This is a genomic window from Pseudarthrobacter sp. AL07, from assembly GCF_029960665.1.
In the GTDB taxonomy this organism is placed as follows: domain Bacteria; phylum Actinomycetota; class Actinomycetes; order Actinomycetales; family Micrococcaceae; genus Arthrobacter.
The window spans coordinates 1-57,671 of the sequence record NZ_JASBRB010000003.1 but is presented as its reverse complement, the minus strand read 5'-3'; the positions used below and the strand labels follow the sequence as shown (position 1 = coordinate 57,671).

47 protein-coding genes, 1 tRNA gene and 1 pseudogene (1 of these 49 running past the window's edge) are annotated in these 57,671 nt (G+C 63.9%); 36 read left to right on the top strand and 13 right to left on the bottom strand.

Features of this window, described 5'->3' with window-relative positions:
* The 14 genes from QK290_RS03865 to QK290_RS03800 all read left to right on the top strand — a co-directional run.
* Positions 1 to 1,249 carry the 3' portion of an ATP-dependent DNA ligase gene (locus tag QK290_RS03865; protein ID WP_282329409.1) on the top strand. It extends 275 nt beyond the left edge of the window, so the window shows 1,249 of its 1,524 coding nt (coding positions 276–1,524); its start codon lies off the left edge, out of view; its stop codon occupies positions 1,247 to 1,249.
* A 103-nt stretch (positions 1,250 to 1,352) separates the two neighbouring features.
* Positions 1,353 to 3,005: a response regulator transcription factor gene (locus tag QK290_RS03860; RefSeq protein ID WP_282329408.1), complete on the top strand. Its 1,653-nt coding sequence runs from the start codon at positions 1,353 to 1,355 to the stop codon at positions 3,003 to 3,005.
* Positions 3,006 to 3,126: 121 nt separating this feature from the next.
* Positions 3,127 to 3,465, top strand: coding sequence for a hypothetical protein (locus QK290_RS03855; protein ID WP_282329407.1), 339 nt, complete (start codon positions 3,127 to 3,129; stop codon positions 3,463 to 3,465).
* Positions 3,462 to 4,568: an NAD(P)-binding domain-containing protein gene (locus tag QK290_RS03850; RefSeq protein WP_282329406.1), complete on the top strand. Its 1,107-nt coding sequence runs from the start codon at positions 3,462 to 3,464 to the stop codon at positions 4,566 to 4,568. The genes QK290_RS03855 and QK290_RS03850 overlap by 4 nt, the downstream gene beginning before the upstream one ends.
* Before the next feature lie 194 nt (positions 4,569 to 4,762).
* Positions 4,763 to 6,739 (top strand): acyltransferase family protein, encoded by a 1,977-nt coding sequence (locus QK290_RS03845; protein ID WP_282329624.1) that lies wholly within the window; start codon positions 4,763 to 4,765, stop codon positions 6,737 to 6,739.
* Between the two features lie 215 nt (positions 6,740 to 6,954).
* Complete coding sequence (gene guaB / locus QK290_RS03840) at positions 6,955 to 8,466, top strand: IMP dehydrogenase (protein WP_111906560.1); 1,512 nt, start codon at positions 6,955 to 6,957, stop codon at positions 8,464 to 8,466.
* Positions 8,467 to 8,527: 61 nt separating this feature from the next.
* On the top strand, positions 8,528 to 10,390 hold the full coding sequence (locus QK290_RS03835) for an ABC transporter ATP-binding protein (RefSeq protein WP_282329405.1): 1,863 nt from the start codon (positions 8,528 to 8,530) through the stop codon (positions 10,388 to 10,390).
* Positions 10,387 to 11,523, top strand: a complete 1,137-nt coding sequence (locus tag QK290_RS03830; protein ID WP_185261166.1) for a GuaB3 family IMP dehydrogenase-related protein — start codon at positions 10,387 to 10,389, stop codon at positions 11,521 to 11,523. Before QK290_RS03835 ends, QK290_RS03830 begins: the two co-directional genes overlap by 4 nt.
* Positions 11,524 to 11,660: 137 nt before the next feature.
* On the top strand, positions 11,661 to 13,400 hold the full coding sequence (locus tag QK290_RS03825; RefSeq protein ID WP_282329404.1) for a glycerol-3-phosphate dehydrogenase/oxidase: 1,740 nt from the start codon (positions 11,661 to 11,663) through the stop codon (positions 13,398 to 13,400).
* A 45-nt stretch (positions 13,401 to 13,445) separates the two neighbouring features.
* Positions 13,446 to 13,934 (top strand): PTS sugar transporter subunit IIA, encoded by a 489-nt coding sequence (locus tag QK290_RS03820; RefSeq protein ID WP_193342065.1) that lies wholly within the window; start codon positions 13,446 to 13,448, stop codon positions 13,932 to 13,934.
* Positions 13,935 to 13,984: 50 nt separating this feature from the next.
* Positions 13,985 to 14,836 carry an SURF1 family protein gene (locus QK290_RS03815; protein WP_282329403.1) on the top strand — a complete coding sequence of 284 codons (852 nt, stop codon included), beginning with the start codon at positions 13,985 to 13,987 and terminating at the stop codon, positions 14,834 to 14,836.
* Entirely contained in the window at positions 14,833 to 15,333 is a 501-nt protein-coding gene (locus QK290_RS03810; RefSeq protein WP_282329402.1) for a DUF3817 domain-containing protein, read from the top strand. The genes QK290_RS03815 and QK290_RS03810 overlap by 4 nt, the downstream gene beginning before the upstream one ends.
* A 100-nt stretch (positions 15,334 to 15,433) precedes the next feature.
* Entirely contained in the window at positions 15,434 to 17,023 is a 1,590-nt protein-coding gene (gene guaA / locus QK290_RS03805) for a glutamine-hydrolyzing GMP synthase (RefSeq protein ID WP_282329401.1), read from the top strand.
* Positions 17,024 to 17,152: 129 nt separating this feature from the next.
* Entirely contained in the window at positions 17,153 to 21,259 is a 4,107-nt protein-coding gene (locus QK290_RS03800) for an AAA family ATPase (protein ID WP_282329400.1), read from the top strand.
* A gap of 19 nt (positions 21,260 to 21,278) precedes the next feature.
* On the opposite strand, the gene cpaB is transcribed toward QK290_RS03800, so the two are convergent.
* The 3 genes from cpaB to QK290_RS03785 form a co-directional block, all read right to left on the bottom strand.
* Positions 21,279 to 22,025 (bottom strand): Flp pilus assembly protein CpaB, encoded by a 747-nt coding sequence (cpaB, locus tag QK290_RS03795; protein WP_282329399.1) that lies wholly within the window; start codon positions 22,023 to 22,025, stop codon positions 21,279 to 21,281.
* 98 nt (positions 22,026 to 22,123) lie between these two features.
* Positions 22,124 to 22,381 (bottom strand): FmdB family zinc ribbon protein, encoded by a 258-nt coding sequence (locus QK290_RS03790; RefSeq protein WP_282329398.1) that lies wholly within the window; start codon positions 22,379 to 22,381, stop codon positions 22,124 to 22,126.
* A 122-nt stretch (positions 22,382 to 22,503) separates the two neighbouring features.
* Complete coding sequence (locus QK290_RS03785) at positions 22,504 to 23,118, bottom strand: 5-formyltetrahydrofolate cyclo-ligase (RefSeq protein ID WP_282329397.1); 615 nt, start codon at positions 23,116 to 23,118, stop codon at positions 22,504 to 22,506.
* Between the two features lie 108 nt (positions 23,119 to 23,226).
* Here QK290_RS03785 and galU point away from each other — a divergent pair, with 108 nt between their 5' ends.
* From galU to QK290_RS03760, 5 genes are all read left to right on the top strand, one after another.
* Positions 23,227 to 24,132, top strand: coding sequence for a UTP--glucose-1-phosphate uridylyltransferase GalU (gene galU, locus QK290_RS03780; protein WP_282329396.1), 906 nt, complete (start codon positions 23,227 to 23,229; stop codon positions 24,130 to 24,132).
* A 5-nt stretch (positions 24,133 to 24,137) separates the two neighbouring features.
* Entirely contained in the window at positions 24,138 to 24,755 is a 618-nt protein-coding gene (locus QK290_RS03775; protein WP_282329395.1) for a GNAT family protein, read from the top strand.
* A 148-nt stretch (positions 24,756 to 24,903) separates the two neighbouring features.
* Positions 24,904 to 25,806, top strand: coding sequence for a hypothetical protein (locus tag QK290_RS03770; RefSeq protein WP_282329623.1), 903 nt, complete (start codon positions 24,904 to 24,906; stop codon positions 25,804 to 25,806).
* A 126-nt stretch (positions 25,807 to 25,932) separates the two neighbouring features.
* A tRNA-Ala gene (locus tag QK290_RS03765) sits at positions 25,933 to 26,005 on the top strand.
* Between the two features lie 499 nt (positions 26,006 to 26,504).
* Positions 26,505 to 26,816 carry a hypothetical protein gene (locus QK290_RS03760; protein ID WP_282329394.1) on the top strand — a complete coding sequence of 104 codons (312 nt, stop codon included), beginning with the start codon at positions 26,505 to 26,507 and terminating at the stop codon, positions 26,814 to 26,816.
* Between the two features lie 50 nt (positions 26,817 to 26,866).
* On the opposite strand, the pseudogene QK290_RS03755 reads toward QK290_RS03760, so the two are convergent.
* Together QK290_RS03755 and QK290_RS03750 are read right to left on the bottom strand one after the other, a co-directional pair.
* A pseudogene (locus QK290_RS03755) lies at positions 26,867 to 27,010 on the bottom strand (DUF202 domain-containing protein); the annotation flags it as partial.
* A gap of 156 nt (positions 27,011 to 27,166) precedes the next feature.
* Positions 27,167 to 28,012 (bottom strand): sugar phosphate isomerase/epimerase, encoded by an 846-nt coding sequence (locus QK290_RS03750; RefSeq protein ID WP_282329393.1) that lies wholly within the window; start codon positions 28,010 to 28,012, stop codon positions 27,167 to 27,169.
* Between the two features lie 156 nt (positions 28,013 to 28,168).
* Here QK290_RS03750 and QK290_RS03745 point away from each other — a divergent pair, with 156 nt between their 5' ends.
* Positions 28,169 to 30,565, top strand: coding sequence for a polysaccharide lyase 8 family protein (locus tag QK290_RS03745; protein WP_282329392.1), 2,397 nt, complete (start codon positions 28,169 to 28,171; stop codon positions 30,563 to 30,565).
* Between the two features lie 55 nt (positions 30,566 to 30,620).
* On the opposite strand, the gene QK290_RS03740 is transcribed toward QK290_RS03745, so the two are convergent.
* Positions 30,621 to 31,814: a substrate-binding domain-containing protein gene (locus QK290_RS03740; protein ID WP_282329391.1), complete on the bottom strand. Its 1,194-nt coding sequence runs from the start codon at positions 31,812 to 31,814 to the stop codon at positions 30,621 to 30,623.
* 157 nt (positions 31,815 to 31,971) lie between these two features.
* Here QK290_RS03740 and QK290_RS03735 point away from each other — a divergent pair, with 157 nt between their 5' ends.
* Positions 31,972 to 33,417: a sulfatase-like hydrolase/transferase gene (locus QK290_RS03735; protein WP_282329390.1), complete on the top strand. Its 1,446-nt coding sequence runs from the start codon at positions 31,972 to 31,974 to the stop codon at positions 33,415 to 33,417.
* Complete coding sequence (locus QK290_RS03730) at positions 33,407 to 34,819, top strand: sulfatase (RefSeq protein WP_282329389.1); 1,413 nt, start codon at positions 33,407 to 33,409, stop codon at positions 34,817 to 34,819. Before QK290_RS03735 ends, QK290_RS03730 begins: the two co-directional genes overlap by 11 nt.
* A 554-nt stretch (positions 34,820 to 35,373) precedes the next feature.
* Here QK290_RS03730 and QK290_RS03725 read toward each other — a convergent pair.
* Both QK290_RS03725 and QK290_RS03720 read right to left on the bottom strand, forming a co-directional pair.
* The gene (locus tag QK290_RS03725; protein WP_282329388.1) at positions 35,374 to 37,302 is read right to left on the bottom strand and encodes a DUF2264 domain-containing protein; all 1,929 of its coding nucleotides are present in this window, start codon (positions 37,300 to 37,302) and stop codon (positions 35,374 to 35,376) included.
* Between the two features lie 2 nt (positions 37,303 to 37,304).
* Entirely contained in the window at positions 37,305 to 38,327 is a 1,023-nt protein-coding gene (locus QK290_RS03720; protein ID WP_282329387.1) for a Gfo/Idh/MocA family oxidoreductase, read from the bottom strand.
* 263 nt (positions 38,328 to 38,590) lie between these two features.
* Here QK290_RS03720 and QK290_RS03715 point away from each other — a divergent pair, with 263 nt between their 5' ends.
* The 9 genes from QK290_RS03715 to nagA all read left to right on the top strand — a co-directional run bounded on the left by QK290_RS03715 (position 38,591) and on the right by nagA (position 48,176).
* Complete coding sequence (locus QK290_RS03715; protein ID WP_282329386.1) at positions 38,591 to 39,925, top strand: extracellular solute-binding protein; 1,335 nt, start codon at positions 38,591 to 38,593, stop codon at positions 39,923 to 39,925.
* Entirely contained in the window at positions 39,925 to 40,902 is a 978-nt protein-coding gene (locus QK290_RS03710) for a sugar ABC transporter permease (RefSeq protein ID WP_282329385.1), read from the top strand. The genes QK290_RS03715 and QK290_RS03710 overlap by 1 nt, the downstream gene beginning before the upstream one ends.
* 8 nt (positions 40,903 to 40,910) lie before the next feature.
* On the top strand, positions 40,911 to 41,822 hold the full coding sequence (locus QK290_RS03705) for a carbohydrate ABC transporter permease (protein ID WP_282329384.1): 912 nt from the start codon (positions 40,911 to 40,913) through the stop codon (positions 41,820 to 41,822).
* Complete coding sequence (locus QK290_RS03700; RefSeq protein ID WP_282329383.1) at positions 41,822 to 43,171, top strand: sulfatase-like hydrolase/transferase; 1,350 nt, start codon at positions 41,822 to 41,824, stop codon at positions 43,169 to 43,171. Before QK290_RS03705 ends, QK290_RS03700 begins: the two co-directional genes overlap by 1 nt.
* Positions 43,172 to 43,271: 100 nt before the next feature.
* Positions 43,272 to 44,189 carry an SIS domain-containing protein gene (locus QK290_RS03695; protein ID WP_282329382.1) on the top strand — a complete coding sequence of 306 codons (918 nt, stop codon included), beginning with the start codon at positions 43,272 to 43,274 and terminating at the stop codon, positions 44,187 to 44,189.
* A gap of 2 nt (positions 44,190 to 44,191) precedes the next feature.
* Entirely contained in the window at positions 44,192 to 45,154 is a 963-nt protein-coding gene (locus QK290_RS03690; protein WP_282329381.1) for an ROK family protein, read from the top strand.
* Positions 45,144 to 46,112 (top strand): hexose kinase, encoded by a 969-nt coding sequence (locus QK290_RS03685; RefSeq protein ID WP_282329380.1) that lies wholly within the window; start codon positions 45,144 to 45,146, stop codon positions 46,110 to 46,112. Before QK290_RS03690 ends, QK290_RS03685 begins: the two co-directional genes overlap by 11 nt.
* Positions 46,103 to 46,942: a class II fructose-bisphosphate aldolase gene (locus QK290_RS03680; protein ID WP_282329379.1), complete on the top strand. Its 840-nt coding sequence runs from the start codon at positions 46,103 to 46,105 to the stop codon at positions 46,940 to 46,942. Before QK290_RS03685 ends, QK290_RS03680 begins: the two co-directional genes overlap by 10 nt.
* On the top strand, positions 46,929 to 48,176 hold the full coding sequence (gene nagA / locus QK290_RS03675) for an N-acetylglucosamine-6-phosphate deacetylase (protein ID WP_282329378.1): 1,248 nt from the start codon (positions 46,929 to 46,931) through the stop codon (positions 48,174 to 48,176). Before QK290_RS03680 ends, nagA begins: the two co-directional genes overlap by 14 nt.
* 50 nt (positions 48,177 to 48,226) lie before the next feature.
* Here the strand turns inward: nagA and QK290_RS03670 are convergent, their stop codons facing one another.
* Both QK290_RS03670 and QK290_RS03665 read right to left on the bottom strand, forming a co-directional pair.
* On the bottom strand, positions 48,227 to 49,096 hold the full coding sequence (locus QK290_RS03670; RefSeq protein WP_282329377.1) for a formylglycine-generating enzyme family protein: 870 nt from the start codon (positions 49,094 to 49,096) through the stop codon (positions 48,227 to 48,229).
* Between the two features lie 303 nt (positions 49,097 to 49,399).
* A complete protein-coding gene (locus QK290_RS03665) occupies positions 49,400 to 50,575 on the bottom strand; it encodes an ROK family transcriptional regulator (RefSeq protein ID WP_282329376.1) in 1,176 nt (391 codons plus the stop codon).
* Between the two features lie 368 nt (positions 50,576 to 50,943).
* On the opposite strand from QK290_RS03665, the gene QK290_RS03660 reads away from it, so the two are divergent.
* A complete protein-coding gene (locus QK290_RS03660; RefSeq protein WP_282329375.1) occupies positions 50,944 to 51,111 on the top strand; it encodes a hypothetical protein in 168 nt (55 codons plus the stop codon).
* 208 nt (positions 51,112 to 51,319) lie between these two features.
* Here QK290_RS03660 and QK290_RS03655 read toward each other — a convergent pair whose 3' ends face one another.
* A complete protein-coding gene (locus tag QK290_RS03655) occupies positions 51,320 to 52,483 on the bottom strand; it encodes an ROK family protein (RefSeq protein WP_282329374.1) in 1,164 nt (387 codons plus the stop codon).
* Between the two features lie 283 nt (positions 52,484 to 52,766).
* Here QK290_RS03655 and QK290_RS03650 point away from each other — a divergent pair, with 283 nt between their 5' ends.
* Genes QK290_RS03650 through QK290_RS03635 form a run of 4 tightly spaced genes read left to right on the top strand, consistent with a single transcriptional unit; the run spans position 52,767 to position 56,863 of the window.
* The gene (locus QK290_RS03650; RefSeq protein ID WP_282329373.1) at positions 52,767 to 53,477 is read left to right on the top strand and encodes an ABC transporter permease; all 711 of its coding nucleotides are present in this window, start codon (positions 52,767 to 52,769) and stop codon (positions 53,475 to 53,477) included.
* A 20-nt stretch (positions 53,478 to 53,497) separates the two neighbouring features.
* Positions 53,498 to 54,295, top strand: a complete 798-nt coding sequence (locus QK290_RS03645) for an ABC transporter ATP-binding protein (RefSeq protein WP_282329372.1) — start codon at positions 53,498 to 53,500, stop codon at positions 54,293 to 54,295.
* Positions 54,296 to 54,346: 51 nt separating this feature from the next.
* Positions 54,347 to 55,357, top strand: a complete 1,011-nt coding sequence (locus QK290_RS03640) for an aliphatic sulfonate ABC transporter substrate-binding protein (protein ID WP_282329371.1) — start codon at positions 54,347 to 54,349, stop codon at positions 55,355 to 55,357.
* A gap of 3 nt (positions 55,358 to 55,360) precedes the next feature.
* Positions 55,361 to 56,863 (top strand): sulfatase-like hydrolase/transferase, encoded by a 1,503-nt coding sequence (locus QK290_RS03635; RefSeq protein ID WP_282329370.1) that lies wholly within the window; start codon positions 55,361 to 55,363, stop codon positions 56,861 to 56,863.
* Positions 56,864 to 56,939: 76 nt separating this feature from the next.
* On the opposite strand, the gene QK290_RS18615 is transcribed toward QK290_RS03635, so the two are convergent.
* Both QK290_RS18615 and QK290_RS03630 read right to left on the bottom strand, forming a co-directional pair.
* Positions 56,940 to 57,194, bottom strand: coding sequence for an SUMF1/EgtB/PvdO family nonheme iron enzyme (locus QK290_RS18615; RefSeq protein WP_282337274.1), 255 nt, complete (start codon positions 57,192 to 57,194; stop codon positions 56,940 to 56,942).
* Positions 57,098 to 57,439 carry an SUMF1/EgtB/PvdO family nonheme iron enzyme gene (locus QK290_RS03630; protein ID WP_282337275.1) on the bottom strand — a complete coding sequence of 114 codons (342 nt, stop codon included), beginning with the start codon at positions 57,437 to 57,439 and terminating at the stop codon, positions 57,098 to 57,100. Before QK290_RS03630 ends, QK290_RS18615 begins: the two co-directional genes overlap by 97 nt.
* Between the last annotated feature and the right edge of the window lie 232 nt (positions 57,440 to 57,671).

Genomic DNA, 57,671 nt, shown 5'->3' with positions numbered 1-57,671 from the left:
TGGATCAGTCGCGGAGCGGGCCGCTATGCTCCGGTTGCTCACGGCGGCGGCCACCGAGCGTGAACAGGCCTTCATCGCCGGCGTGCTGCTCGGTGAACTGCGTACGGGTGCGCTGGAGGGAGTGCTGACGGATGCCGTTGCCCGCGCCGCCGATCGGCCCGTCGACGCCGTACGCCGCGCCGCGATGCTCTCCGGCAATCTCGGCGAAACTGCCCTGCTGGCCATCACGGGTACGGCGGCCGAACTTGACGACGTGGGCCTCGTCGTCGGCCGTCCCGTGCAGCCCATGCTCGCCGCAACGGCGGCCAGTCCCAGCGCGGCGCTCGAGGTAACGGGGGAAGCCTCTGTGGAATACAAGCTCGACGGGGCGCGGATCCAGGTGCATCGCGCTGGCGACGATATACACATCTACACACGCACTCTGGCCGAGGTGACCCACCGGCTGCCCGAGGTGGTGGAGGTAGTGCGCGGACTGCCGGTACGCGAAGTGATCCTCGACGGCGAGACTCTCGCCCTCGACGAGGACGGCGGTCCCCGACCGTTCCAGGAGACCATGTCGCGGTTCGGGGCCGATGCGGCGCGCGCTACAGTGCTGCACCCGTGGTTCTTCGACGTGCTGCACGTGGACGGGCGCGACCTGCTCGACGAGCCGCTGTCGACGCGCCTCGGTGTGCTCGAGCGCATCGCCCCCGAATACCGGATCCCGGGGGAGATCACGGCGGATGCGGCCGTTGGGGAGAGAGTGTCGCGCGATGCGCTCGCCGCCGGCCATGAGGGTGTTGTGGTGAAAGCGGTCGGATCGGCCTATGCGGCCGGTCGGCGTGGGTCCAACTGGATCAAGGTGAAGCCCGTGCTCACCTACGACCTGGTGGTGCTCGCCTGCGAGTGGGGGTCAGGACGGCGCACCGGGCTGCTGTCGAACCTGCACCTGGGAGCCCTCGACCCGACCGGCGAGTTCGGCGAACCCGGCGGCTATGCGATGGTGGGCAAGACCTTCAAAGGCCTCACCGACGCCCTGCTGCGCTGGCAGACCGAGAGGTTCCAGGCGCTCGAGGTGCGCCGCACTGCGGGTACCGTTTGGGTCGAGCCCGTCACCGTGGTCGAGGTCGCGATCGACGGTGTGCAACGTTCCTCGCGCTATCCGGGCGGAATCGCGCTGCGGTTCGCACGCGTCAAGCACTACCGCGACGACAAGATTGCCGCGGAAGCCGACACCATTCATACGTTGCGTGCCCTGCTGCGTTCGTAGGTTGTGCCGGTTCTCCAGCGGGCGTACCGTGGCGCTTAAGCGCCGTCACGCCCAGCGTGCGGCGGGCCAACCGGTGGGGCGGTTGGTATCCGAAAGGGGCCAGATGTCAGCTGAAACAGGCATTGACCGCGGCAGGTCAGCCTTCCAGGAACATCGCTGGACCGAGGCCAACCAAACCTTCCGTGAAGCCGATAAGCGCGGCGGGTTGCCGGCTGCCGATCTCGAACGGCTGGCTACGGCCGAGATCCTGACGGGAGAATGCACCACTGGGCTCGAGACCCTCACCCGTGCCCACGAGGAATACCTGGTGGTGGGCGACGTCGAGAGTGCCGCACGGTGCGCGGGCTGGATGGGCATGCAACTGATGTTCCTGGGGGAGCGGGCCCGGGCTGGAGGGTGGTTGGCCCGCGGCCAGCGGCTTCTCGATGAAGCGGCCGAGCCGAGCGCCGTGCAGGGCCTCCTGCTCATCCCGGAGGGCCTGGGCAAACTTTACAGCGGTGATCCGGCGGGCGCGCTGCAGGCTTTCTCCCGCGTTTCCGAATTCGGCCAGCGGTTCCACGACAAAGACGTGTCCGCGCTGGGCCTCCTTGGCACAGGCCAGGCCACCCTGATGCTTGGTCACCCTGACAAGGGACTCAAGATGTTCGACGAGGTCATGGTGGCCGTCACGGCAGGTGAACTCTCCCCGATCCCCTCAGGGATAATCTATTGCGCAGTCATCGGCAACTGCCACCTGGCCCTTGACCTGGAGCGGGCCCTGGAATGGACGGCTGCCCTGGACCGCTGGTGCAGTACGCGCCCTGACATGATGTCATTCAGCGGCCAGTGCCAGTCACACCGCGCCGAACTCTTTATGCTCCACGGGGCCTGGGCCGAGGCGCTGACGGCGGCCGCCGCTGCCCAGGGACTCTCCGTCAAGGGTGATCCCCAGGCACTGTACGGCGGCTACTACCAGCAGGGCGAGGTGGAACGGCTAAGCGGAAAACTGCACGACGCCGAAGTTTCCTACGGCCAGGCCGCCCGCTCTGGCTATGAGCCACAGCCCGGCCTCGCGCTCCTCTGGCTGGCCAGTGGAAATGTGCAGCAGGCACAGGCGATGATACGGAGGGCAGCCGGCGCGGCAGACGCAGCTACCCGCCGGAACATGTTGCCGGCACTGGTGGAGATCGAGCTGGCCGCCTCCGACCTGGCAGCCGCGCGGCGAGGTGTTCAGGAGCTGGAAGCCGTGGCCCGTGAATGCCCTATGCCCATGGTCCGGGCCGTTGCCGGCCAGGCGGACGGCGCGGTCCGGCTGGCCGACGGCGACCCCTCCGCTGCCCTGAAACGTCTCCGGGATGCGTGGAGACTGTGGCAGGAGCTCGGTGTGCCGTTCGAAGCGGCGCGCTGCCAGGCGTTGGCCGGTCGCGCCTGCCGCGTGCTCGGTGATGAGGCCTCGGCGCTGATGTACCTGGAGGCGGCCCACGCTGCGCTCCTGGACCTGGGCGCGGCGCCGGCGGCAACGTGGGCGGCGTCACTGTTGCACGAAGGCATGCCGGACAGCGGGGCCATGCCGGACACCGCGGGTCCTCTCACCCGCCGGGAGCTCGAAATCCTTCAGTTGGTGGCGACCGGAAAAGGCAACCGGGCCGTCGCCGCCGAGCTGTACCTGAGCGAAAAGACGGTTGCCCGGCATGTCAGCAACATCTTCCTGAAACTGGGCCTCTCTTCCCGGGCCGCCGCCACCAGCTATGCCTACGAACACGGGCTCGCAGGCTGACGTCCATACGGGGGCGGCACAGCACGAACCCGGCCTGCACAGAAATACCCAGCCACGCCGTGACCGAAGTTGCATAATTCGGCCGACGCGGTCGCCAGGGGCCCGGCCGTAGCCTCAAAGCATGAACCTTCCAGTCCTCGCCGGCACACTCTCGACGGTGCTGTTCGCCGCCGGAATGCTGCCGATGCTGGTCAAGGCGGCCCGGACGAAGAACCTGGCTTCCTACAGCCTTGGGAACCTGTTGCTGACCAACGTTGCCAACGCCGTCCATTCCGTCTACGTCTTCAACCTCCCCGCCGGACCCATCTGGGCCCTGCACCTGGCCTACCTCCTGGCATCCGCGCTGATGCTGGCATGGTGGCTCCGGTACCGGGGAGGCGGACAGGGCCGGCCGGATGGCCAGCCCACGGAAGGTTCAGCCATCACCATCCCCATGGACAACAAAGGAGAACAGCCATGAACAACAACGGCGTGACCGGCACGCTGGACACCATGATCATCGGTGGCGGGCAAGCAGGCCTGGCCCTGGGCCACTACCTGAAAGCGCAAAACCGGACGTTCCTCATCGTGGACGCAAGTCCCCGAACCGGCGACGCCTGGCGCCAGCGCTGGGATTCACTCCGGGTCTTTACGCCCGCAAAGTACGACGGACTCCCGGGTGTTCCGTTCCCGGCGGACCCGTTGTCCTTCCCCACTAAGGACGACGTTGCCGGGTATTTTGAGGGGTACGCTGCAAGGTTCGACCTGCCCGTCCTCAACGGAGTCCGGATCGAACACCTGTGGCGGGAAGATGGCCGCTTCGTCGCTGCATCCAATGGCCGCCGCTGGGAGGCGCATAACGTTGTCGTCGCCACCGGCTGCAGCCAGGCGCCCAACGTACCGGAATTCGCCGCGCAACTGGATCCCGCCGTCATCCAGTTGCATTCCAGCGAGTACCGGAACCTCGGGCAGCTGCAGGAAGGACCCGTCCTGGTAGTGGGGCTGGGGAATTCCGGAGCGGAGATCGGCCTCGAGCTGTCCCGCAGCCATCCCACTGTCCTGGCCGGCAAGCCCGGCGGCGAGATTCCCGTGAAGCACGGCCCGGCGGCGGCCCGGTACTTCCTACCGGTGGTGCGGTTCGTCGGGCTCCACGTCCTCACCCTCAACAACCCGATCGGCCGCAAAGCCGCGCCGTCGTTCAAAGCACACGCGGCGCCTCTGATCAGGACGAAGTCCAAAGATCTGGCCGCCGCAGGCGTCAGGCTCGTGCCGCGGGTCGCCGGAGTGGAGGACGGGCGGCCTGTCCTCGCGGACGGGACCCGGCTGGAGGTTTCGAACGTGATCTGGTGCACCGGATTCCGGGATGACTTCGGCTGGATGGATCCGGCAATGCTCGACGGCGGTGCGCTGCCCAGGCAGCGGCGCGGCGTGGCACTTGATACCACTGGGCTGTTCTTCCTGGGCCAGGAATTTTTGTACGCTGCGGCGTCGGCGACGCTGCCCGGGGCATGCCGTGATGCGCGATATCTGGCGGGGCGGATCCCGGTTCCGGCCCACCGTGAATCCGCACGCGCGGCCACCTGAAAAGCCTTTCAAGACCGGAACCTGATTGGCCATCGGCCCCGCGGCTCCGTAGGCTTGATGCTTTGCTTACCCGCTTGGAGAGGTCTTCTGTGTCCAGTGCACCAGCCCAGGCTGCCCCGCGCGCTGCGAAGGACACAAAGACCGGCACGCGGACGCCCGCCCGGAAGCCCACGTTCCGCCCCGAAGTCCAAGGCCTGCGCGCGCTCGCCGTACTGATGGTGGTGACCTACCATGTGTGGCTTGGCCGGGTGTCCGGCGGTGTGGATATCTTCCTCCTGATCTCGGCCTTCCTGCTGACGCTGTCCTTCGTCGGGAAGGTGGAAGCCGGCGCCTCCCTCAATCTCCTCCGGCACTGGCTGCACCTCTTCAAACGGCTGCTGCCCGCCGCCGTCGTGGTGATCCTCGGGGTCCTGGCAGGCACGTGGCTGATCCTCCCGCAAGGCCGCTGGCCCGTCATCCTCGACCAGGCCTGGGCGGCGCTGCTGTACCGGCAGAACTGGCTGCTGGCGGATACCGCCGTGGATTACTACGCCCAGCAGCATGCCGCGGCGAGCCCCCTGCAGCACTTCTGGTCACTGTCCATCCAAGGACAGGTCTTTATCCTGTGGCCTCTCGTCTTCGCCGCTTCCGCTGTTGTGTGGCGGCTACTCCGCCACCGGTACAACGCCAGCTACCGCGTTGTGGTGGCAGCCGCGTTCGCCGCCATCCTCGTTGCCTCGCTCGCGTTCTCGATTGACCAGACGGCCACCAACCAGGCGTACGCCTACTTCGACACCCGGACCCGGCTCTGGGAATTCGCACTGGGCTCGCTGCTGGCACTCAGCCTGCCGCACCTGAAACCAGGGAAATTCCTGCGAGTTGTGCTCGGCTGGGCCGGCCTGGTGGCCATGGTCTCCTGCGGTCTGTTGCTGACAGTGGACCGGGCGTTCCCCGGATTCGTGGCACTGTGGCCCACGCTGGCCGCCGCGGCAATCATTGTCGCAGGGCAGAGCGGGAGCCGGTTTGGTGTGGACCGCCTCCTCAGCTGGAAGCCGCTGGTCGCCCTGGGCGACAACTCCTACGCACTCTACCTCTGGCACTGGCCCGTCCTGGTGCTGGCGCTGGCCGCTACCGGCGTCGAGGCACCCACTCTCATCCAGGGCGCGGCGATCATCGCCGCCTCGGTGGTCCTGGCCGTCCTCACTACCCGCTTTGTGGAGAAACCCCTCCGGGAGTGGCGCTGGCCGCAGGTGCGCACCTGGCGCACCGCCGTCGTCGTGGTTGCCTGCTGTGCCCTGCTTGCCGGACCGGTGGCAGTCTGGCAGACGAGCCTCACCGCGGAGGAAGCTGCCACTGCCGCCCAGCCCCGCGGGCTTACGCCGGGCGCGGCCCTGCTGGCCCCGGGCAACGCCGGAGCCCCGGCGCCGCAGGGGAGGATCATTCCCGGGCCCACCGCGCTGGATAACGACTGGGCCGGCATAGATGCGCCCTGTGTCGGTCCCAACGCCACCGAAGACCCCATCCTCGAAGGGTGCCGGCAGGCGCTCCCTGACGGCGAACCCACCAAACGGATCGTTGTCCTGGGCGACTCCCATGCCCAGCAGTATCTGGCCGCCCTGGCTCCCATCGCGGAAGCCCGCGGCTGGGAGCTGGTCACCCTGCTGATGCCGGCCTGCCGGTTCGGGGCCGAATCCGAGACCCGGAACGCCGAGTGCAACGCCTACAACCTGGCCAGCGCAGCGTACGTGCTGGAACACCGGCCCGATGCCGTCTTCACCGTGGCCACCCTGACTCATGAGGAAGCACCGTTCGAGACCGAGGTGCCCGCGTATCTCGAAGGTATCCAGCCCATTGCGGACGCCGGCATCGAGATCGTCGGCATCCGGGACAACCCGCGCTTCACCATCAACATGCCCGAGTGCGTCCAGCGCCACAGCGCGGACGCCCCGGCCTGCAACCCGCCGCTGAACGAATCGCTGGTGCAGCCGTCCCCGCTGGAGAGCTACCGCGGGAAGGCGGACGGGCTGTACCTGATGGACCTGAGCGACTTCATCTGCGCCGGCGGTATCTGCCCGGCAGTGGTAGGCAACGTATACGTGTACAAGGACGACAACCATCTCAGCAGGACGTATGTGGAAAGCATGATTCCCATGTTTGAGGAGCGGATGCTGGCGGCGACGGGCTGGAACTGACACGCGCACTGAGTGCCGTTACTCACAATGGACTCCCGGAATAGGGGGATCGGCGTCGAGGTTCTAATATTTATTCAAAGCTTTCTGCACGGTGTCCGCGCATGAGGCACCCGCATGTACTAAGGCCCTGCACGGACCAGTCCCGTAATGACGGGCTGGTCATTAGCTGCAACCCCTACCCGTGACCCCGGAAACCCAAGGTAAGAGGCGCACTCATGACCCAGCCCGAGCACAATCCTTTCGGCTTCATCGGCCTGACCTACGACGACGTCCTGCTCCTCCCGGGCCACACGGATGTCATCCCGTCCGAGGCTGACACGTCATCGCGGATTTCGAAGCGGATCACCGTCCACACTCCGCTGCTGTCCGCCGCTATGGACACGGTCACCGAATCCCGGATGGCGATTGCCATGGCGCGCCAGGGCGGCCTGGGTGTTATCCACCGCAACCTGTCCATCCAGGACCAGGCCGACCAGGTGGACCGCGTGAAACGCAGCGAGTCCGGCATGATCACCAACCCGCTGACCATCGGCCCTGAGGCAACGCTGGCGGAACTGGATGAGATCTGTTCGCAGTACCGGGTGTCCGGACTCCCCGTTGTGGACGAGGGCATGCGGCTCCTCGGCATTGTCACCAACCGCGACACCCGCTTTGTGCCCGAAGCCGACTTCCCGCTGCGGCTGGTCAGCGACGTTATGACCAAGATGCCGCTGATCACCGGGCATGTTGGCATCAGCCGTGAGGAAGCCTCCCACAAGCTGGCCACGAACAAGATCGAAAAGCTTCCGCTCGTTGACGAGCAGGGCCGGCTCAAGGGCCTCATCACCACCAAGGATTTCACCAAAGCCGAGCAGTACCCGCTGGCCACCAAGGACGACGAGGGCCGGCTCCGCGTCGGTGCCGCCATCGGCTTCTTCGGTGACGGCTGGGAACGCGCCATGGCGCTTGTCGACGCCGGCGTGGACGCGCTCTTCGTTGACACGGCCAACGGCCACTCCCAGGGTGTGCTGGACATGATCCGCCGCCTGAAGTCCGATCCCGTCACAGCCCACGTGGACATCATCGGCGGCCAGGCTGCCACACGCGAAGGTGCCCAGGCCCTGATCGACGCCGGTGCCGACGGCATCAAGGTGGGTGTGGGCCCCGGCTCCATCTGCACCACCCGCGTGGTGGCCGGCGTGGGTGTCCCGCAGATCACCGCCATTTACGAATCCGCCAAGGCAGCCATCCCTGCCGGCGTACCGTTGATCGCCGACGGCGGCCTGCAGTATTCGGGCGACATCGGCAAGGCGCTGGTTGCCGGCGCCGACACCGTCATGCTGGGTTCCCTCCTGGCCGGGTGCGATGAGTCCCCGGGCGAGCTCATCTTCGTCAACGGCAAGCAGTTCAAGAGCTACCGCGGCATGGGCTCGCTGGGCGCCATGCAGTCCCGCGGCAAGAACACGTCCTACTCCAAGGACCGCTACTTCCAGGCGGACGTCTCCGGTGATGACAAGCTCATCCCCGAGGGCATCGAAGGCCGCGTTGCTTACCGCGGCCCGCTCGCCTCAGTGGCGTACCAGCTGGTGGGCGGCCTCCGCCAGACCATGTTCTACACCGGCGCGCCCACTATCCCGGAGCTCAAGGCCCGCGGCAAGTTCGTCCGCATCACTCCGGCCGGCCTCAAGGAATCGCACCCGCACGACATCCAGATGACCGTGGAGGCCCCGAACTACGGTTCGCGCTGATCCCGGCGATCGGTGGTTGAGCGGGACAAGCTCAATCAGCCCACGGAACTAGGCTGGAGCCATGTCCCAACCACGCCATCCCGCCGAGCTGAACCCAAAAAGGGACCCCCAGCGGCGGTTGGCCCTGAGGCCTTACGCCGGGGCTGTGGCGCAGGTGCTGCGGGTCAGCTTCCGGGCCTCGCCGGCCGCCGTCGTGATGAAAGTAGTCGGTTCGCTCATTTCGGCGACGCTGCCATTGGTGACCACCTACTTCGCAGCGCTGACCACCACGGCGCTGGCTGCCGCTTATTCCGGTGATTCCGCAGCAGGCCAGCAGGCCATTGTGTACGTCATCATCACGGCTGCCCTGGGGCTCTTCTGGGGCAGCTTCAGCAGCGTGGACCGTTACATCCAGCAGCTCATGAGCTTCAGGGTGGGCGCGATTGTGGGCGACCAGATGTATGAGCGGTTCCTGGTCCTTGAGTTCTGGCGGTACGACGACAAAGTAACGGTCGACCTCTACGACCGGGCCAAGCGGTTCTCTGATTCCTATGCGCGCGTGCTGGACCGGATCGCGGCCATCTTCACCCAGCTGGTCTCGGTGATCCTGGCCGTGGGAGCCCTGCTTCTGGTCAGTTGGTGGATTGCGGTGATTGTCCTGGTGGCCATCGTGCCCAGCGTCTACCTGCAGTTCAAGCTCTCGCGCGAACAGATCGCGCACTGGAACACGCAGGTGGACTCCCGCCGGCAGCGGCGGATGATCGAGACCAACCTGCTCCGCCCGCAGCACATCGCCGAGATGCGGCTCTACGGGATCGTGGGCTACCTGATGGATCTCCGCTCCCGCCTGCGCGATGCTGATGAGCGGCGCCGCCTGGACTTCCAGAAGCGCTATATTCCCAAGCAGCTCGCCGCCGATGCCTTGCAGTACGGCGCCGAGGTGATCTCCCTGATCTGGGTGGTGGGCCAGATCATCGCCCGTTCCCAGCCTGTGGGCCAGTTCCTCTATGTCCAGCAGATCGTCAGCCGCGCACTGTCCACAGCCAACAGCCTGGTCTCCTCGCTCAGCTCGATTGACGAGGACCTTGCCAACCTCAAGGACTACGAGCTGTTTATGGCCATGCGGGTGCGTTCGGACCATTCGCCGCCGTTGCTGCAGGGACCCAAAACAGTGGAGCTGCGGGACATCCGCTTCACCTACACGGGCAGCGACACCGAGGTGATCCGCGGCATCAACATGACTATCCGCGAGGGCCAGCACATCGCCGTCGTAGGTGAGAACGGTGCCGGAAAGTCCACCCTGATCCGAATCCTCGCCGGGCTCTACCGGCCGGACTCAGGGCAGGTAATGCTCGACGGCGTCGATCTCGCCGCCGTCGACGTGAAGTCCTGGCACCGCCACCTGGCGGTGCTGAGCCAGGAGTTCCTGAAGTACGAGTTCGCCACTGCCGCCGACAACATCCGCTTTGGCGACGTCGAGTCGCCCCGGGATGATGAACGGATCCGCCGGACGGCCAGCGACGCCGAAGCGTTGGAGTTCATCAATAAGCTGCCTAACGGCCTGGATAACTACGTCAGCAACTGGATGGAGGATCCGCGCGGCCGGAAGGGGAGCGGGCTCTCCGGCGGCCAGTGGCAGCGGCTCGCGATGGCCCGGAACTTCTACCGCAACGCCACCTTCATGGTGATGGACGAGCCGACATCTGCCATTGACGCGCTGGCCGAGCACCGGATCTTCACCCGGCTGTTCGCGGACCGCAGCAGCACCATCATTGCCATCAGCCACCGGCTCGCCACCATTGAGAAGGCCGACATTGTCTACATGCTCGAAGACGGTCAGATTGTGGAACAGGGGACGCACAAGGAGCTGGTGGCCTTGCGCGGCCGCTACTTCAGGATGTTCGAATCGCAGTTGACAGCCGTGGAGGATAACCTAGAGCAGTGACTTACGAGATCGAGATCGGCCGTGGCAAGCGTGGGCGTCGTGCCTACTCCCTGGATGACATTGCGATTATCCCCAACCGTCGTACCCGCGACCCCAAGGACGTTTCCGTTTCCTGGCAGATCGATGCCTACAAGTTCGACATGCCCGTGATTGCCGCCCCCATGGATTCGGCGATGTCCCCGGAGACGGCCATCGCTTTGGGCCGGCTGGGCGGACTCGGCGTGCTGGACCTCGAAGGCCTCTGGACCCGCTACGAGGACCCGCAGTCCATCCTTGACGAGATCGCGGCCCTCCAGGACGAGGTCAACAGCCCCGCGGTGACCGGCCGGATGCAGGAGCTGTACCGTGCCCCCATCCAGCCGGAACTGATCACGTCCCGCCTCGCCGAGATCCGCGCCGCCGGCGTCACGGTGGCCGGTTCGCTGACTCCGCAGCGCACCCAGGAACACTACAAAACCGTGGTGGCTGCCGGCGTCGACATCTTCGTCATCCGCGGCACCACAGTGTCAGCCGAGCACGTCTCGAAAGACCACGAACCCCTGAACCTCAAGCAGTTCATCTACGAACTGGACGTCCCCGTGATTGTGGGCGGCGCGGCCGGCTACACGCCCGCCCTGCACCTCATGCGCACCGGCGCCGCCGGCGTCCTGGTCGGCTTCGGCGGCGGAGCCACCGCCACCACCCGGCGCGCCCTGGGCATCCACTCGCCCATGGCTTCCGCCATCTCCGACGTTGCGGCCGCACGCCGTGACTACATGGACGAGTCCGGCGGCCGGTACGTCCATGTCATTGCCGACGGCGGCATGGGCACCTCAGGTGACATCGTCAAGGCAATTGCCATGGGCGCCGACGCCGTGATGCTGGGCAGCGCCCTCGCCCGCGCCGAAGAAGCCCCCGGCAAGGGCTGGCACTGGGGCCAGGAAGCCCACCACCTGGAGCTTCCCCGTGGGGACCGCGCCAACGTCGGCACCGTCGGACCGCTCGAAGAGGTGCTCTTCGGGCCCGGCCACCACACTAACGGCACGTCCAACCTGATCGGCGCACTCCGCCGTTCGATGGCGACCACCGGCTATTCGGACCTCAAGGAGTTCCAGCGCGTCGACGTCGTAGTTTCTCCTTACACCGGTAACTGACGCCCGCTCATTGATTAACGGCCGCCGCCCCCGATTCCATCCGGAGCCCCTCCGTCGGTGGACCCTGCCCTGCCCAACCGGGCGGCAAAGAAGTAGTGTGGATTAACTACCGGCAGCAGCGGCAAGGGAGGCGTTCAGTGAACAACGTTCCAAACGAAGGCGGGGTCCTTGGTCCCGCGGCCAGGGAAGCATCGATCGCCAGGCTCAGGGCTACCTCGGAACCCGGCAACGAACTGGACATCCTGATTGTCGGCGGCGGCATTGTGGGCGCCGGAGCGGCGCTGGACGCCGTGACCCGAGGCCTCAGTGTGGCGATTGTGGAAGCCAGCGACTGGGCGGCCGGCACGTCGTCGCGTTCCTCCAAGCTGATCCACGGCGGCCTGCGCTACCTGGAGATGCTGGATTTTGGCCTGGTGAAGGAAGCGCTGCACGAACGCGGCCTGATTCTTTCGGTTCTGGCACCGCACCTGGCCCGGCCCGTGCCGTTCCTGTATCCGCTGACCAAACCGTTCCTCGAGCGGCCCTATGTGGGCGCCGGGATCGCACTCTATGACGCCATGTCCATTACCGGCGGGCACAGCCGCGGCGTGCCGTTCCACAAGCACCTCAGCAGGCGGGGCACCCTCAGAGCCGCCCCCAGCCTGAAAAAAGACGCCTTTGTGGGCTCCATCCGCTATTACGACGGCCAGGTGGATGACGCCAAGTACGTGGCAAACCTCGTCCGGACGGCCGCACACTACGGCGCCCATGCGGTGAACCAGATGGCGGTGGTGGACTTCCTGCGGGAAGGTGAACGCGTGGTGGGGGCCAAAGTGGTCAACCACGAAGACGGTACGCACTTCAACGTCAAAGCCAAGCAGGTCATCAACGCCACAGGTGTATGGACTGACGAAACCCAGGCGATGGTCACGGACCGGGGGCAGCTCAAGGTCCGGGCGTCCAAGGGCATCCACCTCGTAGTGCCCCGAGACCGGTTCCAGTCCACGGTGGGGCTGATCCTGCGCACCGAAAAGTCCGTGCTCTTCGTTATTCCGTGGGGCAGGCACTGGATCATCGGCACCACGGACACTGAGTGGAACCTCGACAAGGCCCACCCTGCGGCCTCCAGCAAGGACATCGACTACATCCTCGAGCACGTCAACCGGGTCCTCAAACGCCCGCTGACCAGGGAGGACGTTGAAGGCGTCTACGCCGGGCTGCGCCCCCTCCTGGCGGGGGAGAATGATTCCACAGCGAAACTGTCGCGTGAACACATCGTGGCCCACCCCGTACCGGGCCTGGTGGTGGTGGCCGGCGGCAAATGGACCACCTACCGGGTTATGGCCAAGGACGCAGTGGACGAGGCCACCCGCACCATGGATGAGCGGGTACCGGCAAGCTGCACCGAAACTATCCCGCTGCTCGGGGCCGGCGGATTCAAGGCGGCCTGGAACCGCAGGAGCAGGACCGCCGACGAGTCCGGCGTACACGTGGCCCGGGTGGAGCACCTGCTGAACCGTTACGGGTCCATGACTCCGGAGGTACTGGACATCATCGCCCGGAATCCCGAATTGGCTGAGCCGTTGCCCGGTGCTGACGATTACCTGCAGGCCGAAGCCGTATACGCCGCAACCCACGAAGGCGCCCGGCACGTCCATGACGTCCTGACCCGGCGGACACGCATTTCCATCGAAGCCTGGGACCGTGGTGTATCGGCGGTGCCAGTTGTCGCTAAACTTATGGGCGAAGTCCTTGGCTGGAGCGATGTACAACGCGAAAGCGAAATAAAGCACTACATAGCACGCGTTGAAGCTGAACGGCTGAGCCAGCAGCAGCCGGACGACGAATCGGCCGACGCCGCACGGCTGGGTGTGGAGGACATTGTCCCTTTGCGCTGAGGCGGCACCGCGTACCAGCATTTCTCCTGACTGAAGGGATACGCCTTGGCGGAACCACTTGACCGGTACGATGCCGATCTCACCACGTCCGATCTGGTGATTCTGGAGTTGGAAGCAACGGGCAAGTCGGACGCCGCGGCGCAACTCGCAGAACGCCTCTTCGCCGCCGGGCGCGTCACAGACCTGCCGCGGTTCCTGGAGCACGTCAACGCCCGCGAACACCAGCTCGCCACCGGCCTGCCGGGCGGGATCGGGCTCCCGCACGCCCGCAGCGAATTCGTCTCGCGGACGTCCATCGCCGTAGGCATCACCAAATACGGCCACTCCCTGGACTTCGGTGCCGCTGACGGTCCGGCCACCGTCATCCTGCTGATCGCCACCCCGGCAAGCTCCTTTTCCGATCACCTCGAAGTCCTGGCCACGCTGGCGCGCTCCCTGTCCAAGGAATCCTTTCGGGAGTCGCTGCGCCGGGCCTACGATGCCGAAGTCATCGCTGAACTCATCAACTCCAGCCTGGTGTTCTTCGATCACTAGCGATCGGGGGCTATTAGTTGTTCTACAGAGGAACGAAGTACGGTTAAGACGTGTGGAAAACAGCCCTTAAGCCCCGATGGATCGCAGGCCTGGTCTTCGCGATCGCCGTCTCCGGGGTGTTTGTCCTGCTTAGCCAGTGGCAGTTCGGGCGCTCCACGCAGCCCGAGGTTGCGGTGAATCCCGGCACCGAGGACGTGAGGGTGCTGACGGAGACGCTTGTCCCCGGAGCATTTTTCCCCGGGTCAGTGTCAGACCAGATGGTCGCCGCCGAAGGATCCTACGACCCAGCCAAACAGGTCTTGGTGCCAGAGCGCCTGAAGAATGGCGAGAACGGCTACTGGGTGGTTTCCGCCTTCGCCGTGACCGGAGCGCCCGCGGTCACCGGTGTCGCTGCTTCCCCGCAGACCTGGATTCCCGTAGCCCGCGGTTGGGTGGCAGATCCCGACGACGCCGGCGCACCGCCGTCGGGCATTGTGAACCTGACCGGACGGCTGCTGCCGTCTGAATCGCCGCTGCCTTCCATCGCGCCGGACGCCGGACGCGCCACCGCCGTGTCGGTTGCCGAACTCATCAACTACTGGGACGTCAGCATGTACCCGGGATTTGTGGCCGCGACCTCGGAACTGGCCGCCGGGTCCGACCTGTCCGCGGCGGCCGTTGACGGAGCCCTGAAGCCCCTGGAAATCGGTCCCCAGCCGCCCGCCCAGCAAGTCAACTGGCTCAATCTCTTCTACTCGCTCGAATGGGTGGTGTTCGCCGGCTTCGCCCTGTTTATCTGGTGGCGCCTCGTGAAGGACGACTACCGGCGGGACCTCGAAGAGGAACTCGACGACAATCCTCACCATGATGCTCCGCCCGCCGAAGCAACTTCTGAACAGCTCCAACAAAAGGTAAAGCCATGATCGAACCGAAACCGGCCATCCAGCAGGGTCCTGCGCAGGGCAAAGGCAAGAAGCGCCGCTTCGGCGGTACCGAGCGGCAGATCCGGTCCGCGCTGAAGTTCTACAAGGTGCTGGCGTACCTCACCGGCGCCATGCTGCTGCTGCTCTGCGCCGAGCTCATCGCACGTTACGCCTTTGGCCAGTACCTTTTTGCCGGCGGCACCAGCGCCGTCACGGGCCAGCCTTTCGGCCTGGGTTTCGCCGACGCCGAGCCCAAGGGCGTGGAGGGCGGCGCGAACATCTCCGTCGCCGTGCTGATCCTCCACGGCTGGATGTACGTGGTGTACCTGATCTCCAACTTCCGCCTGTGGTCGCTGATGCGGTGGCCTTTTATGAAGCTGATCCTCCTGGCACTGGGGGGCGTGGTGCCTTTCCTGTCCTTTATCGTGGAGAAGAAGTTCCACGCCGAGGTGGAGGCTGAACTGGCTGCGAACCCCCAGGCCACACAGCGCTACTGAACGCTGCAGCGGTGGGGAAATCCCGCCGTCGGACGTTCACTGCGTCACACCCACGGTCCTGAATGTGCGGCAGGGCGATGCCGCAAAGTAGGCTAGTGCGGTGACTACTCCCACTGCATCCCAGACCTCCCAGAAGCCGGTGCTGGTTGTTGACTACGGTGCCCAGTACGCGCAGCTGATTGCCCGCCGCGTCCGGGAAGCGAATGTGTATTCGGAAGTGGTTCCGCATACCTTCACCACCGAGCAGCTCCTGGCCAAGAACCCCGCCGCCATCATCCTTTCCGGTGGTCCCTCCAGCGTTTACGCGGACGGGGCACCCGCCGTCGGCGCCGACCTGTTTGAGGCCGGCATTCCGGTCTTCGGCATCTGCTACGGCTTCCAAGCCATGGCCAATGCCTTGGGCGGGAAGGTCGACAAGACCGGCCTGCGCGAATACGGCTCCACCGCAACCACCATCCTCGGTGAGGGCCGCTCCGTCCTCGAAGGGATGCCGCAGCACCAGAACACCTGGATGAGCCACGGCGACTCTGTGCACGAGGCCCCCGAAGGCTTCGAAGTGCTGGCGACGACGGCCGGCGCTGAAGTGGCTGCCTTCGCCAACGAAGAGAAGGCCCTCTACGGCGTGCAGTGGCACCCCGAGGTCAAGCACTCGGCCTATGGCCAGCAGGTGCTGGAAAACTTCCTGTTCAAGGGCGCTAAGCTGGAGCCCAACTGGACCACGGGGAACATCCTCGAGGAGCAGGTGGACCGGATCCGTGAGCAGATCGGTGACGCCCGGGTTATCTGCGGGCTCTCCGGCGGCGTTGACTCTGCCGTTGCGGCGGCGCTCGTCCAGCGGGCCGTTGGCGACCAGCTGACCTGTGTGTTCGTTGACCACGGCCTGTTGCGCGAAGGCGAAGCCGAGCAGGTGGAACGCGACTTCGTTGCCGCCACCGGCGTCAAGCTGTACGTAGCCAACGAGCAGGAGCGCTTCCTGTCGGCCCTGGCCGGCGTCAGCGATCCGGAAACCAAGCGTAAGATCATCGGCCGCGAGTTCATCCGCGCGTTCGAAGAGGCCGAGCTGGCCATCATCGCCGAGGCCGCGGCCCACGGCGAGAAGATCAAGTTCCTGGTCCAGGGCACGCTGTACCCGGACGTCGTCGAATCCGGTGGCGGCGAAGGGGCTGCGAACATCAAGAGTCACCACAACGTCGGTGGCCTTCCCGAGGACCTGCAGTTCGAACTGGTTGAACCGCTCCGCGCACTGTTCAAGGACGAGGTCCGCGCCGTGGGCGCCCAGCTGGGCCTGCCCCAGGAAATCGTCGGGCGCCAGCCGTTCCCCGGCCCCGGACTGGGAATCCGCATCGTCGGCGACATCACCCAGGAGCGCCTGGACCTGCTCCGCAAGGCGGACGCCATCGCGCGCGCCGAGCTGACCGCAGCCGGGCTGGACAACGAGGTGTGGCAGATGCCGGTAGTCCTCCTGGCCGACGTGCGCAGTGTCGGCGTCATGGGTGACGGCCGCACGTACGGCCACCCGATTGTGCTGCGTCCCGTTTCGTCCGAGGACGCCATGACGGCGGACTGGTCCCGCCTGCCGTACGATCTCCTGGCCCGGATTTCGAACCGGATCACCAACGAGGTGGAAGGCGTCAACCGGGTGGTGCTGGACGTGACCAGCAAGCCGCCGGGAACCATCGAGTGGGAATAGCAGTGTGAGTGGCCGGTCTCCGTCAGCGGAGGCCGGCCATTGTTGTCATCCGTTGAAATCCACGGCAATTTGGCCTGATCCAGTGTTGCGGTCTCTCATCCCGGCTTCTTTGCGGCTACGCTCGAAAGTATGCCGGTATGGTCCAGGGCGTCACGTGCAAACGCAGAAAAGAAGGCAGTAGTGTCAGTTGGTCAAGGCCACCCGGAGGGTTCTGAGGAGCTTGGAAAATGGCTGTCCGGGCTTAAACCCGTCACCGGGGCAGACACCATGCTGCGTTTCACCAAGACCCCCGAAGGTTCCATTGACCTGACCCATGCGCACCCGTCCGGTCTGGCCCAGCTGATGGCCGGCCGCCGCACACGGTTGTCCACACTCATCCGCGACCACCAACAGTACGTCGTCGCGGCCCGGGCATCGCGGAACATCCGCTCCAAAATCTTCGAACTCGGAAATGACCGGGGCATTGATGCCGGTTACCTGTCCGCAGGCACCGTTGTGTGGACCTCCGCCGTTGGCGGCAAACCCCAGCGCATCTCCGCGCCGGTGATGCTCACGGCAATTTCGCTCACGGTCCGGCCGGGTGAGGACGACTACGAACTGCAGCTCACCGAGCAGGCCAACATCAACCCGGCACTGGTCCGGCACCTGAAGACTGTCCACGGCATTGTTTTTGACGTTAACGCCGTGACCCGCCTCGCTTACAGCACCGCGCGCTTCGATCCCCAGCCTGTCCTGGACAGGCTCGCAACGCTTATCCGGCCCATCCACGGCGCCGAAGCCCAGCACAATTTGCTGGTGTCCACTTTCGCGGACCTTTCCGGCAACCTGGATGATCCCTGGATCAATGAGGGCAACCCGCTGGTCGCCGCCCTGGCCAAGGCGGCCGGCGGTGGGGTGATTGACGTACCCGTGCCGGACCCCTCCCGCTTCCCGAGTGTGGACACTCGCCACCCGGACGACGAACTGCTCCTCCTCGACGCCGATCCGGCCCAGCAATACGTTATAGATGCCGCCCGTGCTGGAGACTCCCTGGTGGTCAGCAGCCCGCCGGGCACAGGACAGACCCAGACGGCCATCAACACCATCGGTGCCCTGGTGGATGCGGGCAAGTCTGTCCTGGTGGTAGGCGACCGCCGGGCCAGCCTGAACGAAGTATCGGCACAACTGGAATCGCTTGGACTTGGATCCATCCTGTTCCAGCTCTCCGGCACAGCCACCCCCCAGCAGCTCAAGGCCCAGCTGGTGCGGGCCATCGTGCGGAACGAAAAGTCACTTGAGCCGCAGCTGGGGAACCTCCACCGGACCCTAACTGAGCACCGGCACGCGCTGATGGATCACGTGGCGTCCCTGCATAACGTGCGCCAGCGCTGGGGCTGTTCGCCGTATCAGGCCATGCAGTCACTGGCCGAGCTGACTTCCATCCATCCGGCTCCCGCCACCACCGTGCGTCTCAAGCGCAGTGTGCTGGACAGCATCCGCGATCGCAATGAGCTCGCCGGCCGGCTCCGCCGCGCCGCCGAGCTTGGCAGCTTCAGCCGCGCGTCCACCGCCAGCCCGTGGCACGGCGCCCGGCTGCTCACCCGTAAGGAGACCGAGGAAGCCCAGGAGCTCGCCCGGTCAGTGGCGAAGAACCTGCCTATTCTGCGTGACCGGATGAACAGCGCGGCCGAACATGCCGAAATCCGTCTTGGCTTGTCCTTCTCGGAGTGGGGGGAGCAGCTCGAACTCCTCATGGCTGTCCGCGAAAGCCTCGATAAGTTCACACCGGACATCTTCGACAGGCCGGTCAACGATCTCATTTCCGCCACGGCGTCCTCCGCCTGGCGCCGGGAGCGGAACGTAGACATGGCCTCCATGCAGCGTTCCCGCCTGCGCCGGGTTGCGAAAGAGTACGTCCGCCCGGGCGTCCACATCAGTGATCTCCACAGCTCGCTGGTGCTGGTGCAGGAGCAGCGTGCACTCTGGTCCGGGTACGCCACCTCACAGCGCCACCCGGCCGTCCCCTCGGGCCTTGCCGAAATGAATGTGATGTACCGGTCGCTGGACCGGGAACTGACCCAGCTGGGCGAGGCCCTCCGGCACACACAGGCCGGTGGCTCGCTGGCAACGGCCCGCTATGAGGAACTCATGAAGCGGCTGGAGCGGCTCGTGGCCGACACCCACACGCTCAAAACGCTTCCCGAGCGCACGCTGCTCGTGGAAAACATGCGCGAGCACGGCCTGGGGGAGCTCCTGGCCGATCTTGCGGACCGGGAGGTTCCCGCAGGTTCCGTCGCAGCGGAGCTTGAACTGGCCTGGTGGCAGTCCGCGCTGGAAGCGATGATCAGCGGCGACGATTACCTCGCCATGTCTGACGGGGACGCGCTCCGGCAGCTTGAGGCCGAGTACCGGCTCGCGGACAACGCTCACATTGCCAGCGGCGCCGCGCGCCTGCGCTGGGAACTGTCCGAACGGTGGGGGGCCGCGCTTGCGGAACACCCGCGCCAGGCCCAGCTGCTCAGGAGCCTGCTCAAGGACGGCAGGGTTACCCTCGCGGCGCTGACGGCCCAGGCCGCCGAGCTGGTTCCCATGCTGGTGCCGGTCTGGTCGGTCAGCCCATACCTCATGACCGGGCTCTTGCCGGCCGAACAGCACTTCGACGCCGTGGTCATCCTGGACGCCGAAGCGACGTCGCTGCAGGCCGTCCTGCCTGCCATCGCCCGGGCCGGGCAGGTCATTGCCTTCGGTGATGCCAAGATTGCCAGCCCCCGGACTTTCACTGTTGGTGTTGAGCGGCTGGCCGCCGGTGAGGCGGCCCACCATCGCGTCGAAAGCGCGTATTCGGCGCTGTCTGCGGTCCTGCCTGTCTGGCGGTTGAATTTTGTCTACCGCGCGGTTGACGAGGACCTGGTCCTGCAGCTGAGCAAGAACTCCTACGACGGCGCGCTCCGCAGGCTCCCGGAGGGGCAGTCGGCCACAGGACTGGACAGGGCGCTCCTGGTCGAGTACCTGCCCGACGGCACTGGGCTGCCCAGCGCCGACCGCGAAGGCGTGGAATCCGTGGTGGCCGAGGTTAACCGCGTGGTCCAGCTGGTCTTTGAGCACGCCCGGACGCGGCCGCGCACGTCGCTGGCAGTGGTCACCGCCAGCCTGCGCCATGCTGCCCGGATTGGTGAGTCAATCCGTCTTCAGCTCCCGGACCACCCGGGACTGGCCAGTTTCTTCAGCGCAGGATCCGAGTCCTTCCGGGTGGTTGACCTTGAGCGTGCGCAGGGCCTGGTCCGTGACCACGTGATCTTCTCACCCGGTTTCGGCCGCACTCCGCATGGCCGGGCGCTGCACAATTTCGGACCCCTGTCGGCTGAGGGCGGGCGGGAAAAGTTCGCTTTGGCCATGACGCGTGCCCGCCGATCGCTCCACGTACTGACGTGTTTCCAGCCCGAGGACCTTGACCACACGCGGCTGTCCTTCGGGGCGGTGGACTTCTACGAGCTCCTTAACCGTGAAATTGCCGGAAAGACCGATCTCGGTACCCCGGCCTCGCGTGCGGCTGCCAGCGAGCAGGCGCTGGGGGCCGATCCCCTCGTGGCCGATCTGGGAGACCGGCTGCGTGCCCGCGGCGCCCGAGTCTGGCACCAGTACGACGGCGTGATTGACGTCGTGGCCGCAGCAGACCCGCTCAGCACCATGGGCCAGGACGACGCCGATATTCCGCGGCCGGTGGCCATCGAGTCGGATGGCACGGAGCAATACCGCACCATGAGTGTCCGTGAGCGGAGCCGGCTCCGCCCTCAGCTGCTGGAACGGATGGGCTGGCGGTACATGCCGCTGTGGACCATCGAAGTCTTCACAGACCCGTCCGCTTGCGCGGACCGGATCGCGGGTTACCTGGGCCTCGAGAATGTTCTGCCGCCCGGACGAGGCACTGCCTCGGGCGGATTCTTTGACGAGGACATGGACTCGCTCGCGCTGGGAAATATTGGAAACGACAGGAACGAAGACCAGGCCGGACGCCTGGCCAGTGAGGAGGCGGTTGTTGTGACGTCACGGAATGCCGATCAGGCCGAGACGCGCGGTGACGACCAGCCGGATGAGACAGTTGACGGGACGGCCGCTGCGCCGGACCGCCAGGTGCCAGGGGCAGCAGGTATCTTGCCCAACAAGGCTGCGGAGGATGACCCGAAGCGCTGGGGCGACGGCCCGGACAACGATCACGACGCGTGGCTGAAGGAAAACAAGCCGCCGCACTGGGGCTGACCTCCAAGCTGCAACGGCTTCACCCCGCGATGCCTTCGGGTCCCACCAGGACGAAAAACAGTTTGCCCTGGGTGGAGGCCCCGGCAAGCCGCGCAGCCTGCTCCGGGGCTGCAGCCACGACAATCAGCCCGTCGGTTTCGCCGGTGCCCAACCACTGACCCGTCTTGCCGCCCTGTCCTGATGTCCACAGGACGGGAACGGCCGTTGCCAGCACTTCTGAGGGGAACTGCTGATCGTAGCCGTTCGCCCCGGTTAGTACCACGTTGACCAGTTGCCCGGGCGATACGAGCTGGATGGAGGAAGGATCGGCCATCCTCAAGGGCACGGCTGCGGAGCCCGGCGGCGTTCCGGTCAGCAGGCCGGGTCCCAGCAGCAGGGTGTCGGTCACGAGCTGGCCCTTCCGCAAAGGGGCTGCCAGTTGTTTTCCCGCGGCTTCACCGGTGTGGGAGATGGCCCCGGCGGTCAGCATCCCCGGCGGGATCTTCGTCGCGGTCATGTCCGTGGCCGACAAGGCCGTGCCTGCGGGGAGGTCCCGCGCCGCAGCCAACACCGGGACAGTATCGGCGGGCGGGGGAGTGAGCTGATGGACCGTGATCCCCGCAGCAAGGCACAGCAGGAGCGCTATCGCAAGGCGCCGGTTCCGGCCCAGCCAGGCTAACAGCCTATGGCCACGCACGGCGCGGGGGCGTGCTGACGGGAGCGGACGGCGGACCTGGCGTCCCGGCGGGGCGGATCCGCGGCTGGAACGAAAGAGAGTAGCGGGCATGCAAACCACGCTACGTACCGGCAGCGGAGTCCGACAGAAGCGAAGGTGCCTATGTGGAAAACCGAGCCGCCGGCGTCGTACGTCTTGTTAGACGGAGGTCAGCTGGCGGCAGCGGCCGTGGCAGGCGCCGGCGCGGCCACGGGGGCGGCAGGGGCAGCCGAAACGGTGCTTCCCTTGGCATCCCGGGAGTCGGTCCGGTAGAAACCGGAGCCCTTGAAGACCACGCCCACGCTGTTGAACTTCTTGCGCAAGGCGCCCTGGCACTCCGGGCATGACGTGAGGGTGCTGTCGGTAAACGACTGGAAAACGTCGAAGGCGTGGCCGCAATCCTTGCAGGCGTAAGCATAAGTGGGCACTGGTGATCCTCCTCGGGGGCAAACGAGAGGTCCTGTGCCGCGATGAACGCAAACCGTCCATTAGCAGTCGCAGGGCCTGAGTGCCAATTCTATCACCCCCGGAAAGTAGCCCTCCGTCAGGCTTAGTCCGGTAGCCGGATCAAACCTGACGGCGTCAGGGCAGCCGGCACCCTCCGGTCAAAGTCTTCGGCGGGAATGCGTCCGGCCGGAAGCAGTTCGGCATCGAAGACGACGGCCGCTATCGGGATCTCAAGTCCGTCCCGGCCAAGGGAGCCCAGCAGGACGTCGTAGTAGCCTCCGCCCTGGCCGATGCGGTTGCCGTCCCTGTCCACGGCCGTGGCGGGGATGAAGAGTGCGGCAACAGACGTCATGATGCCGAGGCCAAGGCGAGGTCCGGACGGTTCCAGCACCGGTGCATAGCGGCTGCGGACAAACTCCACGCCGGGGGTCCACTGCGTCCAGCTGAGCCGGCGGCCGGACTCACAGACAGGGAGCAGGACTGTGTGGCCATGCCGATGGAGTTCGATGATCAGGGGCAGCGTGGGTGGTTCGGGTTCTACGCCCAGGTATGCGCAAAAGATCGACGGCGTCCCGCCGGTCAGCTGCTCAGCCCAGGCAACGCCGTGGACGGCCAGGGCGGCACCGGCGGCGTCGCGGTGGGTGGGATCCGTCGCGGCACGGCGCGCACGATGGCGTGCGCGGATGTCCGCCTTGGCTGCGCTGCTTTCTTCGGACATGCCGCTCCTTGGTTGCCGTTCCCTGTGGACGTTGCAGTCGCTGCGGTCCGTTGGCGTTGGAGCCACCAATAATTACTGAATGATCAGCCCCTCCGTTAGATTAGTCCAGTGACTACCACTCAGCAGACAGTACGCAAGGCCGTTATTCCCGCTGCCGGACTGGGCACCAGGTTCCTGCCGGCCACCAAAGCCATGCCCAAGGAAATGCTCCCGGTGGTGGACAAGCCGGCCATCCAGTATGTGGTTGAAGAAGCCGTCAGCGTTGGCCTGAACGACATCCTGATGATCACGGGACGCAACAAGCGTGCCCTGGAGGACCACTTCGACAGGGTTCCTTCGCTGGAGGACACCTTGGAAGCCAAAGGCGACCTCGCCAAACTTGAGTCCATCCAGGCAGCAAGCAACCTCGGTGACATCCATTACGTCCGGCAGGGCGACCCCAACGGCCTGGGCCACGCAGTGTTGCGTGCAAAGCAGCACGTTGGCAATGAACCGTTTGCTGTCCTCCTCGGTGATGACCTGATCGATGCCCGGGACGAACTTCTCAGCACCATGATCGACGTCCAGTCCAAGACCGGCGGATCTGTGGTGGCCCTCATCGAGGTGGACCCCTCCCAGATCAGTGCCTACGGTTGTGCCGACGTGCAGGAGATCGACGGTGAAGGCTATGTCAGGATCAACAAGCTCGTTGAAAAGCCCAGTCTGGAGGAGGCGCCCTCCAACCTGGCCGTCATTGGCCGCTACGTGCTCCACCCGGCAGTTTTTGACGTGCTCGAGCGCACCGGCCCGGGCCGGGGCGGGGAAATCCAGCTGACGGACGCCCTGCAGGAACTGGCTGCCGGCGAAGGCGAGGGCCACGGAGTTTACGGCGTGGTCTTCCGCGGCCGCCGCTACGACACCGGCGACAAGCTCAGCTACCTCAAGGCCTGCGTCCAGCTCGCCATCGACAGCGACGACCTCGGCCCAGGCCTGCGGGAATGGCTGCCGGGCTTCGCAGCCGGCCTCGCTAAATAACTGCCGTGCGCCCCGGACCCATCTGGCCCGTAACACTCGAATGCGGCGACCTGATCCTGCGCCCCATCCGGTATCGGGATAAGAAGGAATGGACCCAGGTCCGTGGGCGCAACAGCGAGTGGCTAGCGCCCTGGGAAGCATCCAACCCGGCACCCGGCGGTGCGCTGCCTGACTACCGGCGGATGGTGCGGTCCTTGAAAATCCAGGCCGCCCAGGGGACGGCCTTGCCGTTCCTGATCACTGAGCGCACGCCCAGGTTGGCCGCCCCGGTCATCGTTGGCCAGCTGACTGTGTCCTCGATTGTGTGGGGTTCGGCCATGATGGCCACGCTGGGGTACTGGGTTGACCAGGCGCGCGCCGGTCACGGCATTGCGCCCACGGCGGTGGCCATGGCCACGGACCATTGTTTCCAGGCAATGGGCCTGCACCGGATGGAGATCAACATCCGGCCCGAGAATGGCCCCAGCCTGCGCGTGGTTGAGAAGCTGGGCTTCCGCGACGAAGGCCACCGTCCACGCTTCCTTCACATCAACGGGGAGTGGGCGGACCACCGGTCCTTCGCGCTGACCGCTGACGAGGTCCCGGGGGGGCTGCTCGCGCGGTGGCTCGCGTCCCGGTCCTGAACCGCCGGATCTGAACCGCCCATGGGTACTTCCAAGGTCATAAATCCAATGAATTGCCACGTTGCGGGCGACACACCGTGGCTAATGCGGGGACGGCTGCCCTAATGCTCATACGGTTTTGATTGTGGACTTCCCCCTAAGCAGCTCAGTGATCCTTGTGGTTGCCGTTGTGCTCTGGATCGTGTGGGTTGCGCCCTACGTTCTGCGGAACCGCCGGCACCAGGCCCAGGCCGCTGGCGACTTCCTGGCGGACGTACCAGCCATTGAATCATCGGACCCGAGAGCCGGAACGGTAATGAACATCGCCGCCCAGCAGGAGAAAGCCATGGAGATCAGGAAGAGCCCCGAAACCGCCACGGAAACGTCCGGCAACGCGACGACGCGCGGCGCGTTCCGGATCCGCTATGGCAGGACTGGGATCGCCCTCGCTGGTGTCCTAGCGTTGCTGACCGCCTTTGTTTCGGGTGTTCTTCTGCCGTTCGGAATCGGAAGCGCGCTGCTGCCGGTGGCCGGTCTGGCCACCACCGTCGCAGCTGTGGCGGTGCTCCGGACCTTGGCTGTCCGGGACCGCAAAGCGAAGGTCAACGCCGCGTTTCGCTCAGCGATGAGTGCCCCCGTGCAGCGTTCAGGATCCGTCGCCACGGATGCAGCGGACCGTCCCGCCCCCCGACCGGAAAGCCGGCTCTTTGACGCTGAGGCCCATCAGCCCAAGCCGAAGCCCGAGCCCCTGACTGCAATGGAACTCCGGGAAGCGGCACTGGCTGTGGCCGTTGCCGCCGGTGATGCCAGCGCCGCCGTATCGCTGAAACCGGCCAAGACCACCTGGGAACCGGTAGACGTGCCGAAGCCGGTGTATGTTGAAGCCGCCAAGGCAGAGCGCCCGGCTCCCCAGCCGCTTGATCTTCCGGAGGCACCCAAAGCCGTCGGGAGGCCGTCCCTGAAACAGGGCGTTCCCGCTGCCGCGCCCACCGCGCCCGCCGCGAAGCCTCTCACCAAGGCGCAGAGCGCCCTGAGCAACCTCGACGACGTCCTGCAGCGCCGCCGCGCCTGATAGCTTGCCAGGGCAGTCCACGCCGTTTGCCAGTCCGGGTGCGGAGTGTCAATTCGCAATGCGGGACGAAAATTTGTAGCCTAAGGTCACCGGTACCGCCGTTCATCAGGGAAGGTGGACTGTTCCGGGGCTATAGCTCAGTTGGTAGAGCGCTTCGTTCGCATCGAAGAGGTCAGGAGTTCGAATCTCCTTAGCTCCACATCGAAGGCCCTCTGACCACTGATGACGGCCAATTTCTTCAGCAGCCCGAGACCTGAAAGATCAGAAGCTTTGCCGAGCCGGTTCGCGTAATGGGGCATCATGATGCCCAGCGTCCTGGTAACCACTACGTGGGTCCGGACCTCACCGTCGCCGACCTTGGTCTTCAACGGGGACTCGGAGAAGTTCTTGATGTGAATGAGCGGCCCTCGGGCGACCCGGTCGATACCGAACTGCGAGATCAGGTAGTGCACGAACCACGCCTGGTACAAGGGCTCGGGCGCCCAGAAGTGCCCGCACGTTTGCGCGAACACGCTCCACGCTGCCTCGAATTTGTTGGCGATCTGTTCCTGGCCCATGCGTCCCCCTCGAAAGTCCTGGCACCGCAGCGCCATTTGCCTCCACATTAGGGGACGCTGTGGGCGAGTACCTGCCTCCGCATGAGATACGTTCAAGGAGACACTGATGAGCCCGCAATGGGCCAGCAAGCATGGAGCGCAATGACGACAGCATGGGTAGTCCGCCAGGGCACGCGCGGCAGGAACGCAGAAGAGATGCTTCAGTCCGGCTACATTGGCGTTGACTTCATCGGCGACTACGACATTAAGCCCCATCTGGGCAGCGGAGCAGAGGCCTTCCGCCGTGCAATGAACAGCGTCTTCCTGGACATGTACCCGGATAAATCCAAGATCTCTGCGGGCCTGTCGACGGGAAACCATTGGGCGGCCTGCGAGGGCATCAGCGAAGGCGACTTGGTCCTTGCCCCGAAACCGGGCCGGACCTACCAGTACGGCGCCGTCAGCGGAGGCTAAGAGTACCTCCCGGCACCGAGCTGCCCCATTGGCGGCGCCGGTCCTACCAAAAGGTCGCCTGCGAACGCCTCAATCGCGATGCCGCCGGCCAGGAAAGCCAGTGATGTCCTGACCCATGCCAGGAAGGTGCGTTCATTGGCAAGCGTGAAGCGGGGGTGCGGCACGCTTTCCCCGCCCAGGAGACGGCTTGCGATGGCCCTCCTACGTGCGACTGGGCCCTGCCTTTACAACACCGGGACACCGGGCGGTTTCGGGGGACTTCCACCCGATGATCACGATGTCCCCGTTTCGGCAGGATCCGGCAGTGTTGCGACGGCGGTCCGCAATTGCCCGGTGCTGCCGGGGGACTCCTAGAGGCTGGGATTAGATTCCGACCGGCCGAGGACAGCCCGCAAAGCGACAAGTGCCTCGGATAGCCCAGGCAGTTCCGGATGCCAGGCCTTTTCCCACTCCAGCGAGATCCACGTCCCGGCGCCTGTGGGCGTCTGAGCTATGATCAGTTCCAGAATCCGCCGCAGCGGTATGTCCCCGGCGCCGGGCAGGGTCATCGTCAGCTCTCCCGTCTGCCTGTCCATGGTTGCATCCTTGAACTGGACGTACTCAAACTGCCCGCCCAGGCTGTGAAGCGTATCGGCCGGGTCTTCGCCGAACCGCCACGGATGCATCACGTCCCAGATGGCCCCTGTGGGCGCCCCTGCGCCGAAAGGGGAGAGGATCCTGGCAATATCGACACCCCGGGGGTGCGAGTCGTGGGTCTCTAAAAGCAGCTTGAGCCCCAGTTGCTCAGCAAGCGGGGCCGCTGCAGCCAGACGCGACGCACCCCGCAGTTCCAGCTCTGTCACAGCTTCGCCATAGAAATCAGTCGTCGGATCCATGCCGGCGCCCGGGAAAACCCTCACGGCTTCAGCTCCCACATCCGCGGCAAGCTCTAGTGCACTGCGGAGTTGGCGTACTACCAGCTCATCCGGACCTGGATGGCAAACCTTGATGTAGCTTCCCAGACTCAGGACGGCCAGGCCCGCACGGGAGATTGCGGCGCGCACCTGCTCCCGAGCCGAACGGTCCATGGTTCCGCTGACGATGCCGCCGTCGTGGATCCTGACCTCCACCCCATCGATGCAATGCTCGCTGGCAAGCGCTATCACCTGCTCCAGACTGGCCTCGGGACAACCCAGGGTTGAAAACGCAATACGCATGTAACTCCGTTGAATCGTTCGGCGGTTGCGTTTCATTGTTGAACATCCAGGGGCCAAGTTGCTACTTCTTTATTCCTCTCCTCACCCTGCTGTTGTGTTGCTCCAATGCAGAGTTCCGGCAATGACGGCGGAACCTCGACGGACTGAGGAGAACAAATGATGACCCCAGAATTTTCCCGGAGATCTGCCCTCAAGGGTGCAGGAGGCGCGGCCCTGTCGGGCCTGCTCCTGGCTTTCTTTCACGGGACTGCCCACGCGGACGACGCCTCGGACGCGATACTTTCACCATCGGATTTTGCCGGCCTGAGGCAAAAGTGGGTGGACCAGATCACGGGCAGGCGGACGATCGTGGCCGGTGACAGTGACTTCGTCAAGGCCCTGGCCACGCTGGACAAGAAGGCACGGACAGCGATTGATCTGCTTGACCACTCCGCAGGACGTTCCACCGTGTTCTCCGATCTCAGCCTTGCCAAAAATGCTGATCTGGTCACGACGCATACGCGTCTGGCAACCTTGGCGACGGCATGGGCCACACCCGGGTCTGCACACTACGCAGACAAAGGCCTGCTGGCCGCGATCCGGGCCGGCCTCGCCGATGCGAACTCCCTTTGCTACAACGAGACGAAGGAAGAACAGGGAAATTGGTGGTCGTGGGAGATCGGCACCCCTAAAGCCCTGGCGGACACCATGGTGTTGCTTCATGCGGAATTGACGGTGGCCGAGCGGACGGCATACTGCGCCGCTATCGACCACTTTGTTCCGGACCCGTGGCAGCAGTTTCCGCCACAGCGTGGGAAGATCACCTCCGTCGGGGCGAACCGTGTGGATCTCTGCCAGGCGATCATTATCCGGTCGCTGGTGGATGACAACCCGGAGAAACTGACCCACGCCGTCGCGGGTCTCAGCGACGTGTGGCAGTACGTTTCCAGCGGCAATGGTTTCTTCACTGACGGTTCCTTCATCCAGCACAGCACAACCCCGTACACCGGTTCGTACGGTGTCGTCCTGCTGACCGGATTGTCCAAACTGTTCGCCCTCCTCGGCGGGACCGGGGCAGAAGTGGCGGACCCCAGCCGCGAAATCCTGTTCAACACAGTTGAAGGCTCTTTTGCGCCGTTTATGGTTGCTGGTGCTATGGCGGATTCCGTGCGTGGCAGGAGTATCAGCAGGGAAGCCAACACGGGCTTTGACCTTGGGGCAAGCACTATCGAGTCCATTTTGCTTCTTGCCCGTGCGGTGGATCCCTTGGCTGCCGGGCGATGGCGGAGCCTGTGTCAGGCCTGGATCGCCAAGAACTCTCACGCCGCAATCCTCGCGGATGCCAGCGTGCCCAGAACCGCCCTTATCAAAGAGCTGTTTGCCATGGAACTCAAACCAACAGATCTTCCCCGCGGCCACTATCTGTTTCCCGCCATGGACCGCACCATGCATCACAATCAGGGCTGGACCCTGTCCACGGCAATGGCCAGTAACCGCATCGCATGGTACGAGTGCGGTAACGGCGAGAACAACCGCGGCTACCACACGGGTTCAGGAATGACTTACATCTACGACGCGGATCTTGCCCAGTACGACGACGCGTACTGGGCCACGGCGAATTACAGCCGACTCCCCGGCATCACTGTGGACACGACCCCCCTGCCGGACAAGGCGGAGGGCGAATGGGGTGCGGCCACACCTGCGAATGAATGGACCGGGTCGGCAGCCTATGGCGAAGTTGCAGCGGTGGGTGAGCACCTTATCGGCCCTGGAGGAACAGGTCTGCGGGCCCGAAAATCGTGGTTTGTCAGCCAGGACGTAATGGTGTGTCTCGGTGCGGACATTCGGACTGCCTCGGCCTCGGTGATCGAAACCGTGGTCGATCACCGAAACCTTCACAGCGGTTCGAACGCGATGAGGACGGCTGCGGGGACCATCTCCGCCACCATCGGCAGCCAGGAAGTCCTGACGGGGGACCGGTGGGTCCACCTTGAGGGGTTTGGAGGCTACATCGTACTGGACGCCGCGCCGCTGCACGTGCTGCGGGAACAGCGGGAGGGTTCATGGTCCGAGGTCAACGCCAAGGGCAGCACAGCCAGGAAAACCCGGAACTATGCAACCCTCTACTTCACTCACGGGCAGGGCGCCGAGGCCGCGTCGTACGCGTATCTTGTAGCTCCCGGCGCATCGGCCGACAGGACATCAGCATTGTCAGGACAGTCCTTCCACACCGTCCTCCGGAACGACGAAGTGGCGCAGGCCGTCAGATTCAAGAAGGAAAAAACGACAGCAGCAACCTTCTGGCGGCCGGGAGCCGTGGGGGATCTGGCCGTCTCGGGACCCGCCTGCGTGGTCATCAAAGAAGTGGGCGACCGGCTCAGCATCGCTGTCAGCGACCCGACGCAGGCCGCCCCCATGCTCTCATTGCGGCTGAGGACCAAGCGTAGTTACCGGATTGTGGAAGGCCAAGGCGCTTCCCTGATCCAGGAACCTGATGGCTTCATCACTCTTGCAGTCGAAACCGCGGGCCGTGCTGGGGTGTCGATGCAGTTCGAACTATCAGCCGAGGAATAGCTCACCTCCGATGGCAGGAGGGCCGCCGCCTGCGCGTGGTCCCTCCTGCCATCGACTACCGCTTGCCGGTCTTTTTGCCCCCACAGGATTCCCGAACCACGATCCTCGGGCGCAGGCGGACCTGGTAGATCGGACAGGCGTCGCCCTCCTTCAATCTGCGAAGCAGCACCTCGGCAGCCATCACTCCCAGTCGGTGTTTGGCGGGCGATACCGCCGTCAGCGGTATCGGGGCAATATCGGCCATTTCGTCGTCGTAGGAGACGAGCGCCAAATCTTCGGGAACTCTTAAGCCCGCACGTGTAGCGGCGCCTTGGAGTAAAGTCGCTTCCCGATCGCCAAATACCAGGGCAGCCGATGCGCCACTGTGGCGTAGCAGAGCAAACATCGCCTCGGCCTGATCGGCCTCCCAGACCGGTTTCGTCGCACTGAAAATCGGCACTTCCGTACCCGACGTATATAGACGCAGGTCCGCCACAGCGTTCCGGAACCCTGCCATGACCGCAGCCTGAGTCGGATTGCTGCTTTTGCCGCTTTGATTGGCCCGGGTCAGCAGAGCAATGCGCTGATGACCCAGTCCAGCCAAGTAATTAACCGCATCATAGGCGCCGCCTTGATGGTCAGAGCAGACATGTTCGGTCCGATCGGCAGCCCCCAGATCATTCAGGCTGCGCTCCAACAGCACGACAGGCACCGGAAGATCCAGTAGTTCGGCGACACGTTTCCGCGGATCGGGAATACCCGTCAGGGTAGGTACCAGTAGCAGTCCGTCCACCCCCGCATTCAGAAGAAAATCGATACTGGAATTCTCCCGCGACAGATCGTAGTGATAAGTCGACAGCTGCAGGTTCGCCCCCTGCGAGGTCAAATACTCTTCAATACCTTGAAGCACAGTGGGGTAGTACAGCTGTGTGTCCGGCAACAGCACACCGATCGTGTGGCGAGCCTTTTTCACCCCATGGGACGGCGGCGTTGCCACGAAGCTCCCGGCGCCTTGGCGCCTAATCACCAGGCCCTTGCTGACTAGGTCCTCAAAAGCACGTCGGACTGTCGTCAGGGACAGCCCCGTCTCTTGGGAAAGTTGCTGCTCCGTGGGCAGTTTCGTTCCGACCGCCCAGGTCCCTGCCAAGATTTCCCGCCTCAGCTCCTCACTCAGGTCTTGGAACTTCAAACCCTGTTTCGGGATGTCACGAAGCAGGCCCTGATCCGATAAAAACTTCCGTCGACTACTGGTCATGTTCTTATAATGCATGATCAATGAAGGTGGATTTCAGGAGTAATTCGCGAATCTGTGCGTTTAGCTCGGTCCTTTTGTGCCCAAACGGATCACGAACGCCGAAGTTGGTCTTTATTCCTCTTCTATGAGCGCGATAGAAGTGGTTTGCAACGACCAGCCTTCTAGGAGCGTAATGATCCACCATCCGAGACCCAATATCCTGCTGATCCTCAGCGACGACCAGGGGGCATGGGCGATGGGGTGCGCGGGAAATGATGAAATCCACACACCCCATCTGGACAGCCTCGCTGCAGGCGGGGTCCGCCTGAACAACTTCTTCTGCGTTTCGCCTGTCTGTTCTCCGGCGCGGGCCAGTTTGATGACTGGTCAGATCCCCTCCCGTCACGGCGTGCATGACTATCTGCATGGAGTGGAGACCGGCCCGGACGCCCCCGACTATCTGCGGGAACAGCGGCTTTTTACCGATGAGCTCGCCGAGAATGGCTACTACATGGGACTGTCAGGGAAGTGGCATTTGGGAGCCAACGACCGGGCGCGCGGTGGGTTCAGTCATTGGTTCGCGTTGGCCGGAGGAGGCAGTGCCTACGGGGGGGCGACCATGTACAGGAACGGCACCGAAGAGATCGTCAGTGGGTACCTGACGGATGCCATCACGGCTGACTCGGTGGGCTTTATCGAACGTGCCGCGGGCCAGGATTCGCCGTTCTTCCTGGCGCTTAACTACACCGCTCCACATAAACCCTGGAAGGGCCAGCACCCCGCTGAATTCACAAGACTATACGACGACTGTGCGTTTGAAAGCTGCCCCCAAGAGACCACGCATCCGTGGACTCCTACGGTCGACGGGGTACCCATTGGAGGTGAACCTGACGTGCGGGCAGCCCTGGTGGGGTATTTTGCCGCGGTCAGCGCAATGGATGCGGGCATAGGCCAAGTACTGAAGAAGCTGGAGGAGTTGGGACTGACGGACGACACGCTGGTCATCTTCAGCAGCGACAACGGATTCAACTGCGGCCATCACGGCGTCTGGGGCAAGGGAAACGGTACATTTCCGCAGAACGTCTTCGATTCGTCCGTAAAAGTGCCGGCCATCATTTCCTTCCCGGGCAAAGTCGCCCGGGGCACGGTTCGGGAAGAACTGCTCTCGGCGTACGACCTTCCAGCCACCATCCTGGAACTGGCCGGGCTCGACCCGACCGAATTTGAACAAGGCCCGGGGAACTCCTTTGCGGAGCTTCTCGGCGGAAACCCCCAGGTTTCCGCCGAGCCCCGGCCGGTGGTGGTATTCGATGAGTATGGACCAGTGCGCATGATTCGCAGCAGCTCGTGGAAATACGTCCACCGCTATCCGGAGGGACCCCATGAGCTGTATGACCTGACAGCTGACCCGGGGGAGCGGTGCAACCTCGTCCAGGACGTCGAACAGGAGGCCCGTGTGGCCCGTATGCGCCGCGACATGCAGCTCTGGTTTGACACCTACCAGAGCAGCGACGCGGACGGACGCAAATTTCCCGTCGTCGGAGCAGGGCAGACGCTCCCGGTCCGGCCCGACCCGTTGGGGGCGTTCACGCCACCAAACTGGGACCGCATGAGGACGGAGGAAGCCCGTGTCCACTGAGCGCCCCAATATCCTGTTCATCATCGCAGACCAATTCCGTAACAGCGCCTTGGGCTTCAGAGGGCAGGATCCCACCTACACGCCGTCCCTGAACTCCTTAGCGTCCGAGTCGAAAGACATCCTCCACGCCGTCAGCAACTATCCTGTTTGCAGCCCGCACCGGGCGATGCTGATGACGGGGCAGCACCCCCACCGCAACGGCGTCCCGGTCAACATCAACTCCAACACCGGCGCCGGCCTCAAACCTGACATTGGTACGTGGGCCAACGTGCTTGACGAGGCAGGCTACCGGACCGGGTATATCGGCAAATGGCACCTGGAAGCAGTCACGGAAGAGGACGCCATCTGGGGCGAAGGGTTTCGCGAAGGAGCTGTTTGGGACGCCTACTCACCCATGGACCGGAGGCACGGTTTCTCCTATTGGTACTCGTACGGAGCCGCGCACGACCACATGCACCCCCACTACTGGGTCGGGGATGCACCCCGCGAAAAGAAAATAACCGTGGATCAATGGTCGGTAGAACACGAAACCGACGTTGCCCTGCGCTTTCTCCAGGAAAGAGAAACCATTTCCGGGCCGTTCGCGCTCGTGGTGTCATACAACCCTCCGCACCAACCGTTCGAATTGGCCCCCCCGACCTACCGCAGCCGGTACACTCATCTGTCCGCGAGGGAACTACTGAACAGACCCAACGTCGACTTCAAGGACTCCGCCGCTGCGGAAGCAGTGCAGGCGGCCCCCTTGTACTTCGCCGCCATCTCCGCGCTCGACGAGCAGATCGGCCGGTTGCTAGCAGCCCTAAAGGACGGCGGTCAAGACGAAAATACGATCGTTATCTTCACCTCCGACCATGGAATGCAGCTTGGAAGCCACGGGCTAATGTTCAAGAATGTGCCGTGGGAAGAATCCATGTCTCTACCCTTCCTGATCCGTTGGCCCGAACGAATAGCACCTGGTGCTGACGACAAGCTCTTGATCAGCTCGGTGGACGTAGGCCCGACCCTTATCGGTCTCGCCGGGCTTTCTTCTCAGCCAAAATCGGCAATGCAGGGCACTGACTTTTCCTCACGCTTGACCAGCAGGACGTCGGAACCAGTCTCTGGCCCAGCCATCTATTACGGCCCCCCGGCGCAGGACGGACGGCCCGGCACGCGCGGCCTCAGGACACTGAGTCGCAAGCTACTTATTAGGTGTGACGCCGATCCAGCCCATCCGTCCGGCTTTGTGCTCTCCTCACAGCTGTACGATCTTAGATCCGACCCTTATGAGATGGAAGATCTGGCACCCTCCCGCCAGGCGGATGTTCAGGCGATGGGGCGTGAACTGCTTGAGCAGATGGAGATGGTCGGGGACCCGTGGGCGGCCAAAGACCGACTCCGAGATCTCCTGACCGGGGAATAAATGCAACTGAAAATAGCTGCCGAGGATATTGCTGGCGCCGCGGTCGCTGCCGACCAGACAGCCGACCGAATTGAGCTATACGCTTGTTTGGATCTCGGCCGGCCCACTGCCTCCCGCGATCTGCTTGAAGCGAGCCTCCGTCGGGCTCACCTGCCGCTGGAGGCCATCCGTTAGTCCGCGCCAGCCCTGCAACTCGGGTAGGCCGCGGCAGAGAACACAACCATGGCGCGGGACACAGCCACCTTGTCCAGGGATGGGACGGCCGGCGTGGTGTTCGGGCCCCGACACTGGAGCGAGCAATCGATCGTGATGGCGAGAGCCTGAATGTGCCAGGGAATGATGAGCCGGCATCGTGATGCTACCGGCCATGCTCGGGGGCGGACGGGCGGCTGGAGATCATGACTGGCGGCAGAGTAGAAGTCGCAGAAATCCGGATGCTGACAAGGGCGGGACTAAACGCTGCGCACTTCTCTGCTAGGCGGCCAGGTCCGGGGTCCGCTGCCACCGACCGGGACCTCGTCAGAGCAGCCCGCAGGGCTTCAGTCTTACAAGGCTTATGGTCCGAAAATCCCCTGGTTTATGCTGTCAGCCGGCCACGTTTCTTGCCGTATCCACGGAAGGTTCCGGGTCGTTTGCCTGAAGGAGGCTTTCAGACCCCGGTTGGACCAGTGAAGCTCCAAATCAGCCGCAACTCCTGAGAGGTCCATAACCCGCCCGGAGAGAGCCACGAGCCACGCGATGCGTAATTCCGCGCTGCTTTCCGGCGCAATACGGACCACCGGCACAGCCACCTTTGACCCCAGAACTGAGTCTGATGAATAGCAGATTCCAGCTGCAGCAGCGACGGGATTCCCATCCGCCCGGACACTGATCAAGGCAATGGACGATGAGAGCCCTTCCTGGGTTGTGGCAGTGGCGCACTCACCTTGGACAACGGTATCCATCGGCCCATCGGAGGGGAGAGCGTATCCGCTGACGGTGAGGGGCAGTGCCGCGGCATCACAGACTCTTGCCACTCTCAACTCCACCGCGTCATCAAGGACGACAGTGGCATAATCAACCGAGACGCCTCGTCCGGCGGCATCAAGCAGGAACCGAAGGCTCCCGCCATGCGGCCGGGCAACCCCCGCCAACGGGCCGCGATGGATGCTCGTGGCATCCTTCAGGGGAACGTAGATGTCGTTGTCCCTGAGATCGCCGTACTGGACCGGTGCCGTCGCCGTACTGAACGCCAACCGCCGGTAAAGGTGCGAGTCGTGGCGCGGGTGCCCTCCGCTGCCGAAATTGGCTATGCGAACAATATCGTCCTGCTGCGTCGAGTGAACCAGCCACTGCGGACCGGATAGTACCTGCCGAACGTCTTGGCATTCGATCTCAAGCGGCGCTTCGTCTGCGACCCAGGCCGTGTGCTCCGGCGGCAGAAGCAGACCCAGAAAGCCCTTGCTCAACCACAGTGGTGATCCCGGGGCGTTGTAGGACTGAAGTATGCCTGTGTTCTCTTTCCACCAGCCCAGCGACACCACACCGTCAGCACCCACGCCACGGTCCGTGAAATGCCTAACCACACCGGAGGCCAGCCTGCGTGTTCTGCCGACAGGTAAAGGAGAGACGCCCTGGATTTCGCCCATCCAGAAAGGGGCAACGACACCCCACCGGTAGATCAGGGAGCGGCCCTGGATCAGCGGGCTGCCAGCCGCAGAGAACAAGTGTTCATACCCCCGAAGGAAGTCGCGGAGCCGGCTCTTATACAACTTGAGACGCTCGGAGGAGGCCGTCGCTTTGCCCGCGGTGCCGGTAAGCATGTCAATGATGAAAAACGGGTACAGGTGGAATGTCCATGCATTGTAATGGTCGAAGCGGCGGCCCTCCCCGTCGGAATACCAGCCGTCCCCGACGTACCAATCTTCGATCCGATCGAGGGCGGCTTCGATTTCAAAAATATCAAACGGGGCTTCCACCGAGGCGAGGAAGGCCTGAATGGTTGCCCCGAACATCACGTGGTTGTTATCCGCTCCGAATCTACCTGTAGACCCGGAGAGCCAGTGCACAACCCGGTGCTTTACCCCGTCGTCCAGTCCATGCCAAAGCCACGGCTTGGACAGATGAAGAGCGAGGGCGATTGATGTCGCTTCAACGGTCGGCTGCCCGTGATCCCGCAATTGGGGCCAGGCTTCAGGGCCGGAGGCCTGTGTCCCCGCCGCCAGCGCTGCGGAGTACCAACGGATGAGTTCCGGCTGCGCGCCCGCGGATCCTGCGATGCGCAGGGACGCCAGCAGAAAGGACCTGGCGAAACCCTCGAGTTCGGCAGTGTCGCACTGCCGTGAGGGTGACGGAAATGCCACCCGGGCACCTCCGGGAGAGGAGTGTTTCTGAGCCCCGGCGATGAGTCTGTCTGCGAGGTGCTCCCACGATGCGCGGTTCCAACCGGTGATTGAATCCCTTTGAGGGATGTTTGCCTGTGTCCGGGAGTCGTTACTGCTCACGTTTAGAGTGCCAGATTCGCCACTGGCACGGACTCCACAAATGAGACAGCTTCACGGTTTGAGGCTGAGCGGTAAGCGGCAAGGACTGTCTCAACGACTCGGCGGGCGTGGGTATTGCTGACCTTCGGGTCGAGCCCGTGCAGTGTCGCTATGAAATCTGAAAGCTGGCCTGTGAAACCATCTTGGATGCCGTGCTCCGAGGAATGGAAGATTGTTTTGCTCGTTCCGTTGTGCCTGACGACAGTTCCACGGTCAGGAGTGCAGGAGATGGTTCCGAGTTCGCAGATGAGAAGAATCTCATCGAGGCGGTGCGGGGGATCCGAAGCAACGACGATGTTCACCTCCACCCCGTTGCGTAGGTGCAGGAGAACGTACCCGTCCGTCTCGACTGGCACGCCGAATCGGTTGAGCGTCCGTGCGTCAAGGGTATCCACTGTCGAATCGGCCAGCCAAAGTGAACGGTCGATACAGTGCCCGCCGATGTTCATAAGGGCCCCACCGCCGGCGATCGAAGGGTCGAAGAACCAGTCTGGGCGCGTCCCGGGCCGGTAGTCCGTGCTCCTAAAGTCCCTAATCATTAAGAGCTTCCCTAGCGCTCCGGATCTTAGGAACTGTTCTGCCGCGACTTTTTCAGGAAGGAAGTGCTGGATGTGTCCGACGACCAGGTTGACGCCAGCTCGGCTGCAGGATTCTGTCATCAGCTGGCAGTCCTCCAGGCTGGTGGCCATCGGTTTTTCCACCAGAACATGGATCCCGGCATCTGCCGCAGCAAGAACCATCTCAAGGTGGAGGGAGTGTGGGGTATTGACAATGACCGCGTCCAGGCCCGCCTGCTTATACATGGAGGGATAGTCGGTGTAGACGGCGGCGCCGATGGGTTCAGCTACCTTCTCCGCTGCTTTGATCTGCAAGTCGCAGACGGCCACCATCTCCACATTGGGCAGTACTGCGGCAGCGTGGGCATGGAGATGCGCAACCGCGCCTGCTCCAATGATTCCAAGACGGATCAATGCATACCTCTTCACTCGATTGGACTACCTCACGCGAGGCCAGGGAATAAGCATGAGTATTCCTGTCAAAAAAGGTATGAATCCAGACCTAATCCAAGGGGCGCAGATCTTGTGGCGGGCGAAAGCCGACGCAGTCACCGAGTGGCACGTGCCTAAGACCGGCTCCGAGTTAATAGCACTCTTGTAGTACCACTTGAATCCTTCTTTTTGCGGGTGTGATAGTCATCTCAGTCGAACCGTGGTACTCGCGGTTCCCCCCTACACGAAAGGTGAATACCATGGGCAACGCCCGGATTTTTCGCCCTCTAGCCCTGCTTCTTGGCTCGGCCCTGGCATTGTCGGCCACCGCTTGTGGTGGTCCAAGCGAGTCCAGCGCGGAGGCGAAAGCCACCGACATCACCAGTTCCATTGACGGCCAGAACCTCACTTACTGGTCGATGTGGAAAGAAGGTGAACCCCAGCAGAAAATCCTTGCGGCAGCAATCGCAGACTTCGAAAAAGAATCCGGCGCCTCCGTCAAGGTGCAGTGGCAGGGACGCAGCAGCACCGAAAAGCTCGTCCCCGCGCTCAACACCAACAATGTCCCCGACATTGTTGACGGCGCCTTCGCCAAACTGGCCCCTGTCATTGGTGACACCGAACAAGGCCTGGGACTGGCCGCCACCTACGATGCGACCGTTGACGGCAAAAAGGTCTCCGACCTGATTCCCGAGAAGTACCTCGCGAATGCCGCGATAGACGGTAAGGACGGTCAGCCGTGGATGCTGCCTTACAGCTTCAGCTCGGACGGGCTGTGGTTCAACCAAGCCAGCCACCCGGATCTTGCCTCGGCGCCGCCCAAAACGTGGGATGAGTTTCTTGCCACGCTCGATGCCTTGAAGAAGGCCGGGGAGGTTCCACTGGCAGCCGATGGTGACATCGCCGGCTACAACTCCACCTGGTTCATTACCCTGATGCAGCGGTACGGCGGCCCTGGCGCCTTCAAGGAACTGGCAGCCGACAAATCCGGTAACGCGTGGGATAATCCGCAGGTCCTGGAAGCGGCGAAGAAGGTCGAATCATTGATCAAGGGCGGCTATATCATCAATGGCTACGATTCCAGTAAGTGGCCGGCCCAGCAACAGCTTTGGGCCACCGGAAAAGCCGCCCTTCTGCTGAACGGCTCATGGCTTCCAACCGAAACGGCACCGTACGCGACCCCAGGCTTCAAATATTCCTCCTTCCAGTTCCCGGCAGTTGATGACAAGCCCGCCAGTGTCCGCGCTGACTTCGTCGGGTTCGCGATTCCCAAGAAGGCGAAGAACGCCGCCGCCGCCCAGCAGCTCGCGGTCTTCATGTTGAAGAAGAAATATCAGGACGCGTACGGAACGGAAGCAAAAGTACTTCCCATCCGTGCAGATGCAGCAACGTCCCCGGAGATGGCCTCCATCAAGGCGGCCCTTGACGCTGCCCCGCAGATCCACCAGGCATTCGACGGAGTTGTCTTCCCCGGGTATCTGGACAAGGTCTTCAACCCTAAAAATGACCAGCTCTTCCTCGGAAAGATCTCTGCTGAGACGTTCGTGAAAGAGATGAAGCAGGCGCAGAGCCAGTATTGGAAGGACAACGGCTGATGACGTTGACCCCAACGAAAGACCAGACCGGAGTGTCGGCACGTTCGTCGCGCTCCACATCCCGGAAACTCAATCGGGCCGAGGGAAGCTCCATTGAGCGCCAGCGGCGGAAACTCCTCATTCCGTTCGTGGGACCGGCGTTCCTGTTCTACACCCTGTTGTTTGTTCTTCCGGCGGCCGGCGCTATGTGGATCAGCCTGCACAGGTGGTCCGGCGCCGGGCCCATGAAGTTTGTGGGGCTGGACAACTATTTCCTGGTCTTTCGGGATGAGTTGTTCCTCAAAGCGTTCGGTAACACGCTGCTGCTGCTGTTTGTTGTCGGCATAGCCATCTTCGTGATCGCTTTCGGGCTGTGCCTAATCCTCCGTGACATGGTGGGTAAGAAGATTGCCCGTTCGGTCATCTTCTTTCCGCACCTGATCAACGCGTTGGTCTTCGGTGTACTTGCGGGGTTCATCTTCAATCCCGGGGGTCTGGTCAACACGCTGCTGAAGCCGTTCGGGGTGACCGATCCGCCGAAATGGCTCGCTCAGGACAACCTGTTCCCCTTAATCATGGTGACGTTGATTTGCACCACCACGGGCTACTTCACCACCATCCTGATGGCTGGAGTGGACCGGATTCCGCCCTACTACTACGAGGACTGCGCCCTCGCCGGTGCAACGCCGTTCCAGCGTCTGCGCTACGTGGTTCTCCCGTTGACGTGGGATGTGTTCGGAACCTGTGCCGTCTTGTGGACGATCTCATCCATCAAGATCTTCGAAGTCGTATGGGTCTTCGGCGGCAGCAGCGGCGCAGGCATCCCCCCAACACAAAGCTGGACGACCGCCGTGTACACCTACGTGACTGCCTTCTCCGCACAGTCGACACCGGCGTACGGTGCGGCCACAGCATCCGCCATTATTTCGCTGGCACTCATCTCCGTACTCGTTGTCATTCTGCGCAGGGCCATGCGCCGTGACGCCGTCGAATTTTAGGAAGAACGATGTCTGAAGATTTGGATATCCCCGTGGCCATCGCCCCCAAGCGCCGCCCTCGCAACCGGCCCGCCAGCCCCGCCATGCGCGGCGAGCGGTCATTCCTCAGAAGTACTGGCGTCGGCCTTCTCTGGATCATCGTTGCCGTCAGCATCATCATGCTGGGCTGGATGGTGATGCAGGCGTTCAGAGACACCCGCTCGATTCTCGGTGACCCGTGGGGGCTTCCGGAGACCATCGATTTTGGGAACTTCGTCAGGGCCTGGACCGTGGGGGACTTCGCCCAGGCCACATGGAACAGCGCCGTGACCACCATCGTCTCGTCCGTTCTGACCGTTGCCATTGCCGCACCCTGTGCGTACTACCTGGGGCGGGTCGAGAACCGCTTTACCCGGTCCATTAGCCTCTACTTCATTCTGGGGCTGGGCATCCCGGCCCAGGTCATCCTGATCCCCCTGTTTGTCATGCTGAACCAGGTGTACCTCACCGACAGCCTCCTTGGTCTGAATCTGGTGTACATCGGGGTCTCCATGCCGTTCACCGTGTTCCTCCTGACTGCTTTCTTCCGATCGTTGCCGTTGGAGATGGAAGAGGCCGCAGCTCTGGACGGCACCACGGCTGTCGGCACGTTCTTCCGGATCACCCTGCCGTTGGCCAAGGGCGGTATTCTGACGGCCTTCGTGCTTCAGGTGATCTCCCACTGGAACGAGACCCTGCTGTCGCTGACCCTGATGCAGTCCACGGAGAAGTACACGCTGCCGGTGGCCCTGATCTCGTTCGTCCAGCAGCAGACGTACTCCGGCGCCGACTGGGGAGGCCTGTTCGCCGGACTCGTCATCGTCGTCATGCCCATGCTGGTCATCTATATCTGGCTCGGACGCCGTCTAACGGAAGGCCTCACGTTGGGCATGGGCAAGTAATGTCGCACACCACCCCGGCCCAGCCGAACATCCTTATCATTATGGCCGACCAGTGGGCGGCGCACGCTCTGGGCTGCGCCGGCTCTTCTGTCGTACACACACCAAACCTGGACAGCCTGGCCTCGACGGGCACCCGCTTTGAGCGCGCGTACACAACCTTCCCGCTCTGTGTTCCTGCCCGCAGTTCGCTGGTCTCCGGCCGCTACCCCCACGAACTGGGAATCGAGGGAAATACCGTGCCTGCAGGCAGTGGACCGGGGCGGGCGAAGGAAAGCCTGGGCCACTGGTTCACGGCGGCAGGCTACGAATGCGCGTACGCCGGCAAATGGCACGCCCCGGAAGCCAGCGCCCACGCGAAGGACGGCTTCGACGTCATCCATCCTTTTGGCGACGAGGGACTGTCGGCCGCGGCGGTGGACTGGCTGGGTTCGCGCCATAACACCGGCACACCATTCCTGCTGTTTGTCTCCTTCGATAACCCGCACACCATCTGCGAGTATGCGCGGGGTCAGCATCTGCCATACGGAGATGTTCAGCCGCCGGCAAACGTCAGAGACGCCCCGCCGTTACCCTCGAACTTTGCAACGGCACCATACAGTCCACAAGCTCTCACCCGCGAACGAGCCCAGGCCGAGCAAACATACGGGACGGCTGGGTACAGCCATGATGACTGGCGGCTGTACAGGCACGCCTACGCGCAGCTCATCGAGAAGACCGACGAACAGATCGGAACCATCCTGAGGGCACTTGATCTTCAGGGCGTGGCAGAGAACACCGTAGTGCTCTTCACCAGCGATCACGGCGACGGTGACGCCGCCCACGGCTGGAACCAAAAGACGTCGCTGCAGGAGGAAGCCGTCCGCGTCCCGCTACTGATGAAGGGGCCCGGGATCGGCTTCAACCAGGTTCGCAACCAGTTGGTCTCCCTGGGGCTCGATCTCATTCCTACGCTCTGCGGCCTGGCTGGCATTGCGGCCCCCGCCGGAATCAACGGCCTGAACTGCCTGACGGAAAAACGGGCACAGGGCGAAGGGATTGCAGTCGAAACCGCCTTCGGTACAGGCCAACGTGTCTCCACGCTCGGGCGCTCCTTCATCACCGACCGGTATAAGTACACGGTCTACAGCTGGGGTAAACACCGTGAACAGCTGGTGGACCTCGTGGCGGATCCGGGCGAGCTCCGCAACCTGGCTGAAGAGTCCGCTTTCGACGCCGTTCTCGAGGAATTTCGACGACGGCTCCTGGGCTGGTGCACGGAGACGAACGATAAAGCGTTCCTAAAGAAACTCGTCCTGCCTCATTCCGCCGGCACCCTGATCCGCAAGGAAATCTACGCGGTCCCTTACTGAGGGACCCCAGCGTCCGCAAAATTTGTCAAACCCCAACGGGAGGGCCCGGACACGACCGGGATGACCGTTCCCACCGCCCTCTATAAGGAGAAGAAACATCATGAGCAATGCCCCGACAGCCGCCCAGGAACTGGGCGCACACATGCAGCGCGAACTCGAATCTCAGCCCCAGGTATGGGCCACCGCAGCCGACCAGGCCCGCCGCGAAGCCGCGACCCTGTTGCCGGGCAATGGAAAGAAAGTCGCGGTTGTAGGTTGCGGCACATCCTGGTTCATGGCCCAGGCCTACGCCACGCTCCGGGAGACCGCCGGACTGGGCGTCACGGACGCCTACGCCGCCTCGGAATCAGCCCTGAACAGAGACTATGACACGATCATCGCGATCACCAGGTCCGGTACGACCACCGAAGTGCTCGAAGTCCTCGACCACGTAAAAGGCAGAGTTCCCACCGTTGTCATCGTCGGAGATACCGATTCGCCGGCCGTCACGGCCGCCGACAACGTCATCGCACTGCCGTTCGCTGACGAAAAATCCGTAGTCCAGACCCGTTTCGCCACCACTGCCCTGACATACCTGCAGACGTCACTGGGACACAACCTGGACGCGGCCATCCTGGACGCGCAGAAGGCGATCGCAGAACCCATAGAAGCGGAACTTCTGGAAGCGGAGCAGTTCACGTTCCTGGGCCGCGGATGGACCGTGGGACTCGCCCACGAGGCAGCATTGAAAATGCGCGAAGCCTCCCAGTCCTGGACGGAGTCCTATCCCGCGATGGAATACCGCCACGGTCCGATCTCCATTGCGGCGCCCGGGCGGGTCACCTGGCTCTTCGGTGATGAGCCGCACGGCCTGCGCAACGACGTGGAACGTACGGGCGGACACTTCATCGCCAACGGACGGGACGCCATGGCAGAACTGGTCCGGGCACAGAAGGTATCCCTGGAACGAGCCCGGCTCCGGGGGCTAAACCCGGACCTGCCGCGCAACCTGACCCGGTCAGTCGTCCTCGAAGGCTGACGATGGACACTTCAAGAGGGCCAGCGCTAAACCTTGAACGGGCGCCGGTCCTCGCCTTTGACGTGGGCGGAACCGACCTCAAATCCGGAATCGTCCGCCCCGACGGACAGGTCATAGGCCTACGACGGACCAGAACCCCGCTGTCGCCCTCCGACCCCGGCGACGCCATCGTGGAGGTCATCCTTGACTTGACCCGCTCCTACCGGCAGGCCTACCCGTCCCTGCCCATCGAGGCGATAGGCCTCGCCGTACCGGGAATCGTCGACGAGCTGACCGGGACAGGAATCCTTTCCTCCAACCTCGGCTGGCGCGACTACCCCTTCGTCCGGAGGACCGAAGCCGAACTCGGCATGCCTGTGGCCTTCGGCCATGATGTCGGCGCGGCAGGGGACGCCGAATTCAGGCTGGGGGAAGCCAGAGAAACGACCAACGGAATCTTTCTCGCGATCGGCACCGGTATTGCCGGTGTTATCTATGCAGACGGAGTGCGCGTACGCGGCGGCGGCTTGGCCGGGGAAGTGGGACAGGTACCTGTGCCCGCCCCGGACGGTCAAACGGGCGTGACGATTCTGGAAAGTGTCGCTTCGGCAGGGGCGATCGTCAACCGCTATAACGCGGCTACAGGTCGAAGCGTTGCGGGCGCCAGGGACGTCCTGCACGCCGCGACTCGCGGTGACCCCGCCGCCAGAACCGTCTGGGGCCACGCTGTGGAGGCGCTGGCGTTCAGCCTCGCACATTGCGTGGCGCTTCTCGGGTCCACGACGGTCGTAATAGGGGGCGGGCTGGCGCAAGCCGGTGATGCCTTGTTCGACCCGCTGAACACCGAATTACGGAAGCTGCTGACCGTCCACGAAGCACCCTCCATAGTGCCCGCCAGCCTCGGGGAAAACGCCGGCCTGATCGGCTCCGCCCTTAAGGCATTCGACCTACTCGACTCCATGAAGGCGGGCCGTCATGACGTCTGAAACCAGCAGCCGCGTACTCACCATTACAGCCAATCCGGCGATCGACGTGACCTACCTCCTGAATGAGCTCAGGCCAGGGGAAACCCACCGGATCCCCGCCCCACAACACCGGGCGGGCGGTAAGGGAATCAACGTGGCACGAGTCGCGCACTCCCAGGGACATCCGACGTTCGTCATCACCACAGCGGGCGGAGACGACGGCACGAACCTCCGGCGCGACCTAGAGCTCAGCGGCATCCCACACCGCGTCTTGCCGGTGGCTTCCGATACCCGGCGAAGCATTGCGTTCGTCGACAAGACCACCAAACTGACGACCATCTTCAACGAAACCGGGACCGCGCTGCGGCACCAGGAGTGGCAGGAACTCCGGGACGCGGTGAGCGAGTGCCTGGCAGGACGCGACATCGGGGTCCTGGTTGGCGCAGGCAGCCTTCCTCCGGACGCACCGCAGGGCTTTTACGGCGATCTGGTATGCATGGCCCACTCCAGGGGCGTCCCGGCGATCATCGACACGACAGGTACCGGGCTAATCGAAGCCGCACGGGCAGGAGCAGACCTCCTCAAACCAAACCATCACGAGCTCATGGAGACAATGAACGACCCCAACCTGCCCTCAGCCGCCAGAAAGCTCCTGGCCGCCGGTGCAAAGGCAGTGCTGGTCAGTGCCGGGGCGGACGGAATGTACGCCTTCACAGCTGATGATCCTCATTGCTACTGGAAGGCACGGCTGCCGCAGGCCCTGGACGGCAACCCCACAGGGGCCGGAGATGCGTCCGTAGCCGCAGCGGCCGTGTCCTTCAGCGCCGGGGTAAAAGACCTGCGCACCGTACTCCGCGCTGCCGCGGCATGGGGATCAGCCGCAGTGTTGATGCCACTGGCCGGGGAGATCTCATCACGTCATCGTGAGATCGCAAACCAACTGCAAATTACGACAGAGAAAGATCTTCCATGCCCTTGAGCCCCACGTCGAAACTCATGGCCGACGCATTCGGCCGAAAACGCGGACTGGCCGCTTTCAACATCATCCATCTTGAAACCGCCGAGGCTCTTGTCGCCGGGGCGGAGATGGCGGGCCTTCCGCTAATTCTGCAGATTTCAGAAAACTGCGTGAAATATCATGGCGGTCTGGTGCCCCTGACCCGAGCAGCACAGGCTCTCGCTGACCGTTCAACAGTTCCGATTGCGCTTCACTTGGACCACGCGGAGGACGAACACCTTGCGATGGAGGCGGTGGATCTGGGCTTCGGTTCGGTGATGTACGACGGAGCACACCTCGACTACGAGGACAATGTCAATGCGACCGCCCGGATTGCACGCTATGCCCACGCCAGAGGTGTGTACGTGGAAGCCGAACTGGGGAAGGTCGGCGGAAAAGATGGCGCGCACGCACCGGGAGTCCGTACCGACCCCCAGGAAGCCGTAGCATTCGTGGCCGCTACCAACGTGGACGCGCTGGCCGTCGCCGTCGGCTCATCCCACGCCATGACGGCAAAAACATCGACCGTGGACATGGGTCTCATCGCCGCTCTGCGTCGCGAGACCGGTGTCCCGCTAGTCCTCCACGGCTCCTCCGGCGTCCCGGATCAGGATTTGGTTTCAGCCATCCGATCCGGGATGACCAAGATCAACGTCTCCACACACTTGAACTGTGTCTTTACGCGGGCAGTTCGAGAGTATCTAGAGGCGAACCCCGCTGCCGTGGACTCCCGCAAATACATCAAGGCCGGGCGGGAAGCTCTGGTCCCGGAAGTGGCCCGACTAATCACATTGATCAATGATGGACGCTAACCTACTGAAGCAGCCCGAGTCCGCCAAGAGCACTGGATATGTCCTACAGGGCACCGTGATCACTGACGGCTCCGTACACCCGGGAAATGTCGTGGCCGTCCGGGATGATCGAATAGTCTACGTTGGGCCACCTGATGACTGCGATGCCTCTTATCTTGAGGAGGCCACACCCGTTACCGTCCCCGAAGGCGGAGCGATTTTGCCCGGATTGGTGGACGTGCACTGCCACGGCGCAGCCGGTGCCGAATTTCCGTCCGGAAATACTGATGCCTCTCGCGCCGCGGTCGATTTCCTTCATGACAGCGGAACGACCACCCTGCTGGCCAGCCTCGTAACAGCGTCAGACAGCAACCTCATCCGGGCTATTCGGGGGCTGAGACCTTTGGCAGCTGAGGGTCTCATCGACGGATTGCATTTGGAAGGCCCGTTCCTCTCACGCGCCCGCTGCGGGGCCCAGAACCCATTATGGCTGCGGGATCCGGACTTTGAGCTGCTCGATGAGCTCCTCCAGGCAGCGGACGGCACCATCAAATCAATGACCTACGCACCGGAACTTCCGCGCGCTGACGAGCTGCTAAAAACTCTGATTGCGCACGGCATCACCCCCTCACTGGGTCACACGGATTGCACAGCCGAGGTAGCGGCGAACTCTCTCGAAACTGCAGAATCGGCCATGAAAAATGTCTACCCAATGGGACAGGCCAGGCCAACTGTTACGCATCTTTTCAATGGTATGGCGCCCATGCACCACCGACTGCTGGGCCCGGTGGGTGCGTGCCTGCGGCTGGCCAACGAGGGCCGCATTGCCGTGGAGTTGATCGCCGATGGCGTCCATCTGGACGCTCAAACCGTCCTGATGACGTTCGGGCTGGTAGGGGCAGCCAACGTTCTTCTGGTGACCGATTCCATGGCGGCAACAGGGCTCCCGGACGGCGACTATGAATTGGGCCCATCGCAGGTCTCCGTCCAGCGGGGCGTTGCGCGGCTTCGGGACGGCGGCTCACTCGCCGGTGGCACGGCAACCCTCCTGGATGTCGTCCGGCACACCATTGCCGCCGGGGTGAGCCCAGGCGACGCCGTACTGGCGGCGACGGCGGTCCCGGCCCGCATGTTGGGCGCCGGCGCCGACATCGGAAGTGTGAAACGCGGAATGAGAGCCGACCTAGTGGTTGTTGACGCTGGCTTCAGGCCGCACACCGTTATGAGGGCGGGCGTCATCCGAGCGCGGGAATAGCCGTCCTGACCGGAGGCCGCCATCGTTGTGACGGCAGCCGAAACCCCTGACTACGATGCGCTGACGGACACCGTCCGGAAGCCGCAGTTTCCACTGGAGGAATCAGAGGTGTTCGAACTGCGCGCTGCAACACGGTACCTGCTGCAATACGAGCTGTGGCACAGGTAGGACCCACCACGCATGATCCGGGTGGTGCCCTTCCGCGGCCCCGGAGGGTTCGCCTCAGGGGAGTGCCCATAGTAAGCCGGGTCAAACCAGTCACTGCACCATTCCCACACGTTCCCGGAGACCTCGTAAAGCCCAAACGCATTCGGCGCAAAGCTACGGACCGGCGCGGTGCCCAGATAGCCGTCCTCGGAGGTATTTGAGACAGGAAACTGACCCTGCCAAATGTTGCAGAGATGCTGGCCGGCCAGGCCGTGCAGCTCGTTTCCCCAGGCATATCGCCGTCCGGCCAGCCCGCCGCGTGCCGCGTACTCCCACTCGGCCTCGGTCGGCAACCTCCGACCGGTCCACTGGCAGTACGCGAGGGCGTCGTTGTGGGAAACGTGGACCACCGGGTGATCCGGCACCGTCTCCGAGCTGGTATTCCTGCCACCCGGATGCGCCCAGTCGGCGCCCCGGATGTTGACCCACCAGGGAGCGCCTGCGGCCAGGCCCAGGATGTCCTCCTTCGCGGTATCAACCAGCAGATGGAAAACCGCAGACGAACCATACAGTTCGGCCTCGGTCTGATACCCGGAGGCGGCAATGAACGCGGCGAACATCTTGTTCGTCACAGCCGTTGTGTCCATGCGGAAGGAATCCAGCCTTACCTCATGCACCGGCACCTCCCCATCCGCGGGGTAGCCTTCCCCATAGGCATCACCCATGGAAAACGTTCCGGCAGGAATCAGCACCTCCTGGTGCTTGACCGCCAAGGCGGACAACGCCTGTGGCCGAGTTCCTGAATCAACTCGCCGGGCCGCGGAGTCGCCGCGCCCTCCTTGAGGGCCGCAGCACGGGCTCCCGCCGGTTTTGTCATCCTCAGCCACGGAGTCCGCCGCCTTCGATGCAGCCGGTCAAGATTGCTTCGCGGGCCGACATTCCGGGCGGATCTATCACGATATATCTCCTTCTTGGGGTTCGATAGGAATCGCACTGGGATGCGCTATCCTCGGCAACTTACAATTGCGAATGACTAATGTCAAGGTGCTTTACATATTTACAACCTATGAGCAGGATCATGAGTGTGACGTCGGGCCGCCCAAGAAAGTATCCCCCCAGCGCTGCAGGGCGCTCAGCGCGGCGCCGTGGCTGGAATCGAACGGCGACCCAACCTCGGCAACGATGTCGGGCACCTCCAGATTGACAGCCCTGCGCCGAAACCGGAGTTCCTCGCTCGCGGCTGAGACCAGAGCCGGCCCCAGGCTAAGAAGGGGGCCCGTGAGTATGATGCGGAGAGGATCGATCAGCATCACCGCACTGCTAAGACCGATCCCCAAACTCCGGCCGATCTGCCGGCTGACAGCCAGCGCGACGGCGTCACCTGACTGGACCAGGTCCGCCAGAGCCTTCAGATCTTCGACTGCGAGTCCCTTGCCCCGGGCACACTGGACGGCCGCCTCCACCCCGATATAGGCCTCAAGACACCCTTTTGCCCCGCATGAACAGACGTGCCCTATAGGGTCAATGCAGATGTGACCCAGCTCGCCGGCGGCGCCGCGGCCGCGGAAGACCTGCCCGCCCTCTATAATGCCCGCGCTGACCCCGGATGAAAGAACGACATAAAGAACGCATGCGTTCGGGGATTCGGGTCCGGAACTGCCGAGGTAGCGAAGGGCGGCCATGCGGGTGTTGTTGTCCCAAATGATCGGGGCAGGGAGCAGGCGTCCCAGCCTGTCGAGCTTCACACCGGGCGGATCCACGGAACCGGAGTCGCCGTCGGGCCGGGAAGTGGGATGGCGGCCGGCCACTCCCAGCCCAATGCCTAGAACAGACCCGGGGTTGAGAACATCGGAAGCGATGAAGGTGTGGACAGAGCCCAAGGCGATGCCGAGCCGGCGTTGCAATGACACCTCCGGCAGCGTGGAAGTGACCTTTTGCGCGTGGACCGTTCCGTCCATGGCGAGGATCGTGACCGCCACCTGAGCCTTGCCAAGTTCGATGCCCACAGCCGCCCCTGCAGCCATATTCGGTGCCAGTAATGTTTGAGGGCGACCGTTCCTTCCGGTGCCGTAGGCTGCCGTTCCCTGCTCCTGAACCAGTCCCCGGTTCAGGAGCCGCGTCACTGCAGAAGAAAGCGTCGGGCGCGAAACACCCAGTCTTGCCTGGAGCTCCAGGCGGGTGGCAGGTCCTCCCACGAGGAGGAGCTCGACAATCGAACGATCCGTGGTTCCGGGTTCGATAGAGTCGGGCATTCATGAATCATAGTCCGGCGCCGGCGGCGGCCCCGGTGAAGTCAGAGTCCAATGTGGCTGACGCAAGTGCTCGAGAGGTAAAGAGCATGAGTGCGGCTTTCCGACCTGTTTGCTCCTTCACTGCGGGTCCGCACCGACGTCCTCCAAACAGCAAGCTGGTCAGCGGTCAGCGTTCACCCTTGCGGGGACCGCCGTGGATCAGCAGGTGTTTCGCATTCCACTCACCAAGCTCCTCCGGCGTCCGGCCAATCGAGGCGCATAGCGCTCCAAATGCGCGGTCTGTTGTCCAGTTCCTGGCGCCACTGTTCCCTGGCGTCCCGGGTCGCGGCGTCGAAAACGGTCGGGGTCGCGCTGATGATCTGGGAGATGTGCCCCGGGCTTCGGCCGGTCAGCGTCGCCAGAAGCGTCTGCTTGACACCGCACTGGCCCCCGGCCGCTACGGCATCCCGCTCGAATTGTTCCACGTCGGTAGCTGGCGGGCCAGGGCCTCGCGGTGGCGGCTCAACATCCACACGTACGACGTCAGGGCCTCCTGATCTTTCCTAAGCTACTTCGTTACCGCCGACCAGGCGAATTCGCTGGCGCACGGCGGCTCAATGACAAGGACCCGGAACGGCCGACGGCCGATTGAGGCCAAACTGCGGCAATTACAGCGAACTGAATGATATGGAAGAGCACTGGGCAGCCCCACCGAGGGGAAGCAACCCACGGAAGAACCGGGTGAACCGGGAGTCCCCAGATTGTTCAGCGGCCACCTGAAACGGGTGCCGCGGCTGAACCCCAGCGGCTCAGCGCCATGTGGGCCGCGCCGTAGGACCCGGCGCCCGCGGCGAACGCCGACACCGCGAGCGTGGTACGGCGTTCGCGAATGTCGAGCCGTTGCCCGGCCAGGGAGCGGCGCAACGGCTCGAGGAGCAGTTCGCCGAGGGCCGCCAGTTCGCCGGCCAGGACGATGCGTTGCGGGTCAAGCAGCATGGTCAGGTTGGCCACTGCGCGGCCCAGCAGCTCGGCGGCCCAGGCAGCGAGTTCGACGGCGACCGGCTCGCCGTCGTGCGCTGCCGTGGTCCATTCGGCGATGTCCGAATAGCTGCGGCCGCGCCGTGCGGCTTCGGCGAGGAGGTTCTGGATGCTCAGATAGCGTTCGAGGCAGCCGCGTCCCCCGCACCAACATTCAGGCCCGTCCGGGTCCACGCACATGTGGCCGAGCTCGCCCGCCAGACCGGCACCGCCACGCGCAATGGTGCCGCCCACGAGGATGCCACAGCTGATGCCGTGCGAGAGCGACACGTAGAGCAGGTCCTGGTCGAGGCAGCGGGAGGCCTCGGCCATGGCAGAGATCCGGATGTTATGGTCCCAGAGAATAGGGGCGGTGCTGAGCGCCCGCAGCGGGGCGAGGTCGACGGGCTCCTGCCCGGACGCCTGCGGATCCGGGTGCATCGAGGAGATGCCGACCCCCACGCCGAGTAGGGCGTTCAGGCTCAGGCCGTGCGCCGCGGCCAGGCTCTGCACCAGCGCCGTGGCGCGCAGCAGCTTCTCGTTCACGTCCAAGTCCAAGGCGATGAGTTCCGAGTCGCTCGCGATGATGGCGCCGCTGTAGTCAACGAAGCAGGCGCTCAGGTGGCCCCGGCCCAGGTTGATTCCCAGAGCCGAACCGGAGGAGGGATTGATTCCCAGGATTCTGGTGGGACGGCCGCTGAGCCCGGGACCGGCAGGCGCCGGGTCAAGCTCTATCACCGCGGATCTTCTGAGCAGGTCACCCACGATGGCCGAGAGTGTGGTGCGCGACAGGCCTGTGGCATGCTCCAAGTTTTTGCGTGACGTCGGACCCGACTCGCTCAGAACGCCCAGCACCCTGAGCTCGTGCTGGCGGCGAACTGCGGCCAGAACGCCTGGTTCGGGATTGGTCATGCGCAGACCTTCCTCCATGGTGCGACCACCGAATTAGCGGACGCATATCTCCATGCTACTCGAAGTCGCCTTTCTGCAAAGACTACTTTCATAAAGGCTATTGACATAAATCATGCGACGGACTTAACCTGTGGTGATGATCACAAGCGATGGCGCTCAATCTTCGAGAGCAACGACTCCGGAACGGACGGATGGACCGCGATCCCGGCCCTCGCCGTCACCCCGCCCGAAGGCAGGGTCCAAGCTCTCCCGCCGCGGTGCGCTGGCACTGAACGTGGCGGCCGTGTCTGCGGGAATCGGCCTTTGGTGGCTCGTCTCGGTCCTCGGCGTCCTGGGGCTGCCAGGCCCCGTAGAGGTGGTCCAACGCGGGGCCGAGCTGATCGCGGACGGAATCCTGGGCGGGGACGTTGCCGCGAGCCTGAGCCGTGTGCTGACCGGCTTCCTGCTGGGCAGCGCAGTGGCCATCCCGGTGGGCTTTCTGATGGGCTGGTATCCGGTCTGCCGGGCACTGTTTGAACCCTATGTGCAGTTCTTCCGGACCATCCCGCCGCTGGCCCTCATTCCCTTGGCGATCGTGATCCTGGGGATTGAAGAGACGCCCAAGATCTTCGTCATCTTCATGGCGTCCTTCCTGTCCTGCGTCATCGCGACCTTCCAGGGCGTCATCGGCGTCGAGAAGACACTCATCAACGCGGCCCGCGTGCTGGGTGCCCCCAGCTTCGTCGTGTTCGCCCGCGTGGTGATTCCGGCGTCATCGCCCTTCATCCTGGTCGGCATGCGCATTGGCCTGGGGGCGTCCTGGGCCACCGTGGTGGCCGCGGAACTCATTGCGGCCCAGCAGGGCCTGGGCTTCCGGATGCAGCAGGCGCAGATCTTCTACGACCTACCCACGATCTTCGTCGGCGTCATCAGCATCGGCATTTTGGGCCTGCTCATGGACCGCATCCTTCTATTCATTGAATCCAAACTCACGGGCTGGCAGGAACGCCGATGACCCTCGAACAGGAGCACACCATGAGCACCGTGACAGCCGACCACATGATCCGCTTCGGCGACATCCGGCAGGAGTTCAAGCTCGCCAAGGAGACCTTCACGGCCCTGGGCGGCATCTCGCTGGACATTGCCGACGGCGAGTTCGTCACCGTGGTGGGGCCCTCGGGCTGCGGCAAGAGCACCTTGCTCAACGTCGCCGCCGGGCTGCTGGAGCCAACGTCCGGCTCCGTCCTGGTGGACCAGAGGCCCGTCACCGGGCCCAGCCCCCGCACGGGAGTCATCTTCCAGCAGTACGCGCTCTTCCCCTGGCTCACGGTGCGCAAAAACGTCGAATTCGGGCTCAAGCTCAAGAAGGTCCCGGCCGACGAACGACGCGCCATCGTGGACCGCTACCTGGAGCTCGTGGGACTGACCCAGTTCGCCGATTCCCTGCCCAAGACCCTCTCCGGCGGGATGAAGCAGCGCTGCGCCATCGCCCGCGCTTACGCCGTGGATCCCCAGATCCTGCTCATGGATGAGCCCTTCGGGGCCCTGGACGCACTGACCCGGGTGCACATGCAGGAGCAGCTGCTGCAGACCTGGCTCAAGGAGCGCCGCACCGTCATGTTCGTGACACACGACGTCGACGAGGCCGTTTTCCTGGCCTCCCGCGTGGTGGTCATGGCCGCCCGGCCAGGACGCATTCACAAGATCGTTCCCGTGAACCTGCCCTACCCGCGGACCGAGCAAATGCGGCTCTCGCCCGAGTTCGCCGCGCTTCGCGCCGAGGTCTGGGAGTCCGTCTACCACCAGCCCGGCGCCAAGGGCGGCGACGAGTAGCCACCCGTCGTTGCAATTATTCTGACCCACCCCTTTTTTGAGGAGATCACCATGAAGCGTTCAACCTTCCTGCGCGGGGCCGCGAGCCTGGCCGCCGTCGCCCTGCTTGCCACGGGCTGCGGCAGTTCCGGCAGTTCCGGCAGTTCCAGCGGCGGCGCGTCGCTGCAGCAGGTCCGGATCGGCTACATTGCCGACTACAACGGTGCCGCGCTGCTTGCAGTCGCCGAACAGCAGGACTACTGGAAGAAGGCAGGACTGGACCCCAAGTTCAGCGTCTTCACCAACGGCCCGCTGCAGATCCAGGCCATGGGCACGGGCGACCTCGACGTGGGATACATCGGCTCCGGTGCCATGTGGCTGCCCGCCAGCGGCAAGGCCGAAATCTGGGCCATTAACTCCGTCTCCAACGCCGACCGCATCATCGCCAAGGCCGGCATCAACTCGCTCAAGGACCTCCGGGGCAAGAAGGTGGGGGTGCCCGCCGGCACCTCCGGTGACCTCCTGCTCAACATGGCCCTCGCCAAGGAGGGTATGAGCAAGAACGACATAGAGGTGGTCCCGATGGACCCCAGCACGGCGGTCTCCGCTTTCGGTGCCGGTCAGATTGAAGGCGCGGCGCTCTGGTACCCGCTCATCGACACGCTCAAGAAGAAAGTCCCGGACCTTAAGGAGCTAGTGGGCAACAAGGACTTCATGCCGGATCAGACCTTCCCCTCGGCCTTCGTGGCACAGAAGGGTCTTGCCGCCAAGGATCCCAAGCTGGCCGCCGCCGTCGTCTCCGTAATCAAGCAGGCCAACGACTACCGCAAGGCAAACCAGGAGGAAACCATCGCTGCGACTGCCACATACCTCAAGGTCGACACCTCGACGCTCAAAGGCCAAGCCGACGTGGCCACGATCTTCGACTCCGCCGAGCTCGAGAAGCTGACGAAGAACGGCACAGTGGACGAGTGGCTCAACGGACTGCAGGAGCAGTTTGTCACAGTAGGCACGGTCAAAACCATCACGGACGCCAAGGAGTTCTACGCGTCCAAGAACTACCTAGACGCACCGAAGGGCTGATTCGTGTCTGACCTATCAAGCGGCGCACCGCCGCACAACATCCTGTTTCTCATGACGGACCAGCAGCGCATTGACACCCTGGGCTGCTACGGCAACACCAGCGGGCACACACCCGTTCTCGATGCGCTGGCCGCGCGGGGCGCCGTCTTTGAACGGGCATACACACCCACGGCCATCTGCACCCCGGCCCGGGCCAGCCTGCTCACGGGCCTGCACCCCTTCGAACACGGGCTGCTCTCCAACTACGAATGGAACTCGGGCAGCCGCGAGGAACTGCCCAAGGGGCTCCCCACCTTCTCCGCCGCGCTGGCCGGCCAAGGCTACCGGCTGGGCCACGTGGGAAAATGGCACGTGGGCCGGCACCGCGGCCCGGAACACTACGGCTTCGAGGCCACGCACCTGGCCGGAGCCCTGAACACCTTCGACCACCCCGACTACACTGCATGGCTCGAAGCCAAGGGATTCCCTGAGTTCCGGATCAGCGAACCCGTCTACACAACGGCGCCCGATGGTTCCCAGGGACACCTCATCGCGGCGGTCACCGAACAGCCCACCGAGGCAACCTTCGAGGCGTGGCTCGCGGACCAGACCATCGAGAAACTTCGAGACTTCGCCCGAACCCGCGAGGCCGGCCAGCCCTTCTTCCTGTCCTGCCACATCTTCGGCCCCCACCTGCCCTACCTCATCCCGCGGCAGTGGTACGAGATGGTGGATCCCGGCACGATCGAACTGCCCGGCTCCTTCGCCGAGACCTTTGCCGGCAAGCCCACGGTGCAGCAGAGCTACGCCGAATACTGGTCAACGGACAGCTTCAGCCCGGACGAATGGCGTAAGCTCATCGCGGTTTACTGGGGCTACGTGGCCATGATTGACCATGAGATCGGCCGGATCCTGGCCGTACTCGAGGAGCTGGGCCTTGCGGGTACGACGGCGGTTGCCTTCACGGCCGACCACGGCGAGTTCACGGGCGCCCACCGGCTCAACGATAAGGGCCCGGCCATGTACGAGGACATCTACCGGATTCCCGCTGTGCTGGCCCTGCCGGAAGGCACCGAGTGCCGTCCCAGGGAGTTCGTCTCGCTGCTCGACTTCACCGCGACCTTCCTGGACTTGGCCGGGGCGCCAACCGAGGGGGTCCGTGGCCGGAGCCTCGCCCCGCTGGCCCGCGGCGAGCACCCCGACGATTGGCGACAGGACATGCTCTGCGAATTCCATGGGCACCACTTCGCCTATGCGCAGCGCATGCTCCGCACGGACCGCTACAAGCTCGTGGTCAACCCCGAGGGCACCGACGAGGTGTACGACCTGCTGACCGACCCGGACGAGCTCAACAACGTCGTCCGTGTTCCGGTCTACGCCGAAATCGTCCGGGGCCTGCGCCGCAACATGTACCGGCAGCTTGTGGAGCGCGGCGACAGGTTCGCCCAGTGGCTCGCCTTCATGGGGGACATCCCGGCCGAGGACCGGGTCCGGCCTGAAACCGCCCTCGAGCGCTTCGTGCGGTAGCGCACCGGATGGGGCCGACGGCGGTGGCTGCGGCCGTCGTCGGGAAGGGCCCTTTCCCGGTAAGAGCCACCCCGCGTCAGCCGTCCGCGGCCGACGGTGGGGCCTTGGGGTCTTCGGCGGGGGAGTTTCGGTAGTACTTCGGCAGGAACCAGTCCTGGCACAACTCCCAGACGTTTCCGCTTATCTCGTACTGTCCGTACCCGTTGGGCGGGAAAGCCTTCACGGGAGCTGTGGTCAGGAAGTCATCCTCTTGGTGTTCTCTACCGGGAAAGTACCTTGCCATATGTCGCACAGGTGTGATCCGTCCGCGGAGTGCAGCTCGTTGCCCCATGCGTAGCGTTTCTGGTTGAGTCCGCCTCTGGGCCGTTTCCCACTCAGCTTCGGTCGGAGCCTCCGGTCGGCCCACCGGCAATACGCCAAGGCGTCATAGAGGGAGACTTGGACGACGGGATGGTCCGGAATGTCGGTCCAGTGCGATGCAGGGCCAGCGGGGTGGGCCCAATCGGCGCCGCGAACGTTGAGCCACCAAGGCGTACCCGAGGCTGACCCCAGGACGTCTGCGGGATCCGCGGCCACTGTGAGGTGGAAAACGGCCGAGGTGCCGTACTCTTCGGCAGCGGTGCGTTACCAGGTGTCCCTGCGCTGGAGGTTGACCATGCCAGCATCCGGAACATCCGGGACGTTTGTGAGCAGGCGGCAGAGTGCTTGCCTACGCCGGTGCTCCGCCGCACGGCGGCAATGATTGTTCGTCCAGGGCGACATCGCCGATCGCTGCGAGCAGTGTGGGGTAGACCATTGCGGTGCCGGC

Coding starts and splice junctions, on each gene's coding strand:
- QK290_RS03860 (WP_282329408.1), top strand. CDS start 1,353: ATGTCAGCTGAAACAGGCATTGACCGCGGCAGGTCAGCCTTCCAGGAA.
- QK290_RS03855 (WP_282329407.1), top strand. CDS start 3,127: ATGAACCTTCCAGTCCTCGCCGGCACACTCTCGACGGTGCTGTTCGCC.
- QK290_RS03850 (WP_282329406.1), top strand. CDS start 3,462: ATGAACAACAACGGCGTGACCGGCACGCTGGACACCATGATCATCGGT.
- guaB (WP_111906560.1), top strand. CDS start 6,955: ATGACCCAGCCCGAGCACAATCCTTTCGGCTTCATCGGCCTGACCTAC.
- QK290_RS03835 (WP_282329405.1), top strand. CDS start 8,528: ATGTCCCAACCACGCCATCCCGCCGAGCTGAACCCAAAAAGGGACCCC.
- QK290_RS03810 (WP_282329402.1), top strand. CDS start 14,833: ATGATCGAACCGAAACCGGCCATCCAGCAGGGTCCTGCGCAGGGCAAA.
- QK290_RS03800 (WP_282329400.1), top strand. CDS start 17,153: ATGCCGGTATGGTCCAGGGCGTCACGTGCAAACGCAGAAAAGAAGGCA.
- cpaB (WP_282329399.1), bottom strand. CDS start 22,025: ATGCCCGCTACTCTCTTTCGTTCCAGCCGCGGATCCGCCCCGCCGGGA.
- QK290_RS03785 (WP_282329397.1), bottom strand. CDS start 23,118: ATGTCCGAAGAAAGCAGCGCAGCCAAGGCGGACATCCGCGCACGCCAT.
- QK290_RS03760 (WP_282329394.1), top strand. CDS start 26,505: ATGACGACAGCATGGGTAGTCCGCCAGGGCACGCGCGGCAGGAACGCA.
- QK290_RS03750 (WP_282329393.1), bottom strand. CDS start 28,012: ATGCGTATTGCGTTTTCAACCCTGGGTTGTCCCGAGGCCAGTCTGGAG.
- QK290_RS03745 (WP_282329392.1), top strand. CDS start 28,169: ATGATGACCCCAGAATTTTCCCGGAGATCTGCCCTCAAGGGTGCAGGA.
- QK290_RS03740 (WP_282329391.1), bottom strand. CDS start 31,814: ATGCATTATAAGAACATGACCAGTAGTCGACGGAAGTTTTTATCGGAT.
- QK290_RS03735 (WP_282329390.1), top strand. CDS start 31,972: ATGATCCACCATCCGAGACCCAATATCCTGCTGATCCTCAGCGACGAC.
- QK290_RS03715 (WP_282329386.1), top strand. CDS start 38,591: ATGGGCAACGCCCGGATTTTTCGCCCTCTAGCCCTGCTTCTTGGCTCG.
- QK290_RS03710 (WP_282329385.1), top strand. CDS start 39,925: ATGACGTTGACCCCAACGAAAGACCAGACCGGAGTGTCGGCACGTTCG.
- QK290_RS03705 (WP_282329384.1), top strand. CDS start 40,911: ATGTCTGAAGATTTGGATATCCCCGTGGCCATCGCCCCCAAGCGCCGC.
- QK290_RS03700 (WP_282329383.1), top strand. CDS start 41,822: ATGTCGCACACCACCCCGGCCCAGCCGAACATCCTTATCATTATGGCC.
- QK290_RS03695 (WP_282329382.1), top strand. CDS start 43,272: ATGAGCAATGCCCCGACAGCCGCCCAGGAACTGGGCGCACACATGCAG.
- QK290_RS03690 (WP_282329381.1), top strand. CDS start 44,192: ATGGACACTTCAAGAGGGCCAGCGCTAAACCTTGAACGGGCGCCGGTC.
- QK290_RS03685 (WP_282329380.1), top strand. CDS start 45,144: ATGACGTCTGAAACCAGCAGCCGCGTACTCACCATTACAGCCAATCCG.
- QK290_RS03680 (WP_282329379.1), top strand. CDS start 46,103: ATGCCCTTGAGCCCCACGTCGAAACTCATGGCCGACGCATTCGGCCGA.
- nagA (WP_282329378.1), top strand. CDS start 46,929: ATGATGGACGCTAACCTACTGAAGCAGCCCGAGTCCGCCAAGAGCACT.
- QK290_RS03665 (WP_282329376.1), bottom strand. CDS start 50,575: ATGCCCGACTCTATCGAACCCGGAACCACGGATCGTTCGATTGTCGAG.
- QK290_RS03655 (WP_282329374.1), bottom strand. CDS start 52,483: ATGACCAATCCCGAACCAGGCGTTCTGGCCGCAGTTCGCCGCCAGCAC.
- QK290_RS03645 (WP_282329372.1), top strand. CDS start 53,498: ATGAGCACCGTGACAGCCGACCACATGATCCGCTTCGGCGACATCCGG.
- QK290_RS03640 (WP_282329371.1), top strand. CDS start 54,347: ATGAAGCGTTCAACCTTCCTGCGCGGGGCCGCGAGCCTGGCCGCCGTC.
- QK290_RS18615 (WP_282337274.1), bottom strand. CDS start 57,194: ATGGGGCAACGAGCTGCACTCCGCGGACGGATCACACCTGTGCGACAT.